We start from the raw sequence: 57147 nt of genomic DNA, 5'->3' as shown, positions 1-57147 counted from the left end.
CGTGGCCTACGTGAGCAAGCCCTGGCGCCGGCTGCATCCAGCCGTCTTCTGGACCCAATGGTCACAGTCGCTGCAGGCTCAGCGCGCCGCCTGGGCCGGGCAACAGGAAACCCGCGATGCGCAGATGGCCCAGGCCCGGCAGATCGCGCCGGTGATCTCGCGCGAAGGGCCCTCCACGGTCGTGCTCGTCATCACCGACAGCATCAACCGCGACAACATGGGGCTGTACGGCTACGGCCGCCCGACCACGCCGCGCCTGCAGGCGCACAAGGCGCAGGAAGGCGACCGCATGGCCGTGCTGCAGAACGCGTGGTCGGTGGACGCGAGCACCCTGCCCGCGCTGCGCAACATGTTCCATTTCGGCCAGCCCTCCAACGGAAATGCAGGGGGCCCGCCCCACCTGCTGGCCCTGGCGCGCGCCGCCGGCTACAAGGTCTGGTGGATCAGCAACCACGACGACCTGGCCATCGAGCAGGAGCATGCGCGCTATGCCGACGTGGTCGACATGGTGAACCGCACGCCGGGCCGCGCCAGCGCCTCGCTCGACGGCGAAATCCTCGATTGCGTACAGGAGGCGTTTGCAGACACCAGCACCGAACGCAAGCTCATCGTGGTCCACCTGATGGGCGCGCATCCGCACTACAGCCTGCGCTTTCCCGAGAACGCCAACCCCTTCGACGACCGCGTGGATGCCGTCGAGAACGGCCTCGTGAAAGACGGCCGCTCGGCCCTGGTGCGGCACTTCCGTCATGAATACGACGCCGCGCTGCTGTACCACGACTTCGTGGTGTCGGAGCTGCTGCAACAGACCCGCAGCACGGGCAGGCCCGACGACTACCGCGCCTGGATGTACCTGTCGGACCATGGCCAGGAAGTAGGCCACGGCAGCGACCGCGCAGGCCACAGCCCCGCGACCGCCTCGGGCTATCGCATCCCGACCGTGGTCTGGCGCAACCGCGAAGCGCTGCCCACCGGCGCCGCCACGCAGCAACCCTTTCGCGCGGACTGGGCCGGCTGGAGCCTGATGGACCTGCTGGGCATCCGCTGGAGCGGGCAGAAGGCCGAGCGCAACGTGCTCAGCGAGGCCTACCAATGGCAGGCGCCGGAGATTCCGGTGGCGGTGGAGTCGTTCTCGCGCTAGGCCGCGATGACGAGCACTAGCGGTCGGCCACCGGCCGCACCGCGTGGGTGGCTTCGGCCGCCTCGTTCAGTCCGATCCAGGCATTGCTGAAGTCCACGGCATAGAAGTGCTGCGCGGCCTCGCTGCCCGAGCCCGACCAGAACTTGACCAGCGGCGTATCGGGAAAGCGTGCGCTGTCGATGGTGGGCACGGATGTTTCGCGGGCGCACCACCGCGGCACGGTGACGGGTTCTTTCTCGGGGCTGAGTTCGAGCGTGAACTGTTCGTCGACCAGGCCGTGGTCGCAACGCCGCAGCGCCGCCAGCTCCACGATGGTCGGCAGCCGCCATTGCGAGATGCCTTCGTGGCCCTTCTCGTTGAGCGCCTGCACGCGCGCCTGCGCGTCCATCAGGCTCAAGGCCTCGGCCTCGCCGACGCAACGACCGCCCTGCCACGTCTGCCCCAGGGCGCAGCGCAGCCAGCGCAATCCCGTGGCGGCATCGAAGACGACGGGCGTCGAGGCCTGGGCCGAGGCTTGTGCTTTCGGTGACGCGGCCTGGTCGCAACCGGCGAGCAGCACGACGGCCGCCAAGGCGGCGGCCAACCACTTGCCATCAAGGGCAAGCATTGATTTCTTCATGGGAACTCCCTGCGGTCAGCAATCGGTATCGGGGTCGAATCCCGAATGCTACCGCCGGAGGCTCGAAGTCCCGGGGCCTGCCTGGGGCCCGCAGGACGTCGATTCAATGCGTTGTCAGTGCGCCGGCACCAGGAAGTCCTGGCTGATCCGCCCGCCCAGTTCGTTCACCCGGTCGAGGAACTGCGTGAGGTAGGCGTGCAGGCCCGTCGCCAGGATTTCGTCGACCCGCGCGTACTGCAGGTCGGCCAGCAGCTTGCCGGCGCGGCGCTGCGTTTCGGCGCTGTGTTCGTTCTGCACCTTCGCGAGGTTGTTGACCACCTCGACCAGGCTGGCGTGCAGCGAGCGCGGCATGTCGGCGCGAAGAATGAGCAGCTCGGCCACGCGCTCGGGCTTGATCACGTCGCGGTAGACCTTGCGGTACACCTCGAAGGCCGAAACGCTGCGCAGAATCGCGCTCCAGTGATAGAAGTCGTACTCCTGATCTTCCTCGGTGGCGGCACCGAAGAACTCGCTGTTGAGCGCGTGGAACTTCACGTCGACCAGGCGCGCCGTGTTGTCGGCACGCTCCAAAAAGGTGCCCAGGCGCGAGAAGTAGAACGCCTCATCCTGGAGCATGGTGCCCAGCGTGACGCCGCGCGACAGGTGCGAGCGGAACTTGACCCACTCGAAGAACTGGCCCGGGTCGCGCTCGAAGTCGCCCGCGCGCAGCATGCGGTTCACTTCGAGCCAGGTGGTGTTCTGCGTTTCCCAGGCCTCGGTGGTGAGCGCGCCGCGCACGGCGCGGGCGTTCTCGCGCGCGGCCTTCAGGCAGGAGACGATCGACGACGGATTGCTCTCGTCCTTGACCATGAACTCCATGACCTCATTCGGTGCGATCTGGTCGTACTTCTTGCTGTACCAGGGCAGGAGCTCGCTGATCGAGAGCACGCCCTGCCAGCCGTACTTGGCGACTTCGGCCGACTGCGGCAGCAGCGAGGTCTGGTAGTTGACGTCGAGCATGCGTGCCGTGTTCTCGGCACGCTCGGTGTAGCGGGACATCCAGTAGAGGTGGTCTGCGGTGCGGGACAGCATCGTGTGTGCTCCTACTGCGATTGGCTTTGCGAGGGCGCGGCCGCCTTCGGCTTGGCCGTGCGGTCCGCTTCGAGAATCCAGGTGTCCTTGGTGCCGCCGCCCTGCGACGAGTTGACCACCAGCGACCCTTCCTTCAGTGCCACGCGCGTGAGGCCGCCGGGCACCATCTGCACTTCCTTGCCCGAGAGCACGAAGGGACGCAGGTCGATGTGGCGCGGCGCGATGCCGGCGTCGACGAAGGTCGGCGAGGTCGACAGGCTCAGCGTGGGCTGGGCGATGTAGCCGTCGGGCTTGGCGATGACGGCTTTCTTGAAGTCCTCGATCTCGGCCTGCGTGGCGGCCGGGCCGATGAGCATGCCGTAGCCGCCGGCGCCGTGCACCTCCTTGACGACCAGGTCCTTCATGTTGTCGAGCGTGTACTGCAGCTCGTCCTTGTTGCGGCACATGTAGGTGGGCACGTTCTTCAGGATCGGCTTCTCGCCGAGGTAGAACTCGACCATCTTCGGCACGTAGGGGTAGATCGACTTGTCGTCGGCCACGCCCGTGCCCACGGCATTGCAGATCACGACGTTGCCCGCGCGGTAGGCGCGCATCAGGCCCGCGCAGCCCAGCGTGGAGGTCGGACGGAACACATCGGGGTCGAGGAAGTCGTCGTCGACGCGGCGGTAGATCACGTCGACCCGCACCGGGCCGCGCGTGGTGCGCATGTAGACGAAGTCGTCCTTCACGAACAGGTCCTGCCCCTCGACGAGTTCCACGCCCATCTGCTGGGCGAGGAAGGCGTGCTCGAAGTAGGCGCTGTTGTACATGCCGGGCGTGAGCACCACCACGGTGGGCTCGGCCGTGGCCGGCGGCGCGCTGGCGCGCAGCGTTTCGAGCAGCAGGTCGGGGTAGTGCGCGACCGGCGCGATGCGGTTCTGGTTGAACAGCTCCGGGAAGAGCCGCATCATCATCTTGCGGTTCTCGAGCATGTAGCTCACGCCGCTGGGCACGCGCAGGTTGTCCTCGAGCACGTAGTACTCGCCGTTGCCCTGCGCGTCGGGGGCGCGCACGATGTCGATGCCCGAGATGTTCGAGTAGACGTTGTGCGGCACGTTCACGCCCATCATCTCGGGGCGGAACTGGGCGTTGTTCAGGATCTGCTCGGCCGGGATGATGCCGGCCTTGATGATCTCCTGGTCGTGGTACACGTCGTACAGGAAGCGGTTGAGCGCAGTGACACGCTGCACCAGCCCCTTTTCCATGCTCTCCCACTCGTGGGAGGGAATGATGCGGGGCAGCAGGTCGAACGGGATCAGGCGCTCGGTGCCCGAGCCGTCCTCGTCCTTGGCGCCGTACACCGCGAAGGTGATGCCGACCCGGCGGAAAATCATTTCCGCCTCTTCGCGTCGCGATCGCATCACCTCACCGGGTTGCTTCGCGAGCCATTGGTCGTAGCGCTTGTAGTGCTGTCGGATTGCAGCGCCCGCGTAGGGGAGCTGCTCATACATCTCGTCAAATTTGTGCATGGAACGACCAATCTCCTTGAGCCATAGCTTAGCAAGTTCGAGGCCAGTAGAAGCCCTAGGTTGGGCGCAAACCGGGGGCCTTTGAAAGGTTTCCAGCGACGCCTCAGGGAAGGCTCAGGGAAGGCGGTGGCGCCAATAGCGCAGATCGTGCGCGCGTTCACACTTCACTTCGGCAGGCCGTGGGCTCGCCCAATGGGCCGCGCCGCAGCGCGGGCTGTCGACCACCTGCACGTCGCGCCGGGTGTAGCGCGCCACCACCTCGGGCGCCGGGTGGCCGAAGCGGCTGCGGTAGCCGACCTGGACCAGTGCGATGCGCGGGCCGACCGCGTCGAGGAAGGCCTCGCTCGACGAGGTCTTGCTGCCGTGATGCGGCACCAGCAGCACGTCGGCCTGCAGTTGTTGCGGCGTACGCGACACCAGCGCAACCTCCTGCAGCCGTTCGATGTCGCCGGCCAGCAGCGCCGTGGCACGGCCGTTGCCGATGCGCAGCACGCAGGACACGGCATTGGGTCGCGTGAAGCTTCGGTAGTCGCTGTCGAAGGGATACAGCACTTCGAAGCCCACGCCGTCCCAGGTCCAGCGCTGGCCGGCCTCACAGCGGCGCGCGGGACGCAGGGCCTGCAGCGGATGACCTGCCTCGATGGAACTGAGTAGCGCGGCCTGCGGCTGCATGGCGAGCACGGCGGCCGCGCCGCCCGTGTGGTCGATGTCGCGGTGGCTCAGCAGCAGCGTGTCAAGCCGTTCGCCCCGGGCGCGCAGCAGGGGCACGAGCACGCGATCGCCGGCGTCGCTGTCGAGCCCGTAGCGCGGGCCGGCGTCGTACAGCAGACTGTGCGTGGCGGTGCGCACGAGCACCGCATTGCCCTGACCGATGTCGGCGGCCAGCAGATCGAACTCGCCCACGGCCGGGCGCGCCGGCTGCCACAGCAGCACCGGCAACAGCAACGGCAGCCCGAGCGCCCGCATCGGCCACGGCAGGCGCATCGCCAGCAACACGCCGCCCACGACACCGCCAGCGGCCAGCCACGGCGGCGGCGCGGCCATCGACAGCGTAGCGAACGGCAAGCTGGCGAAACCCTGCAGCAGCAATGCGAAGAGCTTCACAGCGCCGGCCGCCACGTCCCACAACGGCGGCACCGCCACGCCGAGCATCGCCAGCGGCGTGATCACCAGCGTCACCCACGGGATCGCGAGCGCATTGGCCACGAGCCCGACCACCGACACCTGCTGGAACAGCAGCAAGCTGAGCGGCGTGAGCGCCAGCGTGATCGTCCATTGCTCTCGGAAAAAGCGACCCAGCCGGGTGACGGCCCCTGCCCGCCCCTCGCCCGGCGCCGCGGTGGCGGAGGCGAACAGCACCGCGACCGCCACGAAGCTGAGCCAGAAGCCAGCCTGCAGCAGCGCCCACGGGTCGGCGACCACCACGACCGCCGCCGTCAGCAGCCAGACATGCGGCCACGGCCAGCGCCGGCCGGTCAGGCGCAAGAGCGCCACGGTCGCGAGCATCCAGACCGTGCGCTGCGAGGGCACGCCCCAGCCGCTGAAAAGCGCATACAGCGCGGCCAGCAGCACGCCGCCGGCGAGCGCTGCCTGCGGTGCGGGCACCCGCAGCATCAGCCGGCTGCTGCGCCGCCAGAGCGCGCCCACGACATGCGCCGCGAACCAGGCGAACAGGGTGATGTGCAAGCCCGAGATCGACATCAGGTGGGCCACGCCGGTGGCCCGGAACACGTCCCAGTCGGCGCGGTCGATCGCGCCCTGGTCGCCCGTGACCAGCGCGGCGATCACACCGGCTTCGCGTCGGTCGTCCACGCGTGCGAACACCGCATCGCGCACGGACTCGCGTGCCCGTTCGACGGGGTGTTGCCAGGTGGCGCCCAGCAGGCGCGGCGCGGGGTCGCGCGCGCCGGTGCGCACGTGGCCGTGAGCGTGCACGCCCTGCTCCCACGCCCACAGCTCGCTGTCGAAGCCGTGCGGATTGAGGTTGCCGTGCGGCGCACGCAGGCGCACGGTCAGCTGCCATCGCTGGCCGGCATGCACCTCGCCCACGGTGCGAGCGGCAGACGCACGTCGCTCGGCGGGTTGCTCCCAGACGCCGCTGTGTTCGCCGTACCAGGCGAGCGAGATGCGCGAGGGCACCGTCGGCGGCGCGTCGTCGCGCGCAGCCCCGGTCCATTGCGCCGCCTCCACGTCGAAACGGAAGCGCGTTCCGATGTCGCTGCGCTGGGGCATCTGCGAGACCACGCCCGTCAGTTGCAGGTCACGCCCTTCGAGTCGAGGATCCAGTGCCCCGCGCACATAGGCGGTCGCGCGCCACCCGGCCAGGCCTGCGCCGGCCATCGCACCGCAGGCCAGCGACAACGACATCAGCACGGCCAGCCGACCCCATCGGCGCCGCCACACCAGCCATCCGCCACCGAGCCCCGCCAGCAGCAACGCGGCGTAGACGCCCGCCTCCCACAGCTGCGGCTGACGTAACTGCAAGGCCGCGCCGAGCAGCGTTCCGCCGAGCGCCACGAAGGCGCCCGCCCCACCCGCGACCCCACCGGACGCACGCCGCGACCGGCCTCCAGACACCCCGGAATCCATGATGCAAACCCTCCCCCAACCCACGCTCGATGGCGCGTTAATTGCTTGGCAACTGGGCTAGTATGCGTCTCACCAGAGACATCTTTTCGATGCAACCTCGCTGCACTGCACGCCCTTACGCATGTCCATCCACGCCGCACTCCACCACGTCACCCATTACACGTACGACCGCCTGGTGCAGTTGGGCCCGCAAGTCGTGCGCCTGCGTCCGGCGCCCCATTGCCGCAGCAATGTGATCTCGTATTCGCTGCGGGTCGAACCGGCCGAGCACTTCGTCAACTGGATGCAGGACCCGTTCGCCAACTACCAGGCGCGGCTCGTGTTCCCCGAGAAGACGCGCGAGTTCAAGGTCACGGTCGACCTCGTGGTCGAGATGGCGGTCTACAACCCCTTCGACTTCTTCCTCGAGCCGCAGGCCGAGCACTTCCCGTTCAAGTACACGGCCTCGCAGGCCGAAGAACTGGCGCCCTACCTCGTCACCGAGAAGCCCACGCCGCTGCTTCAGGCCTACCTCGACAAGATCGAGCGCAAGGAACAGCGCACCATCGACTTCCTGGTCGGCATCAACCAGCAGGTGCAAAAGGACGTCAGCTACCTCATCCGCATGGAGCCCGGCGTGCAGACGCCGGAAGAAACGCTCGGCAACGGCAGCGGTTCGTGCCGCGACTCGGGCTGGCTGCTGGTGCAGCTGCTGCGCCATTGCGGCCTGGCGGCGCGCTTCGTGTCGGGCTACCTGATCCAGCTCACGCCCGACGTGAAGGCGCTCGACGGCCCGAGCGGCACCACCGTCGACTTCACCGACCTGCACGCCTGGTGCGAGGTGTTCCTGCCGGGCGCCGGCTGGATCGGCCTGGACGCCACCTCGGGCCTGCTGGCCGGCGAAGGCCACATTCCGCTGGCCTGCACGCCCACGCCGTCGAGCGCCGCGCCCATCGAGGGCGGCGTCGATGAATCCGAGGTCGAGTTCAGCCACGAGATGAAGGTCACGCGCATCTACGAATCGCCGCGCGTCACCAAGCCCTACACCGAAGAGCAATGGGCCGAGGTGCTCTCGCTCGGCGATGCGGTCGACGCGCGTCTCATGGCCGGCGACGTGCGCCTCACCATGGGCGGCGAGCCGACCTACGTGGCCACCGGCGACCGCGACGCGCCCGAATGGAACACCGACGCGCTCGGCCCCACCAAGCGCGGCTACGCCACAGAACTCGTGCACAAGCTGCGCGCCGAGTACGGCCAGGGCGGCTTCCTGCATTTCGGCCAGGGCAAGTGGTACCCCGGCGAGCAACTGCCGCGCTGGGCGCTGTCGATCTTCTGGCGCGCCGACGGCCAGACGCTGTGGCACGACCCCGAGCTGTTCGCCGACGAACGCTTTCCCACGCACTACACGAGCGAAGACGCGCGCCGCTTCACCACCGTGCTGGCGCACAAGCTGGGCCTCACCGAGCGCTACATCCAGCCCGGCTACGAAGACACCTACTACTACCTCTGGCGCGAACGCCGCCTGCCGGTGAACGTCGACCCCTTCGACTCGAAGCTCGACGACGAACTCGAACGCGTGCGCCTGCGCCGCGTCTTCACGCAGAAGCTCGACGCGGTGATCGGCTACATGCTGCCCATCGAGCCCGGCAACGCGAACGCCGACGCCCCCGCGCTCGCCGGCCCCGGCTGGAAGACCGGCCCCTGGTTCCTGCGCGACGACCGCCTCTTCCTGATCCCCGGCGACTCGCCCATGGGCTACCGCCTGCCGCTCGACTCGCAGCCGTGGGCCAGCAAGGGCGACTACCCCTACCTCATCGAGCGCGACCCGACCGCGCCGCGTGGCGCCTTGCCAAGCGCGGCCGACTACCGCGCGCGCTATGCCACCGCAGCCACGGGGGGCGGTGCCGACCTGGGCGACGTGCCCTACACCTTCGGCACGCCGCCCGTGGTGGCCGCGTCGCTGCGCATGCAAAGCCCCGGCGATGCGGCAGCGACGACTGACGCAGCCTCCGCCACATCCAGCACCCGCCAACCCCTGCGCGGCGAATCGGCCCATTGGGTCACGCGCACCGCGCTGTGCGTCGAGGTGCGCGACCCGCGCCGCGCCAACGGCCCGGCGGCCGAGAAGAAAGGCAGTGCCTCGGGCGTGCTGTACGTCTTCATGCCGCCGCTCGCGCGCCTGGAGGACTACCTCGACCTCGTCGCCGCCGTCGAAGCCACCGCGCGCGACCTCGGCGTGCGCATCGTGATGGAAGGCTATCCGCCGCCGCGCGATCCGCGCCTGAAGATGCTGGCCGTCACGCCCGACCCGGGCGTCATCGAAGTCAACATCCATCCGGCCCACAACTGGAAGGAACTCGTCGACCACACCGAGTTCCTCTACAACGCCGCCTTCGAGACGCGCCTGTCGGCCGAGAAGTTCATGACCGACGGCCGCCACACCGGCACTGGCGGCGGCAACCACTTCGTGATGGGCGGCGCCACGCCGGCCGACAGCCCGTTCCTGCGCCGGCCCGAACTGCTGGCCAGCCTGCTGCTGTACTGGCACAACCATCCGTCGCTGAGCTACCTGTTCTCGGGCATGTTCATCGGCCCGACGAGCCAGGCGCCACGCGTGGACGAAGCGCGCAACGACCAGGTCTACGAACTCGAAATTGCGCTGAAGGAAATCGCCAGGAACCGCGAGATCTACGGCCAGAACATGCCGGCATGGCTGGTTGACCGCACGCTGCGCAACATCCTGATCGACGTGTCGGGCAACACGCACCGCAGCGAGTTCTGCATCGACAAGCTCTATTCGCCCGACTCCAGCACCGGCCGCCTGGGCCTGCTGGAGCTGCGCGCCTTCGAGATGCCGCCGCATGCGCGCATGAGCATCGCGCAGCAGCTGCTCATCCGCGCCCTCGTGGCCCGCTTCTGGGACGCGCCCTACCAGGCGCCCGTCACCCGCTGGGGCACCGAGCTGCACGACCGCTTCCTGCTGCCGACCTTCGTGAAGATGGACTTCGACGACGTCATCAGCGAGATGCGCCAGGCCGGCTTCGCCTTCGACGCCGACTGGTTCGCGCCGCACTTCGAATTCCGCTTCCCGCTCGTGGGCCAGATGCAGTCGATGGGCGTGGAACTGTCGCTGCGCAACGCGCTGGAGCCCTGGCACGTGATGGGCGAGGAAGGCTCGGCCGGCGGCACGGTGCGCTATGTCGATTCGTCGCTGGAGCGCATCGAGGTGCGCGTGACCGGCCTGAACGAAAGCCGCCACGTCGTCACCGTCAACGGCAAGGTGCTGCCGCTGCAACCCACCGGCGTGACCGGCGAGTTCGTGGCCGGCGTGCGCTACAAGGCCTGGAACCCGCCCTCCTCGCTGCACCCGAGCATCCCGGCCCACGCGCCGCTGACCTTCGACCTCGTCGACACCTGGATGAAGCGCTCGCTGGGCGGCTGCCAGTACTTCGTCGCCCACCCGGGCGGCCGCAACTACGACACCTTCCCGGTCAACGCCTACGAGGCCGAGAGCCGCCGCCATTCACGCTTCACGCGCACCGGCCACACGCCGGGCCTGATGCGCACGCCGCCGGCCACCATCGAGCTGCCGGGAAGCAGGGAGTTTCCGTTCACGCTGGATCTGCGGCGCTGAGGGCCCTGTCGCACCGCCGGAATGCCCCCGGTGACGGTGGTGTGACAATCCCTCCCCTGTGGAACCCCTGAACGAATCCCTGTTCGACGCCCAGGCCCCGGAGCATCCGGCGGCCCTGGCGTCCTCGCTCGCACCGGCGGCCCTGCCCGGGCATTTCGACGAATTGCGCGGGCAAGCGACGGCTGCGGTGCCTTCGCGGCCGACGTCGGGCGGGGCCTCGGCACCCGCTGCGGCCCCGCTGCTGTATGACGCCGCGGGGGAACGACCAACCCCGTCGCAAACGCAATCCCAGTCCCAATCTCAGTCATCCACCCAATCACAAGGGCAGGAACAAGAACAATCCGCTACCAGCGAGCAGCCCCCACTCACCCCCGCCTGGAACGCCTTCTTCGAGCAGCTCGGCCCGGGCGGCTTCAACGACCTGCCGCGGCGCGCCGTCAGCCTCGAGCGGCAGATCCGCGACAACGGCGTCACCTACAACGTGTACGCCGACGCCAACGGGCCGCAGCGGCCGTGGTCGCTCGACCTGTTCCCGTTGATCGTCTCGCCCGAGAGCTGGGCGCAAATCGAGGCCGGGGCGCAGCAGCGCGTGCGCGTGCTCGACCGTGTCATGGCTGACGCCTACGGTCCGCAGCAGCTGCTGGCCGAGGGCCTGCTGCCGCCGGCGCTGGTGCGTGGCCACCCCGGCTACCTGCGCGCGCTGCACGGCGTGAAGCCGGCGGGCGACACCTGGCTGCACATCGCCGCCTTCGACCTCGCGCGCGGCCCCGACGGCAACTGGTGGGTGGTGTCGCAGCGCACGCAGGCGCCTTCGGGCCTGGGCTACCTGCTGGAGAACCGGCTGGCCATCACGCGGCAGTTCCCGCAGGCCTTCGAGGCCTTGCAGGTGCAGCGGCTGGCCGCCACCTACAGCGCCATGATGGAAGGCCTGCAGCGCATGTGCCCCTCGGGCTCGCCGCCGCACATCGCGCTGCTCACGCCGGGCCCGTACAACGAGACCTACTTCGAGCACGCCTACCTGGCGCGCTATCTGGGCCTGACACTGGTCGAGGGCAGCGACCTCACGGTGCGCGACCAGCGCCTGTACCTCAAGACGCTGCAGGGCCTGCGTCCGGTGCACGGCCTCATCAAGCGGCTCGACGACCAGTTCCTCGACCCGCTGGAGCTGCGCCCCGACTCCACGCTCGGCGTGCCCGGCCTGCTGCAGGCGATCCGCGCAGGCAACCTGCTGGTGGCCAACATGCCGGGCTCGGCGTTTCTCGAATCGCCCGCACTGCTGGGCTTCCTGCCCGGGCTGGCGCTGCGGCTGATCGGCGAGAAGCTCAAGTTGCCGGCGCTGCCGACCTGGTGGTGCGGCGAGCGCGCGGCGCTCGAGGCCGTGCTGCCGCAGCTGGGCGATTGCACGATCAAGCCCACCTACCCCGGTTTCGAGGGCCGCTCCAGCTTCGGCGCCGTGTTCGGCAGCCACCTCAATCGCCGCGAGATCGACGAATGGGCGGGCCGCATCGTGCGCGAAGGCGACGCCCACACCGTGCAGGGCTACCTGCCGCTGTCGCAGATGCCGACCTGGACCAGCGACCTCGGCCCGGGCCACATCGCACCGCGCGCGCTGATGCTGCGCGTGTTCGCGGTGAGCGACGGCCCGCAGTCGTGGCGCGTGCTGCCCGGCGGCCTGGCGCGCCTGGCGGGCCCCGATGCGCAGATCGCCTCCATGCAGCGCGGTGGCAGCAGCGCCGACGTCTGGGTGCAGACGCACGGCGAGGTCGACCGGACCACGCTGCTGCAGCCGCACGCCACGCCCGCCTCGCTTGCGCGGCACCGCGCACCGGTCACCAGCCGCGCGGCCGAGAACATGTTCTGGCTCGGCCGCTACACCGAACGCGCCGAGAACGCGGTGCGCCTAGCGCGGCTCACGCTCAACCTGCTGGGCAGCGAAGACCAGTCGTCGCGCCCGCTGCTCGAATGGCTGCACCGCATGGCGGTGCGCAATGCGCTGGTGCCGGCCGAGGCGCCGAGCGCGCCCCAGTCGCGCCGCGTGTTCGAGCGCGCGCTCATCGCCGAGCTGGGCGATGTCAACCAGGGCGCCAGCGTCGGCCACAGCCTGCGCAGCATCCGGCAGGCCGCGGCGGCCGTGCGCGAACGGCTGTCGCAGGACAACTGGAACCAGATCGTGCGCGCCGAAAGCGACTTCCTGCGGCGCGCCGCCGAGCAGGCCGGCGAAGGCAGTTTTGCCGCCAGCGCCGCGTTGCGCGCGCTCGAATCGGCCAGCACCGCGCTGGCCGCCATGACCGGCGCGCAGACCGACCGCATGACGCGCGACGACGCCTGGCGGCTGCTGTCGATCGGCCGCCACATCGAGCGGCTGGGCTTCCTGTCGAGCGCGCTCGAAGCCGGCTTTGCCAACGGCGCCGTGCACGAGGTGAGCGGCTTCGAGGCCATGGTGGCGCTGTTCGACAGCACCATCACCTTCCACGCGCGCTACCAGCAGCGGCGCGACGTCGCCACGCTGGTCGACCTGCTGGTGCTCGACACCGAAAACCCGCGTTCGCTGGCCTGGGTCACGCAGACGCTGCGCGGACGCATCGCGCGGCTCGCGGGCAGCGCGCCGGGCAAGCTCACTGCGCTCTCGTACGAGCTGCCCGACCCCGCCACCTGGACGCTGGAACACCTGTGCGCGGCCGGCCCCGGCGCCGACTACCCCGCGCTGGTCGAACTGCTCGCCACCTGCGAGACGGCCGCGTACCACGTGTCGGACGCCATCGGCACGCGCTACTTCACGCTTACCTCGGAATCGCTGCGCTCCGTCGGAGCGTGAACCGGTACTCCCCCATGCTTCGCGCACTTCGTGTCGCTTCGCACACCCCCTCGCCGGGGGCAACGCCTGCAGCCCGGCAAAGCCGGTTCTGCGGCGTTCCACGAATAAACACATCAGAGAGGCTCTTTATGCTCATTCATCGTCGTCTCACCCTGACCGCCGCCAGCCTCCTGGTCGGCCTCGCACTCGCCGGCTGCGGCAAGCAGGAAAGCGCCGCGCCTGCGGCCGCATCGGCGCCACCGCCGGCCGCCGCACCGCGCGTGCTGGTCGTCGGCACCGACGCCGCCTACACGCCCTTCGAATCGCAGAACGAAAAGGGCGAGGTCGTCGGCTTCGACATCGACGTGGTGAAGGCCGTCGCGCAGAAGGCCGGCATCGAGGTGAAGTTCGTCAACACACCGTGGGAAGGCATCTTCAACACGCTCGAATTGGGCGACCGCGACCTGCTGGTGTCGGCCATCACGATCACGCCCGAGCGCCGCCAGACGATGGACTTCTCGCAGCCCTACTTCGAGGCCCGGCAGCTCATCGCGGTGAAGAGCGATTCGGCGGTCACGAAGTTCGACGACATCAAGAAGCTCAAGGTCGGCGTGCAGAACGGCACCACCGGCGACGAGGTGGTGGGCAAGCTGCTGGGCAAGTCGAGCACGGACATCAAGCGCTTCGAGTCCACGCCGCTGGCGCTCAAGGAACTCGAAGCCGGCGGTGTGCAGGCCGTGGTGGCCGACAACGGCGTGGTGGCGCACTACCTGGCCAACAACCCGGGCGGCGGCTTCAAGACCGTGAGCGATGCCGGCTTCTCGACCGAGCAGTACGGCATCGCCGTGAAGAAGGGCAACGCCGAGCTGCTGGCAAAGATCGACAAGGGCCTGGCCGACATCAAGGCCGACGGCACCTACGCCAAGATCTACGCCTCGCACTTCGGCGCCGAGTCGAAGTAAGCAACACACCGCGCAAGAGACCGTCCCGATGCTGCTGCACGTCACCCACGAAACACGCTACGCGTACGCGCCGGCGGTCGAGACGGCGCAGCACCTGGCGCACCTGCGTCCGCTGGTCACCGCGTCACAGGAGCTCGTGAGCCACCAGCTCACGATCGACCCCGCGCCCGCGCAGCGCAGCGAGCTGCCCGACCTGTACGGCAACACGCGCGCCTTCTTCGCGCTCGAGGCCACGCACGACCACCTGATCGTCACGGCCGAAAGCGTGGTGAAGACCTCGCAGCCCGTGCTCTCGCCCGACGTGGCGCGCGAGCTGCCGTGGGAGGCCGTGCGCGAGCGCTTCCGCTTTCGCAAGGACGCGCCCTTCGACCCCGCCTCGGAGTTCGTCTTTCCCTCGCCGTATGTGCCGCGCCATGACGACTTCATCGCCTACGCGCGCGCGAGCTTCGTGCCCGAACGTCCCACCTTCGACGTGGCGATGGACCTCACCGAGCGCATGTACCGCGACTTCGCCTACGACGCCGACAGCACCGAGATCAACACCCCCGCCGTCGAGGCGCTGGCCCAGCGCAAGGGCGTGTGCCAGGACTTCGCCCACATCCTCATCGCGTGCTTTCGCGCCATGGGCCTGCCGGCGCGCTACGTGAGCGGCTACCTGCTCACGCAGCCGCCGCCGGGCCAACCGCGCCTGGTGGGCGCCGACGCCTCGCACGCGTGGGTGTCGGTGTACCTGCCCGGCGAGGGCGAAGGCCCCGAGAGCCTCGGTGGATGGGCCGACTTCGACCCCACCAACGGCCGCCAGCCCGGCGAGGACTACGTCACGCTCGCCATCGGCCGCGACTACTCCGACGTTTCGCCGATGCGTGGCGTACTGCATGGCGGCGCGCGCCACACGCTGCAAGTCGGCGTGACCGTGCAGCCCGTGGGGGAAGTGGTCCAGATGCCGCAGTCGCCGGCGCAAACACAGACACAATCACCCCCGTCATCGACATCACCATCCTCAGATCAGGAGTCTCCATGAGCGTTTACGACAAGCTTTCCAGCCTCGGCATCACCCTGCCCCCGGTCGCCGCACCCGCCGCCGCCTACGTGCCCTTCGTGCAGACCGGCAACCTCGTGTTCCTGTCGGGCCACATCGCCAAGAAGGACGGCAAGGTCTGGGCCGGCCAGCTGGGCGCCAACATCAGCACCGACGAAGGCAAGCAGGCCGCGCGCGCCATCGCCATCGACCTGCTCGGCACGCTGCACGCGGCCGTGGGCGACCTGAACAAGGTCAAGCGCATCGTCAAGGTGATGAGCCTCGTGAACTCGGTCGGCACCTTCACCGAACAGCACCTGGTGACTAACGGCGCCAGCGAGTTCTTCGCCGAAGTCTTCGGCCCCGAAAAGGGCGCGCATGCACGCAGCGCCTTCGGCGTGGCGCAGGTCCCGATGGGCGCCTGCGTCGAGATCGAGCTGATCGCAGAGATCGGCTGATCTTTCTCCTGGGCGGCTCCGTTCCTAGTGGATGAGCCGCCCTCCGTTACCGATCATCGATAACGTCACCGGATGCGGGCGCACCCCAGGGTCGTCGCCCCCAGACACCGGAATCCCCTCGATTTCACGCCGCAGCATCAGCTTCATGGCGTCCTGCATCGAGCGGCGTGGTGAAGCGGCCAGCGCCGTGCGCGCCGCCTCCACCGTCACCATCGCCGCCACATACCCTTCCAGCGAGAAGTAGCTGAACTCGTCGCGGCCCATGTGGCTGCGCATGTCCTGCTGGTAGCGCTGCACCAGCGGCGAGGTCGCCAGCCGCGGGTTGGGCATGACCTGCGAGATCACGGTGCCGCGCGCCGCCGGGCCCACGCTCTTCGCCAGCACCTCGCCGTTGACGATCGAGAGCATGTACGGCGTCGGCCGTGTGACACCGCTGTCGGCCGCCAGCCCCGACAGCAGCTTCACGCCACACGGCGTCACGCACAACGCGAAGAGCGCATCGGGCTTTGCAGCGCGCACGCTGGCGGCCAGCGCTGCGCCGTCCATCTCCGCCAGCGCCACGCCCTGCTGCCCCACCAGCTCGATGCCGGCGCCGCGCAGCGCGGTCTCCAGCGCAGCGAAGGCGTCGCGCCCCAGTCCATCGTCCTGCCAGACCGCGAACACGCGCCGCTGCCGCACCGACACCGCCTGCGCGACCAGCTGGCGCACTTCTTCGGCATAGCTCGCGCGCAGGTGGTAGATGAGCGCGCGCTGCGCGCCGTGCAGCGCCGAAGCCCCCGTCATCGCGCCGATCAGCGGCGTGCCCGCCTCGCGCATCATCGGGTAGGCCGCGTCGATGTGCGAAGTCCCGGCCGACAGGCCCAGCGCATCGACCTTGTCCTTCACCACGAGTTGCCGGATGTTCTGCACGTGGCGTTCCACCGAATAGCCATCGTCCAGCGCGCGCCACACCAGCTTGTGGCGCCCGAGCAGGCCGTCGCGCTGCGCACGGGCCAGGTAGGCGTCGATGCCGTCCTTCACGTTGCGCCCGGCCTCGCCGAGCGGCCCGGTCAGAGGGAGCGACTGCCCCACCACGATCTCGTCGGCGCGGCCCGGCGGGCCGGACAGCAAGAGAGCCAGGAGCAGAAGCCAGCGGTGCATCGTCATGGGGTCGTTGCCGGGCGTGCCGGCCGTAAGCGGTGTTGGAGAAGAAAACGGAGCCCGACCTTAGGGCTCGCCACCCCTGCCCGGCCATCGGACATTTCCGACCCGCGCTACGGGGAACCCTGCTGCTCGCAAACCCTCGGGCCCGGCTCGCACGGGCGGCCTCGCGTCCTATCATCCAGCGCGCCCCCCGCCTTGCCCATGACCGCCTCCGCCCGCGAAAGCCTGCAGGACATTCCCTTCGACACCATCGTCGAACAGGCGGTGGCGGGCATCTATGTGATCCAGGACGACCTCTTCGTGTACTGCAACGCGACCTGGGCGGCCATCGTGGGCTACACCGCGGAAGAGATGACCGGCATGTCGCTGGCTGAGATCGTTCCGCCCGACTTCGTCGAGGTGGTGCGTGCGCGCATCCGCATCCGGCTGGCCGGCACGCCGCCGAGCATGCACTTCATCACGCGCGGCCTGCACCGCGACGGCCGCGTGCGCTTCGTCGAAGTCCATGGCTCGCGCATCGACTACCGCGGCCACCCGGCCGTGCTGGGCGTGGGCGTGGACGTGACCGACCGCCTGCGCAACGAGGAAGAACGCCAGCGCTCGCGCGAACAGCTGCAGGCCCTGGCTGCCTACACCGCCAACAAGCTCGAGGCGCAGCGGCTGGCGCTCGCGCGCGATGTGCACGACGTGCTCGGCGGCATGCTGACCTCGATCAAGATGGACGCCACGCGCATCCAGCGCCGCGCCGACAACCCCGAGGTGCTGGCGCTGACGCAGGACCTCATCGCGCTCACGCAGCAGACCATCGACACGGTCAAGCAGATCTCCGAGGCGCTGCGCCCGAGCGCGCTCGACCACCTCGACCTGTCGGTGGCACTGGCGAACGAGCTGCGCGCCTTCAGCCAGCGCGCGGGCGTGCCGCACACACTGGACGCCGATGCGCCCGCGCTGCGGCTCGCGCCCGAGCACGCCACGGCCGTCTATCGCATCTTCCAGGAAGCGTTGACCAACGTCTCGCGCCACGCGGGCGCGCGGCAAGTCGACGTGCGGCTGCGCGTCGAAGGCGAACGGCTGCGGTTGTCGCTGCACGACGACGGCTGCGGCTTCGACCCCGAGGCGCGCGACGGCAGCAGCGCGCTGGGCCTGCTGAGCATGCGCGAGCGCGCCCGCGAGATCGGCGGCGAGCTGCACATCCATTCGGCGCCCGGTGCCGGCACGCGCCTGATGCTCGACGCACCGCTGCACCCGGAGCCCCGCCCCGCATGATCGACATCCTGATGGTCGACGACCACACCATCTTCCGCTCGGGCCTGCAGCGCCTGCTGCTCGACGAGACCGACCTGCGCACCACCGCCGAGGCCGGCAATGGTGCCGAGGCGCTCGAACTCGTGCGCCAGCGCCGCTTCGACGTGGTGCTGCTGGACATCAACATGGAAGGCCGCAACGGCCTGGAGGTGCTGGCCTCGATCCGCGCATTGCAGCCCGCACTGCCGGTGCTGATGCTCTCGATGTACGCCGAGGAACAATACGCGCTGGTCGCCATCCAGGCCGGCGCGCGCGGCTACATCGCCAAGGATGCGGAGCCGGCCGAGCTGGTGCGCGCGATCCGCTGCGTGGCGGCCGGCGGCCAGTACCTCAGCGCGCGCGCCGCCTCGCAGGTCAGCGGCCAGCTCGAGGGCCGCGACGACCGCCCCGCGCACCAGCGGCTCACCGTGCGCGAACACCAGATCATGCTGATGATGCTCAAGGGCCAGTCGCTCACCGCCATCGGCGACGAGATGCTCATCAGCGTGAAGACCGTGAGCACGCACCGCAGCAACATCCTGGAGAAACTGGGCGTGGCCAGCACGGCCGAGCTGGTGCTCTATGCCGTGCGCCACGGGATCATCCAGTAAGCGCAGTGCGCAGCTGGCGCAATCCATTCGCGAGACACCACAGAACCGGCTTTGCCGGGCTGTAGGTGTCGCCCCCGGTAGGGGGAAGGAGAAGCGACACGAAGTGCGCGAAGCCTGGGGGCGAGTTCTACCGTGTTCCGCTGCGCAGCGGATCGACCGACTCGGGCAGCGCATTGAAGTCGACAGCCTGGAACAGGAAGTCGCGTTGCTGCGGCGACAGCAGCGAGTAGCGCGGCCAGAAGAACAGGTAGTCGTCGGCCGACATGCGCGGCTGGTTGTCGAAGACCATGCGCTTGCTGCACAGCAGGCAGACGAAGTTGGTCCAGTTGTTCCAGGTCGTCTGACCGTCGAACATGCGGCTGGGCGCGCCATAGCGGGCGAAGCTCGAGGCGTGGCCGATGAACTTGTCCGACAGCGCCTTGCGGCTGCTCGCATTCGCGCTGCTCCATGCAAAGCGCATGAAGTTGGGCTCTTCGGTCACGAAGTTACCGAACAGCGCCGCCACGTCGATGCCGTGGAAAGCACCGAAGGTGTCCTTCCAGGGCTGGGGCGTGTCGTCCCAGTTGTAGTTGTAGCGGTAGATGTCGCCGTTCTGCAGGCGCAGCACGCGGATCACGTTGTCGATCACGTTGTCCAGCGCGTAGCTGATCACTTCATGGGTCTGCGTGTAGATCGGGCGGAACTCGGGCTTGATGAGCTGATTGAAGGTGACGCTGCCGGCCGGCGCGAAGTTGCTCAGGTTCCACAGCTCCTGCTGCGAAGGCTGGCCCATGCCGAACAGGAAGGCGAAGTAGGAGCCCTCGTCATGCGTGGAGCCGATCATCAGCGGCATCTTGTTGTAGTTGCCCGCCAGCAGCCCGGGCAGCCCGCTCGCGCGGATCACGGTGCCGTCGGTGAAGTGGCCCGGCACCACGGGGCTGGGCGTGTACTTCATGATCTGCGCCGCGCTCGCACCGCGCAGCAATGCAGCGATGTCGGCCTGGCTCATCGTCACGCGCTGCGCCGCGGCCTGCAGCGTGGTGGAGGCGCGGCCGGTGTCGACCAGCAGGTTGTCGATCAGCGACTCGGCCGCCAGCGTGCCCACCACCGGCGGGTAGGCATTGGGCACGCCCGACATGCACATCGCGCGGTGGAACTTGCCCTCGGCCAGCGGCGACTGCAGCAGGCCCCAGGTGTTGATGCAGCCGGCCGACTGGCCCGCCACCGTCACCTGCCCCGGGTTGCCGCCGAAGGCGCGGGCGTTGGCCTTGACCCAGTCGAGCGCGCGCACGAGGTCCAGCGTGGTGAAGTTGCCCGAGTCGTCCAGCGCGTTGCCGGTCTTCATCGCGGGGTGGTTGAGCCAGCCCAGCATGCCCATGCGGTACTGCACCGTGACCACCACCATGTTGGCCTTCTGCGCCAGGTAGGCACCGTCGTAGGCCGGCTCGCGCGCCGAGCCCTTGGTGTTGCTGCCGCCGTGGATCCAGAAGAACACCGGCAGGTTCTCGGCGCTCGAATTCGGGCGCCACACGTTCAGGTACAGGCAGTCTTCGGTGCCCACGGGCTGGCCGAAGGTGGCCGGGTCGGGCTCGCCGAAGGGGTTGCCGACCTGCGCGCACATGCCGGCCAGCGTGGTCGCGGCGCGCGCGCCGCTCCAAGGCTGCGGCGGCTGCGGGGCGCGCCAGCGCAGGTTGCCCACCGGCGGCTGCGCGAAGGGAATGCCCAGGAAGGCGTGCGTGTTGTTGGCGGCGACCTTGCCGTAGATCTGGCCCGCGTCGAGCGTGCGCGTGAGGCTCTGGTTGTAGGCGGCCAGCGCCGGCACTGTGAGCGCGGCGAGCGCCCACAGGACCGTGGTGCGGAGCAGCAGGCGAAACAGCAGGCGGACGAGGCCTGTGAAAGAACGGGAGCGATGCATGGTGGTTGTCTCCTCGAGGTGGATGCGACCGGCTCTGACGGCCAGGGTCATGCATCGATTCTCGTGAGCACCCTTTGCGCGCGCCTCGGTGTCATCGGAGGGGGGCGGCAAGAATCCGCCGATTGACATCCGGGCCGCAAAGGGCCATGCAAAGCTGCCCGATGGCAGCCTGGGGCTACTTGCGCTTCCAGCTCGCCACGGTGATGAACACGCCGGTTTCCTTCGCGTCGCGCAGGCGCACGCTGTAGCGGCCCGCGCCGTCGGTGCCGTTGAAGACGACCTCGCGGCCCTCTTCGTCCAGCGTCGCGCCCTTGGCGAGTTCGCGGTACGTTTCGACCAGCTTGCCGATCGGGGCGTAGCTGCGCAGCGTGACCTCGGCATCGGGCAACCGCGCCTCGGGGCGCTGGGAGCGTTCGTAGGCCGTGCGCATCGGCTGACCGGCCAGGCCCTTGGGCAGCACGATCTTGCCGGCGCTCGCCGAACTGTTCACCTCGCCCGTTTGCACCAGCAGCGGATGCAGCGACGCCGGAAAGCCCGGCGGCAGCTGCTCGACGCGCCAGCCCGGCACGTTCGGCTGGCCGGTGATGTACTCGACGGTCGCGATCTTCTGCGCCGCCGCCACGTCCGCCGGATCGTCGCTCTCGGCCATCGCAGCGAGGAACGAAGGCAGCTGCTTGCTCCACGCGACCAGCGGCGCGGCGTCGGCCTGGCTGGCACCGGCATGCTGGAAAACCGACAGCACGGTCTGCGGCAAGGGGTTGCACACCTTGGCGTCGTCGGACTTCGCGGGCGCGCGGCAATGGCCGTTGACCAACCCCATCGCCTGCACGCGACCGTCGGCGTCGATCAGCATCGCCGCGCGCTCTTCGCCATGGCCACCGCCGCTGACGGACGCGATGACCTGGCGGCCGTCGGGCCACACGGTGCGCGTGACGTCGAACTTCGAGCGCATGCCTTCGAGCAGCTGCTGCGCGATCAAGGTGTCGGGCTCGGTGTAGCTGCCGCGCGCGTAGCCGACCAGGCCGATCACGGCGCTGCGGATGCGCGTTTGCTCGCTGAGCCGCAGCGAGGGCGGGGGCAGCTCCGTCGTGACGGGGCCCGACGTGTCTTGCGCATGCGCTGCGAACGCGCAGGCAACCAGCAGCGATGCCGAGATCAACTTCTTCATTCGGAAACTTCCACTTCGATGTTCGTGATCGCAGGCATGTCGCGCGGGACCGTCGTGTTGACGGAAAAGCTCAGGCCGTTGCGGCTGCCGGCGATGAAGCCGTTGCGGCCATCGAGGTCGGATTCCATGTCCTTCAGCGGCGGCGACAGCTGCTTGTAGAACGCCAGCACCTGCTCGGGGGTGTCGACGGTCTGCAGGCGCAGCACGCGCCTGGCCTTGGCGTCGCTCAGCGCGTCCTGCGCGGTGCCGTAGATCAGTGCCTTGGGGTACAGCGGCACCTGCGCAGGGAAGGCCTTGTTGGGCCGCACGATGGGGCGCGCGGTGGTGCTCGCAGCATCCATCACGACGTACTCGGTCGTGGCGATCTTCTCGCCCACGCCCTCGCCGCCTTGCAGGCTCTCGGGCACCTGGCGGCTCCACGCAACCAGCGGCTGCGCCTTCGCACGGTCGAAGCCGGGGCGCAGGAAAACCGAGAGCACGGCGTGCTGGTCATCGAGGCAGCCGGTGGACGACGAGTTCTTGCCGCAGCTGCGATGCACCAGCGCGGCGGCCAGCACATCGCCGCTGCGGTCGTCGACCAGCACGGCCGCACGCTCGCTGCCGCCGTAGGGCCGGCGATACGACGAAAGCAGTCGTTGGCCCTCGGACAGCGCCTGCTGCTTGCGGTCGGAGCGCGAAGCCAGGCCCGAGATCAGCTGCTCGGCCAGCAGGCCTTCAGGCCAGTAGTAGGAGCCCGAGGCCATGCCGGCGAAGCGGGTCACGGCGAGATCGAGTGCGGGGGCCTGGGATGCTTCCGGCGCACGCTCGTGGCTGGGCACGAGGGTGAGTTGGGGTATCGCGGTTTGTGCGACGGCGCCGAAGGAAGAGAGAAGAAGAAAAGCGAGGAAAGCGGAGCGCGGTCGAAGGTGAGGCATGCAAAAAAGAAAACGAACGATGCGGCTTGCCCGGCATTTGCGAACAAGTGTGTCGTTTGATTCTAGAAGGCACTCGTGACCCGAACGCCTTGCATCCCACATCAACGCGACCCCGTCGCCATGTGCGGTCCGCGCGGCGGGTTGTCTGCGGAAGCTGCGGGGTTGGCGACCAGCGCCAGCAACTCATCGACGTCCCAGTGGTCGTCCGCATGACGGCCGTATTTGGCCGCGACGACGGTGCCGCGCGCGTCGATGAGCAGGTCGGCAGGCAAGCCCGTGATGCCGTTCTCCGCCTTCTTGTAGAAGCGACCGGTCGCAAGAATCCAGCGCAGGCCGCTCCAGAAGACGCGCGGATGCAGGAACGCCAGCCGCGAGCTTTCCACGCCGAAGCGCCGGTAGTGCGTCTTGGCGAGGTCGGCCACGCAGTCGAACGGCAGCTGTGCCTGGTACTTGCGCATCTCCTGCGCGGACGAATGAAAGAGCACGACCTCGCGGATGCCCGCCGCCGCCAGCTCGTCCTGCCTTCGGGCAAAGGTCAGCAGATGGAAGTTGCAGACCGGGCAGCCCGCGAAACGGCGAAACTGCAGATGGACCCAGCGCGAACCGGCGTCCGGCAGCTGGACATGCTTTCCGTGGATCGTTTCCAGGATCGTGGCAGGCACCACATCGCCAGGCGAGAACTTCATCGACGTTCCTTCAGAAGGTTGTGAAGACGCCAGTCCATGCTGTTGGAATGCGTCCGTCATTTTTAAGTACACTGTACGCTTATTAATCTACACCGCCTTCGAGAACGGAGTCAAGCGTGGGACGTCCCGCCAAATTCACCCGTGAACAGCTTCAGGAGGCCGCGCTGGCGCTGATCGATGCGGACGGCCTCTCCGGCCTGACCATGCGAGCGCTCGCGGCGCGGCTGGAGACCGGCGCCATGACGCTCTACAACTACGTCTCGCAGCGCGAGGAGCTGGAGATGCTGGTGGTCGAGGCGGTGCTGGGCAAGGTGCGCTGGGTACCCGACGGCCACCTGCCCTGGTACGAAGAGCTGGAGGGCATCGCGATCACGCTGTGGCGCGTGATCCGCGACCACCCCCACGTGATTCCGCTGATCCTCACGAAGCGCAGCCGTTCGCCCGCCGTGTTCGAAGTGACCGAAGCCTTGCTGCGCACGCTGGCGCAAAGCGGCCGCAGCGGTGCCCGTCTGCTTGTCGGCTTTCGTGCGGTGTCCGCGCTCATCATGGGGGCCGCGCAGGCGGAACTCGCCGGACCGCTCACGCTGCAGGCTGACGAATCGCCCGACGACACCATCGCGCGATTCCAGGCCCTTCCGCCGGACCGGTTCCCGCACCTGATCGAGATCGCCACCGCCGCCACGGCCAGCGATGCGGAGACCGAGTTCCGGGCGAGCCTGTCGCTCCTGATCGATGGCCTGCGCGCGGACGCTGCGCCGCAGGCCTGACGCCGCTCAGGCCAGGGCGAGCGCCTCGACCCGATCCAGCGCGCGCGACGCACCGCCCAGGCGCGTTGCGAGGTGCTGCGCGCGCTTCAGGTACAGGTGCGCGTCGTGCTCCCAGGTGAAGCCCATGCCGCCATGCACCTGGATGGCCGTGCGCGTGGTCTGCTGCGCACCCTCGATGGCCGTGAACTCGGCCGCGGCGCAGGCGAAGCGCCAGTCGGGCAGACCACCGTCGAACGAGGCGGCGGCGTAGCGCACGGCCAGGCGTGCGTTGTCGACGCCCATCCAGGCGTTGGCGAGCTGATGCTTGATGGCCTGGTAGCTGCCGATGACCTTGCCGAACTGCACGCGCTCGCGGGCGTAGGCACAGGCGAGGTCGAGCGCGGCTTGGGCGGTGCCGACGAGTTCTGCCGCGAGTGCGACACGGTGCGCGGCGCGCACGCGGGCACGCGCTTCGGGGGCGATGGGCAGCGTCTCCCATGCGAGTGATGGCGCAGGCGTCGCGGGTGCCTGTCGCAACGTGGGATCGAGTGCGTCGGACGCAACGCCCTCGGGCATCGGAAGCAATGCCACGCGCAAAGGCACCGTGTCGTCATGCCAGCCCTGCACCACCACGAGGTCGGAGGCCTGCCCCGCGTGGTCGATCCAGCCGTCGCCCTCCGCGATGCCATGGAAGGCGCGCTCGCCTGCCATCGCCGCGCGCACGCAGTCACGCAACGCCGCAGGCGGTGTGTCGCCACAGGCCTGCAACCACAGCGGCAGCAGCACCGCGCTGCCTGCCAGCGGCAGGTTCAGCAGCTGCTGGCCTGCGGCCTCGGCCACGATGCAGGCTTCGCTCATTCCGAGCCCCAGACCGTCGTGCGCCTCGGGCACCAGCAGCGCCATCCAGCCCATGCCGGCCATGTCGGACCACAGCGACTGCTGCGTGGCATCGGTCCAGGGCAAGGCGCGGCGTGCGCGCGTGAGCGGGTGGTGGTCGGCGAAGAAGCGGTGGGCCGACGCGTGCAGCATCTGCTGCTCGTCGTTCAATGCGAAATCCATGGCGGGTCGTGTCGTCTGTCGTCGTCAGTTCTTGGGCAGGCCCAGCATCTGCTCGGCCAGGATGTTGCGCTGCACTTCGGAGGTGCCCGCCAGGATGGTTTCGGCGCGCGTCCACAGGTAGTCGCGCACCCAGGCCGCGGCCTGCGGGTCGGCGCCCGTCGGCTCGGGGCCGGCCAGTGCGCGTTCGCCCAGCACTTCGATGGCCGTGGCGAGCAGCTTCTGGTGCGATTCGCTCCAGTGCAGCTTGGTCGACGAACCCTCGGGACCGGGCGGCCCGCCGCGCATCGCGTGCGTGAGCGCGCGGTACGACTTGAGCTTGAGCACATGGCTGTCCACCGCCAGCCGCGCGAGATCGCGGCGCAGGTGCGGGCAGTCGAGCGCGGGGCGCCCTTCCCGCTCCACATTGGCTGCCAGCCGCGTGAGCGCGCCCAGCTCCTGCGTGAAGCGCACCTGGCGCGGGATGAAGTAGGTGCCCCGCTCGAAGCTCGCGGCGGCCATGGCCAGGCGCCAGCCGCCGTTCTCCTCGCCCACGAGCGCGTCGAGCGGCACCTTCACGTCCTCGAAGAAGACCTCGTTGAAGTCCGACTCGCCCGTGATCTGGCGGATGGGTTCCACACGCACGCCGGGGCTCTTCATGTCGACCAGCAGGAAGCTGATGCCCTTGTGCCGCGCGGCCGCGGCGTCGGTGCGCGCGAGCACGAAGCAGTAGTCGGCGATGTGCGCGAACGAGGTCCACACCTTGTGGCCGTTGAGCACGTAGTGGTCGCCGCGCCGCTCGGCGCGCGTCGACAACGCTGCGAGGTCGGAGCCCGCGCCGGGTTCGGAATAGCCCTGGCACCAGATCTCCCGATTGCTCAGGATGCCGGGCAGGTAGCGTGCCTTCTGCGCCTCGCTGGCGAAGTGGATCAGCGTGGGCGCCAGGATGCCGTGGCCGATGATGTTCACGCCCAGCGGCGCACCGATGCGGGCCTGCTCTTCATGAAAGATCGCCTGCCGCGTGAGCGGCCAGGCCTTGCCGCCGTGCGCCTCGGGCCAGCCCAGGCCGGACCAGCCGGCCTGGCACACATGGTCTTCCCAGGCGCGGCGCCATGTCAGCTCGTTGGCGTCGGGCGCGCCCCCCGGCCATGCGGCGACGAAGCGCGGATAGTGCGTCTCGAACCAGTCGCGCAACGTGAGGCGGAAGGCTTCGTCTTCCGCCGAGTAACCCACTTGCATGCTTGTCTGCTTTCTCTCTGTCGTCGTGTGAATTCGTGCAGCCCCGCAACCTAGGCATCGCCGCGTTGCCTACGCCGTCCACGTGGCGTGAAACCGGCGCAATCCAGTCGCGGGACACCGCGGAACCGGCTTTGCCGGGCCGCTGGTGTCGCCCCCTGCAAGGGGGTTGGCGAAGCGACACGAAGTGCGCGAAGACTGGGGGTTAGTCAGCCTTTGCACCGGAGTCTTTGATGACCTTGGCCCACTTCACGATGTCCTTGCGCAGGAAGGCGGCGAACTCGTCGGGCTTGTTGCCGATGATGTCCAGGCCCAGGCTGCGGAACTTGTCCTTCACCTCGGGTTCCTTGAGCACTTCCTGCAGTTCGTCGTGCAGCCTGTTCACGACCGGTGCGGGCGTCTTCGCGGGCGCGACCACGCCGAGCCACGGCATGGCTTCGTAGCCGGGCAGGCCCGACTCGGCGACGGTGGGCGTGTCGGGCAGCGACTGCGAACGCTGCGCCGTGGTCACGGCCAGCAGGCGCACCTTGCCGTCCTTGATGAACGGGCCCGAGGACGCATACGCGTCGAACATCACCTGCAGCTGGCCGCCGATCATGTCGGTGAGCGCGGGCGCGCTGCCCTTGTACGGGATGTGCTGCATCTTCACGCCGGCCACGCTGTTGAACAGCTCGGCTTCCAGGTGCGTGGAAGTGCCCGCGCCCACCGAGCCGTAGTTGGCCTTGTTGGGATTGGCCTTGAGCCAGCTCACCAGTTCGCCTACGTTCTTGGCCGGAATGCTCGGATGCACCACGAGCACGTGCACCACCGAGGCCACCTGCGAGACGGGCGCGAAGTCTTTCACGGGGTCGTAGTTGACCTTGCTGTAGAGGCTGGGCGCGATGCCCAGCGACGACGCGGCGAGCAGCAGCGTGTGGCCGTCGGGCGCGGCCTTGGCGACGTACTCCGACGCGATCATGGTGCCGGCGCCGGGCTTGTTCTCGACCAGCACGGGCTGGCCCAATCGCTTGTGCAGCCGCTCGGCAAGCAGGCGCGACATGATGTCGGCCGCGCCGCCGGGCGAGAACGGTACGACGAGCGTGACCGGCTTGGTCGGATAGGTCTGCGCCACGGCGGTGCCGCCCGCGAGTGCGGCGGCGGCCAGGGCCACGCAGGCCAGTGCTTTCTTGAACATGAGGTGTCTCCTGTCTCTGATGATGGTTGTGGTTCTGGTTGTGGTTCCGTCTACGAAGCCAGGACCAGCGCGTCGAGCGCGCGCACGCCCTGGCCCTGTTCCTTCACGAGCAGCGGGTTGACTTCGACCTCGTCTGCCTGTTCCTGCAGCGCCAGCACGGCGCGTGAAAATCCGGCGATGGCGCGGCACGCGGCCTCGACGTCGCCCAGCGGCCGGCCACGGTAGCCCGTGAGCAACGGAAAGGCCTTCAGCTCGCCCAGCATGTCGCGCGCCATGGCTTCGTCGACCGGCAGCACGCGGTGGCTCACGTCCTTGTACAGCTCGGTCAGCACGCCGCCCAGGCCCACGGTGAGCGTCATGCCGAACACCGGGTCGCGCGTGGCGCCCAGGATGAGTTCGGCCTGCCCTGCTTCCATCTTCTGCAGCAGCGCGCCATCGATCTGCGCCGTGGGCGCATAGGCGCGCGCCGAGGCCATCACTTCGTCGAAGGCCTTCCGCACGTCTTGCGCATTACCCAGCCGCAAACGCACGCCGCCGGCCTCGGTCTTGTGCGCGATGTCGGCGCTGAGCACCTTCAGCACGACCGGAAAACCCAGCCGCTCGGCCACGGCCGCGGCTTCGTCGGCCGTGCGCGCCACGGCCTCGGCGACCGGCTGTACGCCGAACTCGGCGAGATAGCGCTTGGTGGTGTGCTCGTCGGCACGCCCCGCCAGTGCGGCGCGCGCGGGTGCCGGCTGGCTGCGCACCTGCAGCCATGGGTTGTGCTTGCGACGCTGCTGCCACAGCAGGAAGGGCGACAGCGCCGAGACCGCCACGCCGATGTCCTCGAACACCGGCACGCCGCCCGCGCGCAGTTGCTCGCGCGTCTTCGCGGCGCCGGTGTCGATGGCGACGATGAGGCGCCCGTGCGCCTCGGCCACGGCGCACAGGTCGTCGGCCATGCGGTCGAGCATGTAGCCCGGCGCGTAGACCACGATGGCGTCGATCGCGTCCGACGTGGCCAGCGCGTCCATCGCGGTGCGCACGAACCCGGGGTCGTTCACCACGTTGCCCGTCACGTCGACCGGGTTGGAGACCATGCCGTAGTCGGGAATGCCCGCGCGCAACTGGTCTTGCAACGGCTGCGGCAGCGTCGGCACATCGAGCCCTTGCCCGATGAACTTGTCCGCCAGGATCGCGCCCAGCGCGCCCGAGATCGTGATGATCGCCACGCGCTTGCCCGCGCTGCGGTGCCGGTAGCCCGCCAGGTGCGCAAGCTGCGCCATCTGCGCAAAGTCGTGGCTCTGGATGATGTTGAGCTGGCGGAACGCCGCCTGGTAGATCTGCTGGTCGCCCGCCAGCGCCGAGGTGTGCGAGCGCACGGCCTCGGAGCCCTTCTCGGTCTCGCCGGCCTTGTAGAGGATGAGCAGCTTGTCGCGGCGCACGAACTCGGCCGCCGCCTCCATGAAGCGCGGGCCGTCGCGCAGCTCCTCGATGTAGCCGATGCCGACTTCGGTCGCATCGTCCTGTGCCAGGTACTCGAGGTACTGCGCGAAGTCGACGCAGGCTTCATTGCCGGTGTTGATGAAGTGGCTGAAGTCCACGCCCAGCCGCCGCGCGATGGCGTACACCGCCGCGCACACGTTGCCGCTTTGCGTGAGCAGGCTCACGCGGCCCGGCCCCTGCTGCATCGGCGCGGTGTTGAACACCGAGGCGAAGTTGGTGTGGGCCTGCGTGTTGAGGTTGGCGAAGCCCATGGCGTTGGGGCCGGCGACCACCATGTCGGTGGTGGCGACGAAAGCTTCCAGCTCGGCCTGCAGCGCGGCGCCCGCCTCACCGGCCTCGGCAAAGCCGGCGGCATAGACGATGACGGCGCGCACACCGCGCGCCTGGCAGCGCTTGAGCATCGGCGTGACCTCGGCCGCGGCCAGTGCGAGCACCACCAGGTCGGGCGCGGCGGGCAGCGATTCGAGATCGGGCCAGCAGCGCAGGCCGAAGACTTCCTCGTACTTGGGATTGATCGGATAGATCGCCCCACGAAAGCCGAATTTCGTGAGGTGTGCAAGCGGCATGCCGCCGATGCGCGCGGCATTGCCGCTGGCGCCGACCACGGCGATGGAGGCCGGGTTCAGCAGGGGTTCGAGACGGTGCAAGGTCATCTTCAGTTCAGGCGGAGGCTGGGTTCTTCTGGATGGCCGAGGCCAGGCCGCGGTCGCGGGCGGTGAGAAAGCCCTCGCTCAGGTGCGAGAGCTGGTGCGTGTCGAAGTGCGCGGCCAGCGCGGTTCGCAGGCCCTGCGCGTCGAGCGTGCGGTTGATCGAGCGCTTGATCAGGCGCAGCCCGAACGGCGGCGCCTTGGCGATCTGCTGCGCGAGTGCCAGTGCGGCGTCGCCCAGTTCGGCATCGGGCACGACGCGGTTGACCATGCCGATCGCATGCGCGTCCTGTGCCGACAGCTTGCCGCCGGTGTAGAGCATTTCCTTGGCCTTGCGCGCGCCCATCACCCACGGATGGATCAGCACCTCGGTGGCCGCCGCGCCCAGCGTGTGGCCCACGGGGTCGCTGAAGTAGGCCGACTCGCCCGCGACCACGAGGTCGCACATGTTGGCGATCATGAAGCCGCCCGCCACGCAGGCGCCCTGCACCTGCGCGATGGTGGGCTTGGGAAAGTCCCAGATGCGCATCGAGTAGTCGAAGTAACGCAGCTCTTCGTAGGCCCAGCGCTCTTCCACGGTGAAGTCGGCGCGCTCGGCCTGCGCCTGCTTGAGGTCGTGGCCGGCCGAGAAGTGCGCGCCCTTGCCGCCGAGCACCACGGCGTTCACCGTGTCGTCACGCGCGGCGTCGTCGAAGGCGGCCATGAGTTCGTCCAGCATCTGCTGGCTCTGGGCGTTGCGCTGGGCATCGCGTGCCAGCAGGATGCGGCGCACGGCGCCGTGGTGTTCGATTTCGAGGGTGTCGTAGGCCATCGCGTGTCTCCGGGTCTGTATCTGGGTCTTGGGCGGGCGCAGTTTAGACTTCGAAATTCCTGCATCCCAAACACTAATTCCAATTTTTCCCACTATATGGACGAACCCAGAGAGACCGCCGGCGCCCAGAGCCTGCGGCGCGCGCTGCAGCTGTTGCGCCTGCTGGCCGAGCACCATGAGGAAGGCATCAAGCTCACCGAAGTGATCGCCGCCTCGGGGCTGGAGCGCTCCACCGTGCACCGCCTGCTGTCGTGCCTGACCGAAGAACAGTTCGCCGAGCGCGACCCCGACGGCAAGGCCTACCGCCTGGGCATCGACGCCATGCAGCTGGGCTTTGCCTCGATGCGGCGCGTGCCGCTGGTGGACTCCTGCCGCGCCCTCATGCAAAAGCTCGCGCGCATGTCCGGCGACACCGTGTTCCTCGTGATCCGCCAGGGCGACTACTGCGTGTGCCTGCACCGCGAAGAGGGGCACTTTCCGGTGAAGGTGTTCACCACCGACGTCGGCGGGCGCCGCCTGCTGGGCCTGGGCGCGGGCGGGCTCGCGCTGATGGCCGCGCTGTCCGACGCCGAGATCGACCGCATCCTCGAGCGCCACACGGCCGAGTACGCACAGGCCGGTTTCACGCGCGAGCGCATGAAGCAGGCCGTCAAGCGCACGCGCAGCGCCGGCCATGCCGACATCGTGGACACGCTCACCGAAGGCGTCTCGGGCGTGGGCCGCACCTTCGCGGCGTCGGCCACGACGCTCGCGGCGATCAGCTTCGGGGCGATCACGCCGCGGTTGCCGCCGGCGCGCAAGAAGGAGATGGCGCAGTTGTTGAAGGCGCAGTTGCCGCGCAGCGAATCGGCTGCGTAGTCGGCACTGAGCGCGCGCGAGCGGAGCGAGATCGCTTCACGATCTCGCCCCATCGCCTTGGACTAAAGTCCCATGACGGCCTGCGCGCCACGCATTACCTTGCGATGGCCCTCCCCTCCCTCACACACCGATGAGCGCCACTCCTCCCACGACGCCCGCCGATCCCGTCTTTGCCGCACGCATGGCCGCCTTGCGGCGCAACTTCCCGTTCTCGCTGCTCGGCGTGATGCTCACCGCGGGGCTGGTGGTGGTGGCGCTGTGGGGCACGGTGGCGCACGAGGAACTGCTCGCGTGGGTCGGCGCCAACGCGGCACTCACCGCAGCACGCGCCTGGCATGTCGCGCGCTACCGGCAGGCCGAGCACGACCCCGGCGCGCTGCGGCGTTGGCAGCGCGGCGCCGTGGTGGGCGCGGTGCTCGGCGGGTTGCTGTGGGGGCTGCCGCTCGCGGGGTGGATGCTGCAGGTGCCGCTGCCGCAGCAGATGTTCATCGTGGTGGCGATGCTCACCATGGGCACGGGTGCGATCTACGCCTACTGCATCGACCTGGGCCTGCTCTACGGTTTCCAGGTGACCTACTTCGCGCCCGCGATCCTCGCGATGGGCACGCTCGACGACGTGCTGTTGCGCGTGATGTCGGCGGCCGGCGTGCTCTACCTGTTCGTCACGCTGGCCTTTGCGCAGCGCATGTACCGCACGCAGGTCGATTCGCTCGAGCTGCGCTTCGAGAACCTCTACCTGCTGCGGCAGCTGCGCCTGGAGAAAGACGCCGCCGAGCGCAGCGACCTCGCCAAGTCGCGCTTTCTTGCCGCCGCCAGCCACGACCTGCGCCAGCCGGTGCATGCGCTGAGCCTGTTCGTCGGCGTGCTGCGCGAGCAGGCGCTGCCGGCGGCGAGCCGGCATCTGGTCGACAACATCGGCCGCGCTGCCGCCGCGATGGGGCTGCTGTTCGAGGGCCTGCTCAATGTCTCGCGGCTCGACGCCGGCGTGGTGCGCGTGAAGGCGCGGCCGTTTGCGTTGGCCGGTCTGCTCGACCAGATCGTGCTGGAGTTCGCGCCGCAGGCCGCCGGCAAGTCGCTCTCGCTGCGGCTGCGCGCGAGCGATGCCGTGGTGCACTCCGACCCCGCGCTGCTCGACCGCGTGCTGCGCAACCTGGTGGAGAACGCGATCCGCTACACGGCGCGCGGCGGCGTGCTGATCGGCTGCCGCCGCGCGGGCGCCGACGCACTGCGCATCGAGGTGTGGGACACCGGCACCGGCATTCCGCCCACCGAACAGGAGCAGGTGTTCTGGGAGTTCCACCAGCTCGGCAACCCCGAGCGCGACCGCACCAAGGGACTGGGGCTGGGCCTGGCCATCGTGCGCCGCACGGCCGCGCTGCTCGGCCATCCGCTGGCGCTGCGCTCGCGCGTCGGCCGGGGCACGGTGTTCTCGGTGACGGTGCCGCTGGCACGGCAGGCACTGCCCGCGCCCGAGGCGCCACCCCCGCCGCTGCCGGCCGACACCGGCCGCCTCGTGCTCGTGGCCGAGGACGACGCCCAAAGCCGCCAAGGCCTGCAGCTGCTGCTCGAAAGCTGGGGCCTGCGGGTGATCGCGGCCGAAAGCGGCGACGAGCTGCTGTCGCTCGCCGCGCGCCAGCCCGGCAAGCCGGCGCTCATCGTCAGCGACTACCGCCTGCGCGCGGGCGAGACCGGCATCGACGTGGTCGACCGCCTGCACGAGGAATACAACGACGACGGCATTCCCGCGCTGATCGTGAGCGGCGACACCGACCCGAAGCGCCTGAGCGACGTGGCGGCGCGCGGCTGGCAGATGCTGCACAAGCCGGTCGATCCGGCGCAGCTGCAGGCCTCGGTGTCGCTGTTGATTGCCACAACCAGCTGACGTCAGAAGCCGCGCACGGCCAGGCGGTTGCCGAGCATCGGCTGTTGCTGCGTGGAGCAATGCGTGGCACCGCCGCCCAGCGAGATCGCGTCGATGGGCAACAGCTCGACGCGGCGGTCGGGAAATGCGCGGGCGAACACCTCGCGCGCCTGCGCGTCACGCGGCACACCGAAGGCGGTCGAGATCACCGCACCGTTGACGAGGATGTAGTTCGAGTAGATGTCGCAGAAGCGCGCGCTGCCGTAGTTGCGCACGTCGCGCGGCACCGGAAGATCGAGGATCTCGAAGCGTCGGCCGCACGCGTCGGTCGCCAGTTCGAGCGCGCGGCGGTTCTCCTGCATCGCGCGAAAGTAATCGCCCTGGTCGGGGTCGGCCGCATTGAAAAGAATGCGGGCCGGCGCGATGAACGACGCGATGCCGTCCACGTGCCCGTCGGTCTCGACCTCGGCCGCATGGCCCGGCAGCCAGACGATCTTCTGCACGCCCAGCATGCGCCGCAGCTCGACCTCGATCTCCGGCTTGCGCAGGCCCGGGTTGCGGTTGGGATGCAGCAGGCAGCTCTCGGTGGTCAGCAACGTGCCCTGCCCGTCCACGTAGAAGGCGCCGCCTTCGAGCACCATGTCCGAGCCGACCAGCGGCACGCCGGCCAGTGCGGCGATGTCCGCGGCGGCACGCTGGCAGCCGTCATGCGGGTGGTACTTCTCGCCCCACGCGTTGAAGCGAAAACCCACCGCGGTCTGGCTGACCTGCTGCTCGTCGACCAGGAAGATCGGACCGCAGTCGCGCAGCCAGTTGTCTTCGGCGGCGATGGGCACGACGTGCACCTGCGGGCCGCAGATCTCGCGCGCCGCCTCCGCCAACGGCGCGTGCGCGGCCACGATGCAGCGCTGGTAGCGCGTGATGGTGCGCGCCAGCAGGCCGAACGCCTGGCAGACCGCGTCGTAGTGCGCGCCCCACAAGGTTTCGCGGTGGTCGTTCACCGGCCAGCCCAGCCAGGTCGCGGCCATCGGCTCCCATTCGGCGGGCATGCGCAGCCCGGCTCGGCGGGCGTCGAAATCGTTGGAAATCACAGGATCCTTCAGAGGAAATTTCAGGGATTCCGACTCTGACTTGAATTCCATCGATGAAAAAGCGACATTTCTTCGCTGAATTCATTGATGCAACTCATATGTCCAACACCCGATTGCCCTCCTTCAAGTTCCTGATTGGCTTCGAGGCGGCGGCGCGCCTGGGCAACTACTCGCGCGCGGCGGAAGAGCTGTTCGTCTCGCAGTCCGCCGTCAGCCACCAGATCTCGCAGCTGGAGCAGCAGGTCGGCCAGCCGCTGTTCCGGCGCAAGGGGCGCGGCGTGGAGCTGACGGTGGCGGGCAGCCTGCTGCTGGACAGCGTGGGCAAGTCGCTCGAGCACATCCGCAACGGGCTCGCCCGCATCGAAACCTACATGGACGATCGCCTCGTCACGCTGGTGTGCCCCGCGCCCGTCGCCAACGGCTGGCTGCAGCCGCGTGTCGATCGGCTGCTGCAGGCGCACCCCGACCTGTGCCCGATCATTTCCGTGGACGAAAGCGCGCGCTTCATCGACGAGCTGGACGTGGACATTGCCATCACCCGCGTGCCGCTGCGGCAGGAAGGCGTGTTCGAGGTGCCGCTGCTGACCGACGAGCTCGTGGCCGTCGGCCCGGCCACATCAACAGACGACGCCGCCCTCGGCTTGCTGTGCCTGGAAGACGACCTCACGAGCGACCGCATCGGCCCTTTCATCCGCGCGCACTTCGGTGGCCGGCGCAAGGCCGCGATCTACGACGACCCGCGCCTGGTGCTCGACGCGGCATTGCGCGGCCGGGGTATCGCGCTGGTGTCGCGCCTGCTGGCCGACGACGCCCTGCGCACGGGGCAACTGCGGCTCCTGGCGGACAGCCCCCGCCTGCCGCTGGGCAGCCTCTGGATCTCGCGCGCCGAGGGCCCTTCGCGTCTGCCGCTGGTGCGGGGGGTGTTCGACAGCCTGCTTCAATTCGCGCAGGAAGACGCGCAAAACATGAGGCAAATCGATCAATCAGTTGAAAACACATCAATTGTGTAAATAGATAGCCGTCGAGAGAATCCGGGACTCATTGGTAGTAACCCTGATTCAAATGACAACTCGACGCACTCTCCTGACCCTGGGCGGCCTTGGCCTTGTGGGCGGTCTCGTGACCGCCTGCGGCGGCGGCGGTGGTGGCGGCGGCAACCTGCCGCCCTTCCCCATGCCCCTGCCCAACCCTTCGCCTGCTCCCGCACCCAACCCGGCGCCCTCGCCCGACGCCGGCTGGCGCATGCCCGACGAAGGCGACGCGCACCGCGCGGTGTGGATGGCCTTCGCGGCGCGTGAGTCCATCTGGACGCCGGAAATGCGCCAGCCGGTGCACCAGGCGCTGGCGCGCATCGCCAATGCGATCAGCGTCTACGAGCCGGTCCGGATGCTGGTGAACTCCGCGGATGTGTCCACGGCCCGCCAGCTGTGCGGCTCCAACGTGCACCTGATCGAGCACGCCATCGACGACCTCTGGATGCGCGACACCGGCTGCGTCTTCGTGCGCAACCCCCGGGGCGAGCGCGCCGCCGTGAACTTCAACTTCAACGGCTGGGGCAACAAGCAGCCCCATGCACGCGATGCCACCGTGGCGGCGCGCATGGCCGAACTCGCCGGCGTGCCCCTGCTGCGCAGCAGCCTGGTGCTGGAAGGCGGCGGCATCGAGGTCGACGGACAGGGCACCGCCCTCATCACCGAGAGCTGCGTGCTCAACCCGAACCGCAACCCGGGCGTGAGCAAGGCGGCGGCGGAGGTCGAACTCAAGCGCATGCTGGGCCTGGACAAGATCATCTGGCTGCCCGGCATCGCCGACCGCGACATCACCGACGGCCACACCGACTTCTATGCCCGCTTCCTCAAGCCCGGCGTGGTCGTGGCCGCATTGGAGACCGACCCCAACTCGTTCGACCATGCCGTGACGCGCCGCCACCTGGAGCTGCTGACCGGCGCCACCGACGCACGCGGACGCGCCCTGCAGATCGTCACGCTGGCCACGCCGAGCCAGGTGCGCCCGACCTATGCGCGCAAGGAGTTCGCCGCCGGCTACGTGAACTTCCTGCTCACCGACAAGGCGGTGTTCCTGCCCGAGTTCGGCGACGCCGCGGCGGACAATGCGGCTCGCGCCGCGCTGGCGGCCCACCTGCCGAGCCACCAGATGGTGCAGCTGAACATCGACGCCATCGCCGCGGGCGGCGGTGGCATCCACTGCACGACCCAACAGGAACCGGCGTGATCCCGCGCCCTTGCCCCAGATTGCGGAGACCGACATGCATTTCCCGATGACCCGCCGCCGCCTGCTGCACGGCATGGGCCTTGCGCCCCTGGGCCTGGCCGCCGCGTCGTCTTCGATCGCCGCGGCGCCGGACACCTGGCACATGCCCGACGAAGGCGACCCGCACCGCGCCACCTGGATGTCCTTCGGCGTGAGCGAACGAGTCTGGGGCCGGCGCCTGGTGAAGCCGGCGCGCGAGCACCTGGCCAGCATCGCGCGCACCATCGCCAACTTCGAGCCCGTGCACATGCTCGTGCGCGAGCAGGAGTACGACCTGGCCGCCCGGCTGTGCGGCAACCGCGTGACCTTCGAGGTTCAGCCGGTGGACGACCTCTGGATGCGCGACACCGGCCCGGTGTTCGTGCGCAGCAGCGCGGGCGAGTGGGCCGGTGTCGACTTCAACTTCAACGGCTGGGGCAACAAGCAGTCGCATTCGCGTGACGCCGAGGTGGCCGCGTACGTGACCGACAGCGCCGAGGTGCAGCGCCTGACCACGCGGCTCGTGCTCGAAGGCGGCGGCATCGAGGTCGATGGCGCGGGCACGGCGATCATCACCGAGAGCTGCGTGCTCAACGCCAACCGCAACCCCGGCCTGCGCAAGGAGGCCTGCGAAGCCGAACTCAAGCGCCTGCTGGGCCTGCGCAAGATCATCTGGCTGCCCGGCATCGCGGGCCGCGACATCACCGACGGCCACACCGACTTCTACGCGCGCTTTGCCGCGCCGGGCGTGGTGGTCGCAGGCCTGGACGACGACCCCGACTCCTACGACCATGCCGTGACCCGGCGCCACCTGGAGATCCTGAAGCAAGCCACCGACGCGCGCGGACAGCGCCTGCGCGTGGAAGTGCTGCGCGGCCCGGAGACGGTGCGCAGCACCTTCGAGACCGACGAGTTCGCGGCGGGCTACATCAACTTCTACGTCTGCAACGGCGCCGTCCTGGCGCCGCAGTTCGGCGATGCGCGCGCCGACGGCAACGCCCGCGCGCTGCTGCGTGAGCTGTTCCCCAGGCGCGAGGTGGTGCAGCTGGACATCGACGGCATTGCCGCCGGCGGTGGCGGCATCCACTGCACGACGCAGCAGCAGCCGCGCTGATGCAGCTCAGGCGCTAGCGCGGGCGTCCGAGCATGCCCGCGCGCCGCGCCGCGATCACGGCCTGCGTGCGGCTGGTCACGCCGAGCGCGCCGAAGATCGCGGAGATGTGCGCCTTGATCGTCTTCTCGCTGGTGGCCAGGCGCAGCGCGATCTCGGCATTGCGCAGCCCTTCGCACAGCAGTTGCAGCACCTCGGCCTGCCGCGCCGTGAGCGTGCTCAGCACATCGGTGGGCGGCGACAGCACGGGCAGCGCCGCAGCGCCCGCCGGCAGGGCCTGCACCACGTTCTGCTCACCCGCCATGACGCGGCGCAGCGCATCCATGAGCTGCTGGCTGTCGGCCGACTTGTGCACGAAGCCCTGCGCGCCCGCGTCGAGCGCGGTGTCGATGTCCTGTGGGTCTTCGGAGGCCGACAGCACCAGGATGCGCAGGCCGCTGCGCCGCCGGTGCAGCTCGCCCAGCAAGGCCGCGCCGCCCAGGTCGGGCAGGTAGTAGTCGGTCATCACCGCATCGAGCCGGGGCAAGGTGGCGAGCGCGTCGAGCGCCTCGGCGCCGTTGCGGGCCGTGGCGACAGTCATCGAGGGCTCGGCCTCGCGCAGGGCGAGGAACAGGCCCTCGCGGAACATCGCATGGTCGTCGATCAGCAGGATGGTGGCGGACATGCGCCGATTCTGGCGGCAAGCCGCGCCCTTCCCACGGTTTCCTGTGGCCGGCAGGGGAAACCCGCTGGGTCCGACCCCAGAGACGCTGGCCACAATGCCGGGGCACGCATCGGCGCGTCGGCGCTCCCAACATCCAACGACAACAAGGACCCAAGCCATGGCGGAATTCGACTACGTGATCGTGGGCGGCGGCTCGGGCGGCGCCACGCTGGCCTCGCGCCTGAGCGAAGACCCGTCGGTGACGGTCTGCCTCATCGAGGCCGGCGGCGACGGCCGCGGCATCCTCGTGCGGGCGCCGGCCGCCGTGGTCGCGATGCTGCCGGGCCGCCCGCGCCTCAACAACTACGCCTACCAGACCGTGCCGCAGTCCGGCCTGAACGGGCGGCGCGGCTACCAGCCGCGCGGGCGCTGCCTGGGCGGCTCCAGCGCCATCAACGCCATGCTCTACATCCGCGGCCATCGCGAGGACTACGACGACTGGGCGCGCGCGGGCTGCGCCGGCTGGAGCTTCGACGAGGTGCTGCCGCACTTCCTGCGCGCCGAAGGCAACCAGCGCGGCGCGAGCGCACTGCACGGCGCCGACGGTCCGCTGCAGGTGTCGGAGCAACAAAGCCCGCGCGCGATCAGCGAAGCCTTCGTGCGCGCTGCCGCCGAGTGCGGCATTGCGCGCAACGACGACTTCAACGGCCCCGAGCAGGAAGGCGCCGGGCTGTACCAGGTCACGCAATTCCATGGCGGCGCGAAGAACGGCGAGCGCTGCTCGGCCGCCGCAGCCTACCTGCACCCGGTGATGGACCAGCGCCCCAACCTCTCGGTGCTGACCGGCACGCAAGCCCTGCGCGTGGTGCTCGAAGACCGCCGCGCGGTGGGCGTCGAGGTGCGGCGCGGCGGCAATGTCGAAACCATCCGCGCACGCCGCGAGGTGGCGCTGTGCGGCGGCGCCTTCAACTCGCCGCAGCTGCTGATGCTCTCGGGCATCGGCGACCCCGACGAACTCGCGCGCCACGGCATCGCAGTGCGGCATGCGCTGCCCGGCGTGGGGCAGAACCTGCAGGACCACACCGACTTCATCGTCGCCTACAAGTCGAAGCAGACCGACATGTTCGGCATCGGCCCGGTCGGCGGACTGCACCTGCTGAAGGCCATCGGCCGGTGGCGCCGCGACGGCACGGGCATGGTCGCCACGCCTTTCGCGGAAGGCGGCGCCTTCATCAAGTCCTCGCCCGAGCTGCGCCGGCCCGACCTGCAACTGCACTTCGTGATCGCGATCACCGACGACCACGCGCGCAAGCTGCATGCAGGCTTCGGCTTCTCGTGCCATGTGTGCGTGCTGCGTCCCAAGGGCCGGGGCGATGTGCGCCTGAACGACGCCAGCCCCGACTCGGCGCCGCGCATCGACCCGCGCTTCCTGGCCGACCCCGAGGACATGGCGCTGCTGTTGCAGGGCGTGAAGAAGACGCGCGAGATCATGCGCTCGCCCGCGCTCGAGAAGTATCGCCATCGCGAGGTCTACACCGCCGACGCGCACACCGATGCGCAGCTCGAACAGCACATCCGCGCACGCGCCGACACCATCTACCACCCGGTGGGCACCTGCAAGATGGGCGTGGATGCGATGGCGGTGGTCGACCCGCAGCTGCGCGTGCACGGCATCGCGGGCCTGCGCGTGGTCGATGCTTCGGTGATGCCGACGCTGATCGGCGGCAACACCAACGCGCCGACGATCATGATCGCGGAGCGTGCGGCCGGTTGGATGCGAGCGCCGGCCGCCTCCGCGCAGGCGACTACGGCTGTGCCTGAGATGACCCCCGCACCATGAGCTCGCCGGGCAACAACAGCTGACGCGGCGCCGCGTCGAGCCCACGCAGGCGTTCGATGAGGCAGGTGGCCGCGGCGCGGCCGATTTCGTCGGTGGGCTGAGCCACGGTGCTCAAGCCGGGGCCGATCAGCGAGGCCCATTCGGGATCGTCGAAGCCCACGAAGCCCAGGTCGGCGCCGAACTGCCAGTCGAGTCGCGCCATGGCCTGCGCCACGCGCAGCGTGACCACCGCATTGCCCGCGACCACGGCCGCACGGCGGCCTCGCTTGGCACGTTGGCGCAGCGCGCGCAGGGCCTCGTCGAGTGCGTCGCTCTCGCCTTCGACCGATTCGAAGACCTCCCCCGCCACGCGCGGCTCGTGCGCAGCCACGCAGGCACCGAACGCGGCCGTGCGTTCGCGCCGCGAGCTGACGCCCTTCTGCGGCTCGGTGACGTACAGCAGTTCGCGGTAACCGCCCTCGACCAGATGGCCGCAGGTGTCGCGCATGGCGGCGTGGTTGTCGAGCGAGACGAAGTCGGTGTGCATGCCGGTGTGACGGCGGTCGACCAGCACCGCCGGCTTGCCGTGCAGCGTGACCGCGTCGACCACGTTGCTGCCGCGCCCCAGCGTGTTGAGGATGAAGCCGTCGACCTGGTAGCCCGCGAGCGCATTGATGGCCTCGCGCTCGCGTTCGCTCTCGTTGCCGAGGTTGAACAGCATCACGAGGTAGCCGGCGTCCTGGCAGGCCTTCTCGGCGCCGCGCAGCACGGCGACCGAGTACGGGTTGGTGATGTCGGCCACGATCAGGCCGATGAGCCGCGAGCGGCCATGGCTCAGCGCCTGCGCCATCGGGCTCGGCGAGTAGGCCAGCTTGGCGATGGCCGCCTCGACGCGCGTGGCGATGTCGGGGCTCAGCAAGCGCTCGCGGTGGTTGAGGAAGCGCGAGACGGTGGCCTTGGAGACGCCGGCGGCTTCGGCGACGTCGGCGATGGTGGCGCGGCCGGTGGGTTTCATCTCAGGCGGAGGCGGTGTCGTAGCGCGCGGTGGGCGTCTCGCCCGCCAGCACCTGCAACAGATTCGTCGTCGCCAGCTCCGCCATCGCATGCCGCGTCTCGTGCGTGGCCGAGCCGATGTGCGGCAGCGGCGTGACGCGCGGGTGCGTGCGCAGCGGTGACTCGGACGGCAGCGGCTCCTTCGCGAACACGTCGAGCCCGGCGGCGCGCAGCGTGCCGTGGTCCAGCGCATCGAGCAGCGCGGCTTCGTTCACCGTCGCACCACGGCCACCGTTGATGAACGACGCACCCGGCTTCATGCGCGCGAAGAAAGCGGCGTCGATCATGCCGCGCGTGGCATCGGTCAGCGGCAGCATCGCGAGCACGATGTCGGCGCGCGCAAGCAGGTCGTCCAGCGGCGTGTGCGTGGCGCGGCCCTGCAGTTCGGGCGCCTGCGCGGCCAGGTCGACCGGGCGGCGCGCGTGGTACAGCACCGGCATGCCGAAGCCCAGCGCGGCGCGGCGCGCCACGGCCTGGCCGATGCGGCCGAAGCCGAGGATGCCCAGCGTCTTGCCGTGCACGTCGGTGCCGAAGAATTCCTCGCCGATGTTCTTCGTCCAGCGGCCCTCGCGCACGAGGTTCGACAGCTCGACCACACGGCGCTGCGTGGCCATGAGGATCGCGAACACGGTGTCGGCCACCGTCTCGGTGAGCACGTCGGGCGTGTGGCACAGCACGATGCCGCGCTGTTGCAGCTCGGCCAGCGGGTAGTTGTCGACACCGACCGACACGCTCGAGATCACCTCGAGCTGCGGCGCCGCATCCAGCAGCGCAGCGTCGACGTTGTAGCTCGAACCGATCAGCCCGTTCGCGGTACCGAGCGCGGCGGCAAAGGCTTCGGGCGCCTTGCGCGGATCGGCCACGGTGACGTGGTGCACTGCCTGCAGGCGCGCGAGCTGGTCTTCGGGCAGCGCCCGGAACACGAGCACATTCTTTTTCGTCATGGCGTCAAAGCCCCGCTTCTTCGAGTTGCGCCCGCGTCGGCAGGCCTTCGGTATCGCCCAGCACCTGCACGGCGCGTGCGCCGATCCAGGCACCACGGCGCACGGCGTCAGGCACGCTCTTGCCTTCGAGCAGCGCGCTCACCACGCCGGCCGCGAAGCCGTCGCCCGCGCCCACGGTGTCGATCACTTCCTTCACAGGGAAACCGTCGACATGGCCGGTGCCGGCCACGTCACTGTCGTAGTAGGCGCCGGCCGCGCCGAGCTTGACGACGACCAGCTTCGCGCCGCGTTCGCGATAGAACCTGGCGACGTCTTCCGGCTTGTCGTGACCAGTGAGCAGCAGACCCTCTTCGATGCCGGGCAGCACCCAGTCGGCGCGCGACGCGAGTTCGTTGACCCAGTGGCGCATCGTCTCGGTGGACGACCACAGCGTGGGCCGCAGGTTGGTGTCGAACGAGATGGTGCGGCCGGCCGCGCGCATCACGTCCATGGTCTTGAGCGCGGCCTGCAGGCTGGTCTCGGAGATCGCGGCGAACACGCCGGTGGCGTGCAGGTGGCGCGCCGAGCGCAGCCAGGCTTCGTCGACATCGGCCGGGCCCATGTGGCTCGCGGCCGAGCCCTTGCGGTGGTATTCGATCGGCGGGTCGCTGCCGTCGGTGACGCGGCCCTTGAACTGGAAGCCGGTGCGCTGCGTCGCGTCGGTGATCACGTGCGAGCAGTCGATGCCTTCGGCGCGCATCGCGGCCAGCAGCGCACGGCCCATCGAGTCGATGCCCAGGCGGCTGGCCCAGCCGACCTTCAGGCCCAGGCGCGACAGGCCGATGGCCACGTTGGTCTCGGCACCGGCGGTGCGCTTGTGGAACGACTGGGCATCTTCCAGCGGGCCGGGCCGGTCGGCCACGAGCAGCAGCATGGCCTCGCCGAACAGCGCGACGTCGAAGGCGGTGGGTTGCGTCATGTGTGTAATTTTCTACGCCCGTGCGGCGCGGATGAAGTCGATCTGCGCGCGGGTGACGGCCAGCAGGTCGTCGCCCACGAGCGGGTATTCGATGGCATGCGGCACGTCGGCCGGCAGCGCACGCAGCACCGCGCGCCACGGCGCGACCGAGTCGCCCAGCGGCACCGCCACCCACTTGTGCGGCAGGCGCTGCGCGCCCTTGCAATGCACGTAGCGCACACGATGGCCGAGCACCTGCGCGGCCTGCAGCGGGCATTCGCCCAGCCAGTGCCAGTTGCCCATGTCGAAGGTCATGCCCAGCGAGAGGTCGACGCGGTCGGCCGCGTCGAAGAAGACCTGCAGTGCGGCCAATGTGCCGGCGCGCACGGTCTGGTCGTTCTCGATCAGCAGCTCGACGCGGGTTTCGGCCAGTGCGGTCTTCAGACCCGCGAGCGAAGCGTGCGACGAAGCCTGGAAGTCGCCGATGGCCATCTTCAGCCGCCCCGCGCCCACGCGCTCGGCGGCGGCAATGCCGCGCTGCAGCGCGGCGCCGTCGAGCATGCCGCCTTCGGCCCACAGCCCCTCGGGGCTGGAGTAGACCGACGCGAGGCCGTGCAACGCAGGCAGTTCCGCATCTGCATCGCGCAGCATCTCGCCGCGCACTTCGACCGAATCGGCACCGGCTGCACGCGAGAGTTGCGAACACCAGAGCTGGCCGTGCCGCCCCACCTCGGCCGCACCGAAGGACGACAGAGAAATCAGGACTTCGAAGGCCATCAGTGGGCTTGGTGCGAGCTGAGGATCTGGCCCAGGAACTGGCGCGTGCGCTCGTCCTTGGGGTTGCTGAAGAACTCGCCCGGCGGCGCCTGCTCGACGATCTTGCCGTCGGCCATGAAGATCACGCGGTCGGCCACGCTGCGGGCGAAGCCCATCTCGTGCGTGACGCACAGCATGGTCATGCCGTCTTCGGCCAGGCCGATCATGGTGTCAAGCACTTCCTTGACCATCTCGGGGTCGAGCGCCGAGGTGGGCTCGTCGAACAGCATGATCTTGGGCGCCATGCACAGCGCGCGCGCAATCGCCACGCGCTGCTGCTGTCCGCCCGAGAGCTGGCTGGGGTACTTGCCGGCCTGCTCGGGAATGCGCACCCGCGTGAGGTACTTCATGGCCACCTCTTCCGCCTGCGCCTTGGTCATGCCGCGCGAGCGCATCGGCGCCAGCGTGCAGTTCTCGAGGATGGTGAGGTGCGGGAACAGGTTGAACTGCTGGAACACCATGCCGACCTCGGCACGCACCGCGTCGACGTTCTTGCCGCCCGCGGTGAGGTCGATGCCGTCGACCACGATGCGGCCCTTCTGCACCGTCTCGAGCCGGTTGATGCAGCGGATCAGCGTGGACTTGCCCGAGCCCGAAGGCCCGCAGATCACGATGCGCTCGCCCTGGCGCACCGACAGGTCGATGCCGGTCAACACCTGGAATTCACCGTACCACTTGTTGACCGCTTCCATGCGGATGATCGATTCCGTCGTCATGCCAGGATTCCTTCTTCAGCCTCGGGAGCTCACTGCATCTTGGGCAGGTCAGCCTGCAGCCACTTCTGGTAGAGCTTGTTCAGCTCGCCGTTGGCGGTGTTCTTCTGCACGAAGGCGTTCACGGCCTTGGTCAGCTCTTCCTGGCCCGGACGCATCGCGATGCCCATTGACTGCTGCACCAGCGTGAACTTGTTTTCGAAGGTGTTGGCCGGCACACGCTTGGCGATCTGCGCGGCCACGGTCACGGAGCAGCCGATGGCGTCGACCTGGCCCGAGATCAGCGCCTGCATGGCCGAGGCGTCGTCGTCGAAGCGGCGGATCTCGGTGCCTTCCGGTGCGGCCTTGGTCACGGCCACGTCCTGCGTCGAAGCGCGGGCCACGCCCACGCGCAGGCCCTTCAGGTCGCCAGCGGCCTTGATCGAGGTCTTGGTGGCGCCGTACAGCACGATGGTCGCGGCCGCGTAGGGCTGCGAGAACTGCACCTGCTTGGCGCGCTCGGGCGTGACGGCCAGCGAGGCCACCAGCAGGTCGACCTTGTTGGTCAGCAGGAAGGGAATGCGGTTCGGGCCGGTGACCGGCACGATGTTGGCCTTCACGCCCCAGTCCTTGGCCAGCAGCTTGGCCACGTCGGCGTCGTAGCCGTCGGGCTGGTTCTTCGCGTCGGTCGTGCCGTAGGGCGGGAAGTCGACCAGCATGCCGATGGTGATCTCGCCCTTCTTCTTGATGTCGGCCATGCTCTGTGCCGATGCGAAGGGAGCGAACACGGTCAGGGCGGCGCCGAGGCCCAGGGCGGCGAGCGCGACGCGGCGGGTGGTGGAACGGGTCATGGGATGTGTCTCCTGAAAAAGAAAGGAAGCGACGAGAAAAGCGAAAGCGAAAGGAACGGGATCAGCGGGCGAGCGCCAGGGCGCGCTTGCGCTCCATGCGTGCCGCGAGCAGCGACAGCGGCCAGCAGATCACGAAGTAGATGGCAGCCACGACCGAGAACACGATCAGCGGCTGGAAGGTGGCGTTGTTGACGATCTGCCCGGCGCGCGTGACCTCGACGAAGCCGATGATGGCCGCCAGCGACGTGCCCTTGATGATCTGCACCAGATAGCCCACCGTGGGCGCCAGCGCGATCTTGAAGGCCTGCGGCAGCACCACGTCGCGCATGCGCGCCGCGTAGTTGAGGTTGAGCGCCTGCGCCGCCTCCCACTGGCCGCGCGGAATGGCCTGGATGCAGCCGCGCCAGATCTCGCCCAGGAAAGCCGCGCTGTTCAGAATGAGCGCCACGCCCGCGGCCACCCACGGGTTGATGTCCAGCCCCAGCACCGGCGCGCCGAAGAACACCAGGAACAGCTGCAGCAGCAGCGGCGTGCCCTGGAAGATCTGGATGAAGGTCGTCGAGATGCCGCGCGCCCAGCCGGACTCCGACGTGCGCATCAGCGCAATGATGAGCCCCAGGATGGCGCCGCCCACGAAGGCGATGGCCGACAGCGCCAGCGTCCACTTGGCCGCTTCGAGGATGAAAAGGAATTCGGGAAAACCGAAAGTGCGCATGGTGTGTGCTCCGTCCGTCGTCGTCAGTTACCGGCGGTCCGGGTAGTTGAGCGTGCGCTTGTAGATCAGCTTGAACATGGCCGAGAAGGCAAGCGCCAGCGCCAGGTAGATGGCCGCGACCACGATGTAGATCTCGAAGCTGCGGAAGGTCTGCGACTGCAGGTTGGCGGCCACCGAGGTCAGGTCGTCGGCCGAGATGACCGAGACCACGGCCGAGCTCAGCATCAGCAAGATGAACTGGCTCGTGAGCGCGGGGTAGATCGCCTTGAGCGCGGGCTTGATGATGACGAAGCGGAAGATCTCCCACGACTTCAGGTTGAGCGCGCGGCCCGCCTCGATCTGCCCCTTCGGAATCGACTCGATGCCCGCGCGGATGATCTCGGTGGCGTAGGCGCCGAGGTTCACCACCATCGCCACCAGCGCGGCCGTCTGCGGCGACCAGCGCAGGCCGATGGCCGGCAGCGCGAAGAAGAAGAAAAACAGCTGCACGAGGAACGGCGTGTTGCGAATCACCTCGATGTAGGCATTGACGATGAAGCGCAGCCAGCCCGGCCCCGAGGTCTTGCCCCAGGCGCAGAAGATGGCCACCACCAGCCCCAGCAGGGTGGCGGTGAGCGAGAGCTGCACCGTGATCCACGTGCCCTTGAGCAGCAGCGGCCAGGCGGCAAAGACGGCGTCGAATTGGAACTGGTAGTTCATGGCGGAGCGTGCGTGGCAGGGCCCTGCACGGACCTTGAAAGGAATGCTTGCAGCTTATATGAAACCGGTTTCAGACCAAGCTAGGGATTCCCCTAGGTGGGCGTTTTGCCCCACCCGCCTGCCTACACTGGCGCGATGCCGAACCCCCATGCGGACCCCGCGGACCTCACTTCTTCCCCGGCAGGCACCCCGGCCACCGGCCCCGTCGTGCAGCATTTCCGGCAGGCGCTGCTCTGGCCTTTACGCCTCGTGCCGGCGCCCGGCGCGGCGCCCTCGCACCACGGTCCGTGGCACGTGCTGCGCGACATGGGCGAGGCCTCGCCCTGGCGCGAGGAGGTCGACGAATACACCGGCGACAGCGGCCGCTTCCACGAGCGGCACTACAACGAGTTCGTGAGCTTCCTGCCGTACGTGCAGCGCTTCCTGTACGGCGAAGGCCGCTCGAGGGAACAGGCACACGGCACGGCCGCGGGCAACGACGGCGATTCGCCGATGCGCGTGTTCCGCCGCCGCGACATCGCCTCCGTGCGGCTGGTGGCGCGACCCGGCGAGGCGCCCATCACGCTCGACGTGATTCACTGCGACCTGTACTTCTTCTTCGACATCGACGTGGTGCTGCTCAACCTCGAGGTCGGCACCGACCACCTGAGCCTCGCGCAGGCGCAGGACCTCCTCTACCGCTTCGGCCGCGCCTATCCCTCGGGCTGGGAGCCCGACGGTGCCGCGCTGCATTGCATGACCAGCGTCGAGTGGCTCGACGTCGAAGGCCGCGTGCTCGCCGCCTCCGACGCACAGCAGCGCGACGCCTTCCTCTCGCACGTGGCGCAGCACCGCGCGCCGCGCATCGCCGCGCACTGGGCCTACCTGATGCAGCCGCTGGTGAGCGACCATTCGGACGACCCCGGCGTGCTGCGCTACCGCCAGATCGAGTACTACCGTATGCCGGTGATGGCCTACCTGTCACTGGACGATCCGCGCCGCCTGACGCGAGACGACTTCGTGCGGCTGGCGCTCGTCACGGGCGCGGGCGGCGCCGATGCCCACCTGCCCTACGCCGAACATCACCTGGCCGACTTCGAGCACAAGTACTGCTACGACCGCTTCTGGGTGAACGCGGGCGCGGCGCCCAACACGCGCTACCTGTGCAACGGCCATGCGCTCATCGTGGTCGGCGACGCGCGCTCCGAGTTCTTCTGCTGCCGCGACCGGGGCGTGCTCGCGCAGTTCAGACACCAGCACTTCCTGCTGTTCCTCATCGCGCACTTCCAGAAGGCCTCGCTGCTGATGTTCTCGGACCAACTGGTGGAGGCGCTCAAGAAGCTCGACATCCGCAGCACGCCGAGCGTGAAGCAGTTCAAGCGCGCCATCCGCGCGAGCTTCGAGCGCTTCTTGCGCTTCACGCACCGCTACTGGTTCCACGAGATTTCCGAGCAGGCGCAGGTGCGCGCGCTCTCGCACATGTGCGCCACGCACCTGCGGCTCGATCCGCTGTACGACGAGGTCAAGGCGCGCATCGCCGACATGAACACCTACCTCGACGCCGACAGCCTGCGCCGCCAGGCCAGCACTGTCGTGCGGCTCACGGTGGTCACGCTCTTCGGCCTCATCGGCACCGTGACCACCGGCTTCCTCGGCATGAACCTGCTGGCCGAGGCCGAGGCGCCGCTGTGGCGCAAGGCGATCTGGTTCGGCGTGGTGTTCGTGCTGACCACCTGGCTCACGATCTACACGATGGTGAAGTCGCAGCGGCTGTCGGACTTCATCGATGCACTGTCGAATGACCGGCTGAGCTTCCGGGGGAAGATGGCGGCGCTGGTGCGGGTTTGGCGGGCGGGATCGGACTGAAGGCCTTGTTCAGGGCGGCTCAGGCCACCGGGCGCCGCCCTAGCGATCGAAAACGATGTCCGCGCTGTCGATCGCGCGAATCGGCACGCCAAAGCTCGTGATGTCCGCCAGCGTCGCGTTGTGGTGCGCGCGGATGAAGGCGCCCTTGGCATGCGGCTTGTCGTGCGAGGTGTGGGCGTCGGCCGCCAGCACCACCTCGTAGCCCAGCGCGGCGGCGCGGCGCACCGTCGTGTCCACGCAGAACTCCGACGAATAGCCGCAGACCACCACGCGCCGCACGCCCTGCCCCGACAGCCAGGCTTCCAGCGGCGTGCGCAGGAACGAGTCGGGCGTGGTCTTGCGCAGGCGGGCGTCGGCCGGCGTCACCTGCAAGGCATCGGCCAATTGCCATCTTTCGGAATCGAATTCCAGATCGACGGCGTTCTCGTGCTGGACAAACGCCACCGGCACTCCGGCCGCACGGGCGCGCGCCGTGAGCGCGTTGATGCGCCCCACGACCGCTTCGGCCTCGTACGGGCGGGGCGGATCGTCGCAAAGGCCGCGCTGCATGTCGATGACGAGGATGGCAGTTTTCATGGCGATGAAAGGCTGGAAGCGTCGATCGCCGGAGTATGCCGCTGGCCAACCGATTGCCCCCGCCCGCCGAATGTTTCTGTCGCTGAAACCATTGGAAGGCCAACTCCCGCTAGTCTCGCGCCTCAAGACCAACACACATCAAGAGGGTTTCTTCATGGCTGACGACACGGATTCGCAAGGCGCCTATCTCCCTCGACTGCTGCGCCGCAGCGCCGTGCTCGCCACGGCCGGCTGCGCGTTCATCGCCGGCTGCAGCAGCGCCGGCGGCGGGGAAACGCGCTACGACAACTCACCCCAATTCAAGGGCGGCGTGTTCCAGAACATGGCCAACCCCGAGCTGCAACCCTCGGCCAGCGCCTGGCGCATCTGGTCGCGCTTCATCGTCGGCAGCAAGGTCGACACGGTGCCGGTCGACCCCATTCCGGTGCGCGCCCTGACGCCCCAGGCGCTCGACGCGCTCGCGGCCGACGCCAACCATGTGGTGCGCCTGGGCCATTCGTCGCACCTGCTGAAGCTCAGGGGCAAGTACTGGCTCATCGATCCCGTGTTCAGCGAACGCGTCTCGCCCTTCACCTGGGTGGGTCCGAAGCGCTTTCACAAGCCGCCGATCCAGCTGGAGCAACTGCCGCCGATCGAGGCCGTGATCCTCTCGCACGACCACTACGACCACCTGGACGTCTCCACCATCGAATACCTCGCCCAGCGCGTGCAGCGCTACTTCGTGCCGCTGGGCGTGGGCGCCCGTCTCGTCGAGATGGGCGTGCCCGCCGAGCGAGTGACCGAGCTCGACTGGTGGCAGGGCGGCGAGCACGCGGGGGTGAAGCTCACCGCCACACCGGCGCAGCATTTCTCGGGCCGCGCGATCACGATGAACGACCGCGACCGCACACTGTGGGCCTCGTGGGTGGTGCAAAGCGGCGATCAGCGCATCTTCTACAGCGGCGACTCGGGCTACTTCCCGGGCTTCAAGCAGATCGGCGAACGCTTCGGCGGCTTCGACCTCGCGCTGATGGAGAACGGCGCCTACGACGCCTACTGGCCCGCCGTGCACATGACGCCCGAGCAGAGCGTGAAGGCCTTCGAGGACCTGCGCGGCAAGGTGCTCTATTCGGTGCACAACAGCACCTTCGACCTCGCCTTCCACACCTGGCACGACCCGCTGGACCGCATCGCGAACCTCGCCGAAGCCAAGAAGATCGAGCTGGCCACACCGGTGATCGGCGAGGTGCTGACGGTGGGGCAGGCGCGCACCAACGTGCGGTGGTGGAGCGGGCTGAAGTAAGGTGACCTCTGTGCCGCGGTGAGGCGGCGATCACACAGATCGCCGCTCAGCGGACAGCCAGGCAGTTGGGTCGCCGGCCTTACTTGCCCTGTTCGCGCCGTTCGCGCGCGCGCCGCACCTGGCGCGTCTCCCCGGCCCGCGCCGCAGCCTGGTTCTTCTCATGCCGCTTCTGCGCGCGCTTGGCGCGCATGCGGCGCCCCAGGATGTAGCTGCCGAAGCCCGTGACGACGGCCAGCAGGATGCCCAGGGCGCTGATGTCGATGCCGCCCAGCATCAGAGCACCCGCACGATGCTCGCGGGCTTGAAGCCCAGGTCGGCCGCCTTGCCCTTGCGCGCGCGGGTGCCGCGTGCGTTGTTGAGGGTGCGGATTTCCAGCGTCTCGTCGCGCTCCTTGCCGCCGCGGCCGATGCCGTCGATGCGCACGCTGCGCGTATAGGCAGCGGCGCCGGCCAGGGTGTCCTTGGGCTCCAGGTCGATCAGCGTCAGGCCGCGACCGCCCTTGGGCAGGCTCTTGAGTTCGGTGATGTCGAAGGTCAGGATGCGGCCGCCGGTCGACGCGCAGGCCACGTGCGTGGCGGCCGGCATCGGCTCGGCGCCGCTCGCGCCGCCGACCAGCGACGGACGGCACAGCTGCTCGCCCTCGCCCACGTCGATGAAGGCCTTGCCGCCGCGCTGGCGCGACATCATGTTCTCGATGGTGCAGATGAAGCCGTAGCCGCCCGTGTTGGCCAGCAGCAGGCTGGCACCCACCGGGCCCGCGAAGAAGTGCGTGACGTGCGTGCCGGCATCCAGCTCGATGAGCGTGGTGACCGGTTGGCCGTCGCCGCGCGCGCCGGGCAGCGACGCCACGGGCACGGTGTAGACGCGCACGCTCTTGTCCTTGGACGAGCCGAAGACCAGCAGCGTGTCGACGCTGCGGCATTCGAAGGCGCCATAGAGCGTGTCGCCCGACTTGAAGCTGTACTCGGGCGCAGCACCACCATTGCCTGCGGTCTTCTCGCTGGTCCAGCCCTTCTGTGCACGCACCCAGCCCTTCTGCGACACGATCACGGTGACGGGCTCGTCGACCACCTTCACCTCGGCCACGGCACGCTTCTCGGCCTGGATGAGCGTGCGGCGTGCGTCTTCGAAGGTCTTGGCGTCGGCTTCGATTTCCTTCACCAGCAGGCGGCGCAGCGTGGCCGGGCTGGAGAGGATGTCTTCGAGCTTCTTCTGCTCGTCGCGCAGCGAGGCCAGCTCCTGCTCGATCTTGATGGCTTCCAGGCGCGCCAGCTGGCGCAGCCGGATTTCAAGGATGTCCTCGGCCTGCCGTTCGCTGAGGTTGAAGCGCGCAATGAGCGCGGCCTTCGGGTCTTCCGCCGCGCGGATGATGGCGATCACCTCGTCGATGTTCAGCAGCACCAGCTGCCGGCCTTCGAGGATGTGGATGCGGTCCTGCACCTTGCCCAGGCGATGGCGCGAGCGCTTCTCGACGGTGATCTCGCGGAAGGCGATCCACTCGTTGAGCATCTGGCGCAGCGACTTCTGCGTGGGCTTGCCGTCGATGCCGACCATCGTGAGGTTGATCGACGACGAGGTTTCGAGCGAGGTCTGCGCCAGCAGCGTGGTGATGAACTCGTCCTGGCTGATGCGCGAGGTCTTGGGTTCGAACACGAGGCGCACGGCGGCGTCCTTGCTCGACTCGTCGCGCACCACGTCGAGCACCGACAGCATCGCGGCCTTGAGCTGCGTCTGCTCGGCGCTCAATGCCTTCTTGCCGGCCTTGACCTTCGGGTTGGTGATTTCCTCGATCTCTTCGAGCACCTTCTGCGTGCTCACGCCCGGCGGCAGTTCGTTGACCACGAGCTGCCACTGGCCGCGCGCGAGGTCTTCGATCTTCCAGCGCGCGCGCACCTTGAGCGAGCCGCGGCCGGTGCGGTAGGCGTCGGCGATGTCGCTGGCGCTGCTGATGATCTGCGCGCCGCCCGGGTAGTCGGGACCGGGCACGATGGCGAAGAGTTCTTCTTCGCTGAGCTTGCCGTTCGACTTGATCAGCGCCACGCAGGCGTCGGCAATTTCGCGCAGGTTGTGGCTCGGGATCTCGGTCGCAAGACCGACCGCGATGCCGCTGGCGCCGTTGAGCAGCGTGAACGGCAGCCGCGCGGGCAGGAGGCGCGGCTCTTCGGTGCTGCCGTCGTAGTTGGGAATGAAGTCGACCGTGCCTTCGTCGATTTCGTCGAGCAGCAGGCTGGTGATGCGCGCCAGGCGCGCTTCGGTGTAGCGCATGGCCGCGGCGCCGTCGCCATCGCGACTGCCGAAGTTGCCCTGACCATCGACCAGCGGATAGCGCTGCGAGAAGTCTTGCGCCATGCGCACCAGCGCGTCGTACGCGGCCTGGTCGCTGTGCGGGTGGAAGCGGCCGAGCACGTCACCGACCACGCGCGCGCTCTTCACGGGCTTGGCACCGACGGTGCCGTTGGTGCCGCCGAAGCCCAGGCCCATGCGCGACATCGAGTACAGGATGCGCCGCTGCACCGGCTTCTGGCCGTCGGACACATCGGGCAGCGCGCGGCCCTTGACCACGCTCAGGGCGTATTCAAGGTAGGCGGTCTGCGCGTAGTCGGCCAGCGTGAGGGTCGTGTCGCCGTCGGTGGGGCCTGCAAGGTCGAGCGGAGGTTGGGAGTCGTCCATGGAGAAGAGAGAAAGAAAACAGTTGCGTGGGGCTGCGTGCGTCTTGCGCTCAGCCCGAAATGAAAGCGGGGGGCGTGGCGGTCTCCGGCGTCAGGACAACGGGGACGGCGGTGAAACGTCGCCCGGCTCGGCCGCGCTGGTCGGCACGTCGGACGACTCGGGAACCTCGGGCATCATCGGCGCGCTGCGCGGCAATTCGGACGGCATGTTGCCGCGGCCGATCGCACCGCCCTTGGGCACCGACATCTCCATGCGCACGCGCCCTGGCGTCTTGCCGCCGCTGCTGCCACTGCCGCTGCGAAGATTGCCGCCCACCGTCACGGCGGAAGGCTTCAGGTAGGCATAGAGCTGCAGCACGGTCTGCACGTAGTTCTGCGTTTCCTTGTAGTTCGGGATCTTGTTGCCGGCGCGTTGCACCGCGCCCTCGCCCGCGTTGTAGGCGGCCAGCGCGAGTTCGATCTGGCCCGGGAACATCGCGATCAGGTCGCGCAGGTAGCGCGAGCCGGCGGCGATGTTGACGTGCGGGTCGAACAGCTTCTTCTCGATCGTGCCGCGCTTGTCCGCCGCCACGCCGTAGCGCTGCGCGGTGGCGGGCATGAGCTGCATGAGCCCCATCGCGCCCTTGGGCGAGACGGCCTTGGCATCGAAGCCCGATTCGGTGGCGACCAGCGCCTGCAGCAGTTCGTAGTCGATGGCGTGCTTGCTCGACGCATCGCGCAACGCCGCCTTCGCAGTCTTGTAGCCGGGCGAGGCCTCGAACATGGCCAGCAGGTTCTGCGAGGCCGGCGACACCTTGCCGTCTAGCCTGCGGTTGATGCCGCCGCGCAGTGGCGACAGGCCCTTGGCAGTGTCGAAGCTCTGGCCGCCCTGGAAGAAGAGCTTGTAGCGCTCGTCGACCTTCTCGGCCGCGAAGTGCGCCACGCCGTTGCTGTCGATGTAGCCGTAGATGTCGGCGGCGTGCGCGAGCCCCTGCTGCATGCACAACAGAAGGGCCAACCACAGCGAACGCTTGAAAACCGACATGCGTGTGAGAAGAAGAAAAAGGAAAGAAAGGGGAACGGTCAGACGTCGATGTCGACGTCGTCGGCGCGCAGTTCCATGAGCTCGCGCCGCGCTGCCGCTTCGCCCTTGCCCATCAGCTTGGTGATCTCGCCCTGGGTGGACGTGAAATCGAACCGGCCCAATTGGACCTGCATCAGCCGGCGGGTGTCCGGATTGAGCGTCGTTTCCCACAATTGTTCCGCGCTCATTTCGCCCAGGCCCTTGAAGCGGCTGATACTCCAGGCGCCTTCGCGCACGCCGTCCTTGCGCAACTTGTCGAGCGTGGCGGTGAGTTCGCCCTCGTCCAGCGCATAGACCTTGGAGGCCGGCTTCTTGCCGCGCGCAGGCGCATCGACCCGGAACAATGGCGGCTTTGCGACATACACGTGGCCGGCTTCGATGAGCTTCGGAAAGTGCCGGAAGAACAGCGTGAGCAGCAGCACCTGGATGTGCGAACCGTCCACGTCGGCATCGGACAGGATGCAGATCTTGCCGTAGCGCAGGCCGCTCAGGTCGGGCGAGTCGTTGGGACCGTGCGGATCGACGCCCACGGCCACCGAGATGTCGTGGATTTCGGTGTTGGCGAACAGGCGGTCGCGCTCCACTTCCCAGGTGTTGAGCACCTTGCCGCGCAACGGCAGGATGGCCTGGCTTTCCTTGTCGCGGCCCATCTTGGCGCTGCCGCCGGCGGAGTCGCCCTCGACCAGGAAGACTTCGTTGTGGCTGATGTCCTTGCTCTCGCAGTCGGTCAGCTTGCCGGGCAGCACGGCCACGCCAGAACCCTTGCGCTTCTCGACCTTCTGGCCCGCGCGCTGGCGCGTCTGCGCGGCCTTGATGGCCAGTTCGGCCAGCTTCTTGCCATAGTCGACGTGCTGGTTGAGCCACAGCTCCAGCGCGGGGCGCACGAAGCTCGACACCAGGCGCACGGCATCACGCGAGTTCAGGCGCTCCTTGATCTGGCCCTGGAACTGGGGGTCGAGCACCTTGGCGCTGAGCACGTACGAAGCACGCGCGAACACGTCTTCGGGCAAGAGTTTCACGCCCTTGGGCAGCAGCGAGTGCAACTCGATGAAGCTCTTGACGGCGTTGAACAGACCGTCGCGCAGGCCGCTTTCATGCGTGCCGCCGGCGCTGGTGGGAATCAGGTTGACGTAGCTCTCGCGCACCGGCTGGCCGTCTTCGGTGAAGGCCACGCACCAGTCGGCGCCCTCGCCCTCGGCGAAGTTGTCGGCGTTCTTGTCGGCATGGCCGCTGCCCTCGAACAGCGGAATGACCGGGTCGCCGTTGAGCGTCTGCATCAGGTAGTCGTTCAGGCCGCCCTTGTAGAGCCACTGCTGCGTCTCCCCGGTCTTCTCGACCATCAGCGTGACGCTCACGCCGGGCATCAGAACGGCCTTGCTGCGCAGCAGGTGGGTGAGTTCGCCCATCGGCAGCGCGGCGGTCTCGAAGTACTTGGCGTCGGGCCAGGCACGCACGGTGGTGCCCTGGCGGCGTTCGCGGGCTTCGAGCGGACGGATGTCCAGCGGCTCGATCACGTCGCCGGCACTGAAGGCCAGCTTGGCGGCCGAGCCTTCGCGGTGCGAGGTCACTTCGAGGCGCTTGGACAGCGCATTGGTCACCGACACGCCCACGCCGTGCAGGCCGCCCGAGAAGCTGTAGGCGCCGCCCGAGCCCTTGTCGAACTTGCCGCCGGCATGCAGCCGGGTGAACACCAGCTCGACGACGGGCGCCTTCTCTTCGGGGTGCATGCCGAACGGAATGCCCCGGCCGTCGTCCTCGACGCTGACCGAGCCGTCGGTGTGCAGCGTGACCTTGATCTTCTTGCCGTAGCCCGCCAGCGCCTCGTCGGCCGCGTTGTCGAGCACTTCCTGAATGATGTGCAGGGGGTTGTCTGTCCGGGTGTACATGCCCGGGCGCTGCTTCACGGGCTCGAGGCCCTTGAGCACGCGGATGGAGCCTTCCGAATAGCCGGAAGCGGAGTCTGAAGATGTCTTGGGGGAAGTCGCCATGGGCGCGAATTGTAGTCAATTGAGTTGAAATGACTGGATACCCATACAGGCACCGGCCGCGGCCTTTTCGCACATCAGGCACTGATTTCTGCGGGTGGACCGAACATCCGCGCGCCCAGGAAGTCGATGAACGCCCGCAGCTTGGGCGACGGATGACGCCCCGAAGGCCACAGCACGCGGAACGCGATGGTACGGGGCCGCAGCAGGTGGTCGGCCAGCACGGGCACCAGCGCGCCCTCGGCCAGCGCGGCGCGCACGCTGAAGTCGGGCAGGCAGGCGATGCCCCGGCCGCGCAGGGCGAAGCACAGGCGGGTCTCGATGTTGTTGCAGATCATCGAGACCGGCGGGTGCGCCTCGCTGCCGTCGGGGCCGGGTGCCAGCGGCCAGACCTCCACCTTGCCCGTCGCCGGGTAACGGTAGTGCAGGCAGGCGTGCCGGGCCAGGTCGGTCGGCGAGGCAGGCGTGCCGTGGCGCGCCAGGTAGGCGGGCGAAGCCACGAGCAGCTGCGAGAACTCGCCGAGCTGACGCGACGACAGCCGTGAATCTGCCGGCTCGCCGGTGCGCACCACGGCATCGAAGCCTTCCTCGATGACGTCCACGAGCCGGTCGCTGAAGTCGAGATCGAGCTCGATCGCCGGGTACGCGGCCATGAAGTCGGCCAGCACCGGCAACACCAGCGAGCTGACCAGCGGCAGGCTCACGCGCAGCCGCCCGCGCGGCGTGCCGGTGGCCTGCGACAGCTCCTGCTCGGCCGCCTCGATCTCGGCCAGCACGCGG

Annotated in this window: 47 protein-coding genes (2 of these 47 only partly in view); 17 read left to right on the top strand and 30 right to left on the bottom strand. The window is 68.8% G+C overall.

The window, feature by feature from the left end; all coding sequences use genetic code 11:
* Window positions 1-1141: the 3' portion of a phosphoethanolamine transferase gene (locus tag D3H34_RS10450; RefSeq protein WP_167481172.1), read on the top strand. Its footprint begins 518 nt before the window's first position; 1141 of the gene's 1659 nt are visible here — the last part of the coding sequence; the start codon falls outside the window, past its left edge; its stop codon occupies window positions 1139-1141.
* A 16-nt stretch (window positions 1142-1157) separates the two neighbouring features.
* Here D3H34_RS10450 and D3H34_RS10445 read toward each other — a convergent pair whose 3' ends face one another.
* The 4 genes from D3H34_RS10445 to D3H34_RS10430 form a co-directional block, all read right to left on the bottom strand.
* Complete coding sequence (locus D3H34_RS10445) at window positions 1158-1760, bottom strand: Lcl C-terminal domain-containing protein (RefSeq protein WP_119553382.1); 603 nt, start codon at window positions 1758-1760, stop codon at window positions 1158-1160.
* A 114-nt stretch (window positions 1761-1874) separates the two neighbouring features.
* Entirely contained in the window at window positions 1875-2831 is a 957-nt protein-coding gene (locus D3H34_RS10440; protein WP_119553381.1) for an alpha-E domain-containing protein, read from the bottom strand.
* Window positions 2832-2842: 11 nt separating this feature from the next.
* The gene (locus D3H34_RS10435) at window positions 2843-4339 is read right to left on the bottom strand and encodes a circularly permuted type 2 ATP-grasp protein (RefSeq protein WP_119553380.1); all 1497 of its coding nucleotides are present in this window, start codon (window positions 4337-4339) and stop codon (window positions 2843-2845) included.
* Between the two features lie 114 nt (window positions 4340-4453).
* Window positions 4454-6928, bottom strand: coding sequence for a DNA internalization-related competence protein ComEC/Rec2 (locus tag D3H34_RS10430; RefSeq protein ID WP_119553379.1), 2475 nt, complete (start codon window positions 6926-6928; stop codon window positions 4454-4456).
* A gap of 121 nt (window positions 6929-7049) precedes the next feature.
* On the opposite strand from D3H34_RS10430, the gene D3H34_RS10425 reads away from it, so the two are divergent.
* From D3H34_RS10425 to D3H34_RS10405, 5 genes are all read left to right on the top strand, one after another.
* Complete coding sequence (locus D3H34_RS10425) at window positions 7050-10541, top strand: transglutaminase family protein (protein ID WP_119553378.1); 3492 nt, start codon at window positions 7050-7052, stop codon at window positions 10539-10541.
* A gap of 58 nt (window positions 10542-10599) precedes the next feature.
* Complete coding sequence (locus tag D3H34_RS10420; protein ID WP_119553377.1) at window positions 10600-13356, top strand: circularly permuted type 2 ATP-grasp protein; 2757 nt, start codon at window positions 10600-10602, stop codon at window positions 13354-13356.
* Window positions 13357-13484: 128 nt separating this feature from the next.
* On the top strand, window positions 13485-14297 hold the full coding sequence (locus D3H34_RS10415) for a basic amino acid ABC transporter substrate-binding protein (RefSeq protein ID WP_119553376.1): 813 nt from the start codon (window positions 13485-13487) through the stop codon (window positions 14295-14297).
* A gap of 28 nt (window positions 14298-14325) precedes the next feature.
* A complete protein-coding gene (locus D3H34_RS10410; RefSeq protein ID WP_119553375.1) occupies window positions 14326-15318 on the top strand; it encodes a transglutaminase family protein in 993 nt (330 codons plus the stop codon).
* Window positions 15315-15773 carry a RidA family protein gene (locus tag D3H34_RS10405; protein ID WP_119553374.1) on the top strand — a complete coding sequence of 153 codons (459 nt, stop codon included), beginning with the start codon at window positions 15315-15317 and terminating at the stop codon, window positions 15771-15773. The genes D3H34_RS10410 and D3H34_RS10405 overlap by 4 nt, the downstream gene beginning before the upstream one ends.
* 24 nt (window positions 15774-15797) lie before the next feature.
* On the opposite strand, the gene D3H34_RS10400 is transcribed toward D3H34_RS10405, so the two are convergent.
* Window positions 15798-16913: an ABC transporter substrate-binding protein gene (locus tag D3H34_RS10400; RefSeq protein WP_167481171.1), complete on the bottom strand. Its 1116-nt coding sequence runs from the start codon at window positions 16911-16913 to the stop codon at window positions 15798-15800.
* A 204-nt stretch (window positions 16914-17117) separates the two neighbouring features.
* On the opposite strand from D3H34_RS10400, the gene D3H34_RS10395 reads away from it, so the two are divergent.
* Window positions 17118-18182 carry a sensor histidine kinase gene (locus D3H34_RS10395; RefSeq protein ID WP_119553372.1) on the top strand — a complete coding sequence of 355 codons (1065 nt, stop codon included), beginning with the start codon at window positions 17118-17120 and terminating at the stop codon, window positions 18180-18182.
* Entirely contained in the window at window positions 18179-18811 is a 633-nt protein-coding gene (locus D3H34_RS10390) for a response regulator (RefSeq protein WP_119553371.1), read from the top strand. Before D3H34_RS10395 ends, D3H34_RS10390 begins: the two co-directional genes overlap by 4 nt.
* A gap of 127 nt (window positions 18812-18938) precedes the next feature.
* Here the strand turns inward: D3H34_RS10390 and D3H34_RS10385 are convergent, their stop codons facing one another.
* The 4 genes from D3H34_RS10385 to D3H34_RS10375 all read right to left on the bottom strand — a co-directional run bounded on the left by D3H34_RS10385 (window position 18939) and on the right by D3H34_RS10375 (window position 23473).
* Window positions 18939-20705: a carboxylesterase/lipase family protein gene (locus D3H34_RS10385; protein ID WP_167481170.1), complete on the bottom strand. Its 1767-nt coding sequence runs from the start codon at window positions 20703-20705 to the stop codon at window positions 18939-18941.
* A 175-nt stretch (window positions 20706-20880) separates the two neighbouring features.
* Window positions 20881-21873: a hypothetical protein gene (locus D3H34_RS34225; protein WP_167481169.1), complete on the bottom strand. Its 993-nt coding sequence runs from the start codon at window positions 21871-21873 to the stop codon at window positions 20881-20883.
* Entirely contained in the window at window positions 21870-22634 is a 765-nt protein-coding gene (locus D3H34_RS10380; protein ID WP_286185606.1) for a hypothetical protein, read from the bottom strand. The genes D3H34_RS34225 and D3H34_RS10380 overlap by 4 nt, the downstream gene beginning before the upstream one ends.
* A gap of 254 nt (window positions 22635-22888) precedes the next feature.
* The gene (locus D3H34_RS10375) at window positions 22889-23473 is read right to left on the bottom strand and encodes a peroxiredoxin-like family protein (protein ID WP_119553369.1); all 585 of its coding nucleotides are present in this window, start codon (window positions 23471-23473) and stop codon (window positions 22889-22891) included.
* A 116-nt stretch (window positions 23474-23589) separates the two neighbouring features.
* Here D3H34_RS10375 and D3H34_RS10370 point away from each other — a divergent pair, with 116 nt between their 5' ends.
* On the top strand, window positions 23590-24240 hold the full coding sequence (locus D3H34_RS10370) for a TetR/AcrR family transcriptional regulator (protein ID WP_119553368.1): 651 nt from the start codon (window positions 23590-23592) through the stop codon (window positions 24238-24240).
* Between the two features lie 6 nt (window positions 24241-24246).
* On the opposite strand, the gene D3H34_RS10365 is transcribed toward D3H34_RS10370, so the two are convergent.
* The 5 genes from D3H34_RS10365 to D3H34_RS10340 all read right to left on the bottom strand — a co-directional run bounded on the left by D3H34_RS10365 (window position 24247) and on the right by D3H34_RS10340 (window position 30607).
* Window positions 24247-25278, bottom strand: a complete 1032-nt coding sequence (locus D3H34_RS10365) for an acyl-CoA dehydrogenase family protein (protein ID WP_119553367.1) — start codon at window positions 25276-25278, stop codon at window positions 24247-24249.
* A gap of 24 nt (window positions 25279-25302) precedes the next feature.
* On the bottom strand, window positions 25303-26493 hold the full coding sequence (locus tag D3H34_RS10360) for an acyl-CoA dehydrogenase family protein (protein WP_119553366.1): 1191 nt from the start codon (window positions 26491-26493) through the stop codon (window positions 25303-25305).
* A gap of 202 nt (window positions 26494-26695) precedes the next feature.
* Complete coding sequence (locus D3H34_RS10350; protein WP_119553365.1) at window positions 26696-27664, bottom strand: tripartite tricarboxylate transporter substrate binding protein; 969 nt, start codon at window positions 27662-27664, stop codon at window positions 26696-26698.
* A 50-nt stretch (window positions 27665-27714) separates the two neighbouring features.
* Window positions 27715-29802: an acetate--CoA ligase family protein gene (locus tag D3H34_RS10345; RefSeq protein ID WP_119553364.1), complete on the bottom strand. Its 2088-nt coding sequence runs from the start codon at window positions 29800-29802 to the stop codon at window positions 27715-27717.
* 7 nt (window positions 29803-29809) lie between these two features.
* Window positions 29810-30607, bottom strand: coding sequence for an enoyl-CoA hydratase (locus D3H34_RS10340; RefSeq protein WP_119553363.1), 798 nt, complete (start codon window positions 30605-30607; stop codon window positions 29810-29812).
* 96 nt (window positions 30608-30703) lie between these two features.
* Between D3H34_RS10340 and D3H34_RS10335 the strand changes: the two genes are divergently transcribed.
* Together D3H34_RS10335 and D3H34_RS10330 are read left to right on the top strand one after the other, a co-directional pair.
* On the top strand, window positions 30704-31465 hold the full coding sequence (locus D3H34_RS10335; protein WP_119553362.1) for an IclR family transcriptional regulator: 762 nt from the start codon (window positions 30704-30706) through the stop codon (window positions 31463-31465).
* 130 nt (window positions 31466-31595) lie between these two features.
* Window positions 31596-33347, top strand: a complete 1752-nt coding sequence (locus D3H34_RS10330; protein WP_119553361.1) for an ATP-binding response regulator — start codon at window positions 31596-31598, stop codon at window positions 33345-33347.
* Window positions 33348-33349: 2 nt separating this feature from the next.
* On the opposite strand, the gene D3H34_RS10325 is transcribed toward D3H34_RS10330, so the two are convergent.
* Window positions 33350-34417 (bottom strand): agmatine deiminase family protein, encoded by a 1068-nt coding sequence (locus D3H34_RS10325; protein WP_286185605.1) that lies wholly within the window; start codon window positions 34415-34417, stop codon window positions 33350-33352.
* Between the two features lie 98 nt (window positions 34418-34515).
* Here D3H34_RS10325 and D3H34_RS10320 point away from each other — a divergent pair, with 98 nt between their 5' ends.
* The 3 genes from D3H34_RS10320 to D3H34_RS10310 are packed head-to-tail and all read left to right on the top strand — an operon-like array spanning window position 34516 to window position 37781.
* Window positions 34516-35427: a LysR family transcriptional regulator gene (locus D3H34_RS10320; protein ID WP_119553359.1), complete on the top strand. Its 912-nt coding sequence runs from the start codon at window positions 34516-34518 to the stop codon at window positions 35425-35427.
* 52 nt (window positions 35428-35479) lie between these two features.
* Window positions 35480-36649: an agmatine deiminase family protein gene (locus D3H34_RS10315; protein ID WP_286185604.1), complete on the top strand. Its 1170-nt coding sequence runs from the start codon at window positions 35480-35482 to the stop codon at window positions 36647-36649.
* 46 nt (window positions 36650-36695) lie between these two features.
* Complete coding sequence (locus D3H34_RS10310) at window positions 36696-37781, top strand: agmatine deiminase family protein (RefSeq protein ID WP_167481168.1); 1086 nt, start codon at window positions 36696-36698, stop codon at window positions 37779-37781.
* Between the two features lie 13 nt (window positions 37782-37794).
* Here D3H34_RS10310 and D3H34_RS10305 read toward each other — a convergent pair whose 3' ends face one another.
* Entirely contained in the window at window positions 37795-38442 is a 648-nt protein-coding gene (locus D3H34_RS10305; protein WP_119553358.1) for a response regulator transcription factor, read from the bottom strand.
* A 157-nt stretch (window positions 38443-38599) separates the two neighbouring features.
* Here D3H34_RS10305 and D3H34_RS10300 point away from each other — a divergent pair, with 157 nt between their 5' ends.
* Entirely contained in the window at window positions 38600-40261 is a 1662-nt protein-coding gene (locus D3H34_RS10300) for a GMC family oxidoreductase (RefSeq protein WP_119553357.1), read from the top strand.
* Here the strand turns inward: D3H34_RS10300 and D3H34_RS10295 are convergent.
* The 8 genes from D3H34_RS10295 to D3H34_RS10260 form a co-directional block, all read right to left on the bottom strand.
* Entirely contained in the window at window positions 40227-41255 is a 1029-nt protein-coding gene (locus D3H34_RS10295) for a LacI family DNA-binding transcriptional regulator (protein WP_119553356.1), read from the bottom strand. The two genes, D3H34_RS10300 and D3H34_RS10295, sit on opposite strands and share 35 nt — an antisense overlap.
* 1 nt (window position 41256) lies before the next feature.
* On the bottom strand, window positions 41257-42237 hold the full coding sequence (locus D3H34_RS10290) for a 2-hydroxyacid dehydrogenase (RefSeq protein WP_119553355.1): 981 nt from the start codon (window positions 42235-42237) through the stop codon (window positions 41257-41259).
* Window positions 42238-42241: 4 nt separating this feature from the next.
* Window positions 42242-43195 carry a sugar kinase gene (locus D3H34_RS10285; protein ID WP_119553354.1) on the bottom strand — a complete coding sequence of 318 codons (954 nt, stop codon included), beginning with the start codon at window positions 43193-43195 and terminating at the stop codon, window positions 42242-42244.
* A 12-nt stretch (window positions 43196-43207) separates the two neighbouring features.
* Window positions 43208-43951 carry a sugar phosphate isomerase/epimerase family protein gene (locus tag D3H34_RS10280; RefSeq protein ID WP_119553353.1) on the bottom strand — a complete coding sequence of 248 codons (744 nt, stop codon included), beginning with the start codon at window positions 43949-43951 and terminating at the stop codon, window positions 43208-43210.
* Window positions 43951-44706, bottom strand: coding sequence for an amino acid ABC transporter ATP-binding protein (locus tag D3H34_RS10275; protein WP_119553352.1), 756 nt, complete (start codon window positions 44704-44706; stop codon window positions 43951-43953). The genes D3H34_RS10280 and D3H34_RS10275 overlap by 1 nt, the downstream gene beginning before the upstream one ends.
* A gap of 29 nt (window positions 44707-44735) precedes the next feature.
* Window positions 44736-45533 (bottom strand): transporter substrate-binding domain-containing protein, encoded by a 798-nt coding sequence (locus tag D3H34_RS10270; protein WP_119553351.1) that lies wholly within the window; start codon window positions 45531-45533, stop codon window positions 44736-44738.
* 61 nt (window positions 45534-45594) lie between these two features.
* Window positions 45595-46248: an amino acid ABC transporter permease gene (locus D3H34_RS10265; protein WP_119553350.1), complete on the bottom strand. Its 654-nt coding sequence runs from the start codon at window positions 46246-46248 to the stop codon at window positions 45595-45597.
* 27 nt (window positions 46249-46275) lie between these two features.
* Window positions 46276-46947: an amino acid ABC transporter permease gene (locus tag D3H34_RS10260; protein WP_119553349.1), complete on the bottom strand. Its 672-nt coding sequence runs from the start codon at window positions 46945-46947 to the stop codon at window positions 46276-46278.
* A gap of 135 nt (window positions 46948-47082) precedes the next feature.
* Between D3H34_RS10260 and D3H34_RS10255 the strand changes: the two genes are divergently transcribed.
* Window positions 47083-48792, top strand: coding sequence for a magnesium transporter CorA family protein (locus D3H34_RS10255; protein ID WP_205736707.1), 1710 nt, complete (start codon window positions 47083-47085; stop codon window positions 48790-48792).
* A 39-nt stretch (window positions 48793-48831) separates the two neighbouring features.
* On the opposite strand, the gene D3H34_RS10250 is transcribed toward D3H34_RS10255, so the two are convergent.
* Window positions 48832-49368 (bottom strand): cysteine hydrolase family protein, encoded by a 537-nt coding sequence (locus D3H34_RS10250; RefSeq protein WP_119553347.1) that lies wholly within the window; start codon window positions 49366-49368, stop codon window positions 48832-48834.
* 154 nt (window positions 49369-49522) lie between these two features.
* On the opposite strand from D3H34_RS10250, the gene D3H34_RS10245 reads away from it, so the two are divergent.
* Window positions 49523-50650 carry an MBL fold metallo-hydrolase gene (locus tag D3H34_RS10245; RefSeq protein ID WP_119553346.1) on the top strand — a complete coding sequence of 376 codons (1128 nt, stop codon included), beginning with the start codon at window positions 49523-49525 and terminating at the stop codon, window positions 50648-50650.
* Between the two features lie 79 nt (window positions 50651-50729).
* On the opposite strand, the gene D3H34_RS10240 is transcribed toward D3H34_RS10245, so the two are convergent.
* The 5 genes from D3H34_RS10240 to D3H34_RS10220 form a co-directional block, all read right to left on the bottom strand.
* Complete coding sequence (locus tag D3H34_RS10240; RefSeq protein WP_286185601.1) at window positions 50730-50924, bottom strand: hypothetical protein; 195 nt, start codon at window positions 50922-50924, stop codon at window positions 50730-50732.
* Window positions 50924-53320 (bottom strand): DNA topoisomerase IV subunit A, encoded by a 2397-nt coding sequence (parC, locus tag D3H34_RS10235; RefSeq protein WP_119553345.1) that lies wholly within the window; start codon window positions 53318-53320, stop codon window positions 50924-50926. Before parC ends, D3H34_RS10240 begins: the two co-directional genes overlap by 1 nt.
* A gap of 90 nt (window positions 53321-53410) precedes the next feature.
* Window positions 53411-54343 carry a lytic transglycosylase domain-containing protein gene (locus tag D3H34_RS10230; protein WP_119553344.1) on the bottom strand — a complete coding sequence of 311 codons (933 nt, stop codon included), beginning with the start codon at window positions 54341-54343 and terminating at the stop codon, window positions 53411-53413.
* A gap of 38 nt (window positions 54344-54381) precedes the next feature.
* Window positions 54382-56370 (bottom strand): DNA topoisomerase IV subunit B, encoded by a 1989-nt coding sequence (locus D3H34_RS10225; RefSeq protein WP_119553343.1) that lies wholly within the window; start codon window positions 56368-56370, stop codon window positions 54382-54384.
* Window positions 56371-56444: 74 nt separating this feature from the next.
* A protein-coding gene (locus D3H34_RS10220; protein ID WP_119553342.1) for a LysR family transcriptional regulator crosses the window boundary here: on the bottom strand, window positions 56445-57147 show its 3' portion. The gene runs 209 nt beyond the window's last position; the window shows 703 of its 912 coding nt (coding positions 210-912); the start codon falls outside the window, past its right edge; its stop codon occupies window positions 56445-56447.

The sequence above is a fragment of the Acidovorax cavernicola genome (assembly GCF_003581445.1).
The sequence above is the reverse complement of the archived record's forward strand: the minus strand, read 5'-3'. Positions and strand labels throughout refer to the sequence as shown.

What these genes read in the sequence shown, in the direction of transcription:
- D3H34_RS10445 (WP_119553382.1), bottom strand. Translation starts at nt 1,760, where the DNA reads ATGAAGAAATCAATGCTTGCCCTTGATGGCAAGTGGTTGGCCGCCGCC.
- D3H34_RS10440 (WP_119553381.1), bottom strand. Translation starts at nt 2,831, where the DNA reads ATGCTGTCCCGCACCGCAGACCACCTCTACTGGATGTCCCGCTACACC.
- D3H34_RS10435 (WP_119553380.1), bottom strand. Translation starts at nt 4,339, where the DNA reads ATGCACAAATTTGACGAGATGTATGAGCAGCTCCCCTACGCGGGCGCT.
- D3H34_RS10430 (WP_119553379.1), bottom strand. Translation starts at nt 6,928, where the DNA reads ATGGATTCCGGGGTGTCTGGAGGCCGGTCGCGGCGTGCGTCCGGTGGG.
- D3H34_RS10425 (WP_119553378.1), top strand. Translation starts at nt 7,050, where the DNA reads ATGTCCATCCACGCCGCACTCCACCACGTCACCCATTACACGTACGAC.
- D3H34_RS10415 (WP_119553376.1), top strand. Translation starts at nt 13,485, where the DNA reads ATGCTCATTCATCGTCGTCTCACCCTGACCGCCGCCAGCCTCCTGGTC.
- D3H34_RS10410 (WP_119553375.1), top strand. Translation starts at nt 14,326, where the DNA reads ATGCTGCTGCACGTCACCCACGAAACACGCTACGCGTACGCGCCGGCG.
- D3H34_RS10405 (WP_119553374.1), top strand. Translation starts at nt 15,315, where the DNA reads ATGAGCGTTTACGACAAGCTTTCCAGCCTCGGCATCACCCTGCCCCCG.
- D3H34_RS10400 (WP_167481171.1), bottom strand. Translation starts at nt 16,913, where the DNA reads ATGCACCGCTGGCTTCTGCTCCTGGCTCTCTTGCTGTCCGGCCCGCCG.
- D3H34_RS10395 (WP_119553372.1), top strand. Translation starts at nt 17,118, where the DNA reads ATGACCGCCTCCGCCCGCGAAAGCCTGCAGGACATTCCCTTCGACACC.
- D3H34_RS10390 (WP_119553371.1), top strand. Translation starts at nt 18,179, where the DNA reads ATGATCGACATCCTGATGGTCGACGACCACACCATCTTCCGCTCGGGC.
- D3H34_RS10385 (WP_167481170.1), bottom strand. Translation starts at nt 20,705, where the DNA reads ATGCATCGCTCCCGTTCTTTCACAGGCCTCGTCCGCCTGCTGTTTCGC.
- D3H34_RS34225 (WP_167481169.1), bottom strand. Translation starts at nt 21,873, where the DNA reads ATGAAGAAGTTGATCTCGGCATCGCTGCTGGTTGCCTGCGCGTTCGCA.
- D3H34_RS10375 (WP_119553369.1), bottom strand. Translation starts at nt 23,473, where the DNA reads ATGAAGTTCTCGCCTGGCGATGTGGTGCCTGCCACGATCCTGGAAACG.
- D3H34_RS10365 (WP_119553367.1), bottom strand. Translation starts at nt 25,278, where the DNA reads ATGGATTTCGCATTGAACGACGAGCAGCAGATGCTGCACGCGTCGGCC.
- D3H34_RS10360 (WP_119553366.1), bottom strand. Translation starts at nt 26,493, where the DNA reads ATGCAAGTGGGTTACTCGGCGGAAGACGAAGCCTTCCGCCTCACGTTG.
- D3H34_RS10350 (WP_119553365.1), bottom strand. Translation starts at nt 27,664, where the DNA reads ATGTTCAAGAAAGCACTGGCCTGCGTGGCCCTGGCCGCCGCCGCACTC.
- D3H34_RS10345 (WP_119553364.1), bottom strand. Translation starts at nt 29,802, where the DNA reads ATGACCTTGCACCGTCTCGAACCCCTGCTGAACCCGGCCTCCATCGCC.
- D3H34_RS10340 (WP_119553363.1), bottom strand. Translation starts at nt 30,607, where the DNA reads ATGGCCTACGACACCCTCGAAATCGAACACCACGGCGCCGTGCGCCGC.
- D3H34_RS10335 (WP_119553362.1), top strand. Translation starts at nt 30,704, where the DNA reads ATGGACGAACCCAGAGAGACCGCCGGCGCCCAGAGCCTGCGGCGCGCG.
- D3H34_RS10330 (WP_119553361.1), top strand. Translation starts at nt 31,596, where the DNA reads ATGAGCGCCACTCCTCCCACGACGCCCGCCGATCCCGTCTTTGCCGCA.
- D3H34_RS10320 (WP_119553359.1), top strand. Translation starts at nt 34,516, where the DNA reads ATGTCCAACACCCGATTGCCCTCCTTCAAGTTCCTGATTGGCTTCGAG.
- D3H34_RS10315 (WP_286185604.1), top strand. Translation starts at nt 35,480, where the DNA reads ATGACAACTCGACGCACTCTCCTGACCCTGGGCGGCCTTGGCCTTGTG.
- D3H34_RS10310 (WP_167481168.1), top strand. Translation starts at nt 36,696, where the DNA reads ATGACCCGCCGCCGCCTGCTGCACGGCATGGGCCTTGCGCCCCTGGGC.
- D3H34_RS10305 (WP_119553358.1), bottom strand. Translation starts at nt 38,442, where the DNA reads ATGTCCGCCACCATCCTGCTGATCGACGACCATGCGATGTTCCGCGAG.
- D3H34_RS10300 (WP_119553357.1), top strand. Translation starts at nt 38,600, where the DNA reads ATGGCGGAATTCGACTACGTGATCGTGGGCGGCGGCTCGGGCGGCGCC.
- D3H34_RS10295 (WP_119553356.1), bottom strand. Translation starts at nt 41,255, where the DNA reads ATGAAACCCACCGGCCGCGCCACCATCGCCGACGTCGCCGAAGCCGCC.
- D3H34_RS10290 (WP_119553355.1), bottom strand. Translation starts at nt 42,237, where the DNA reads ATGACGAAAAAGAATGTGCTCGTGTTCCGGGCGCTGCCCGAAGACCAG.
- D3H34_RS10285 (WP_119553354.1), bottom strand. Translation starts at nt 43,195, where the DNA reads ATGACGCAACCCACCGCCTTCGACGTCGCGCTGTTCGGCGAGGCCATG.
- D3H34_RS10280 (WP_119553353.1), bottom strand. Translation starts at nt 43,951, where the DNA reads ATGGCCTTCGAAGTCCTGATTTCTCTGTCGTCCTTCGGTGCGGCCGAG.
- D3H34_RS10275 (WP_119553352.1), bottom strand. Translation starts at nt 44,706, where the DNA reads ATGACGACGGAATCGATCATCCGCATGGAAGCGGTCAACAAGTGGTAC.
- D3H34_RS10270 (WP_119553351.1), bottom strand. Translation starts at nt 45,533, where the DNA reads ATGACCCGTTCCACCACCCGCCGCGTCGCGCTCGCCGCCCTGGGCCTC.
- D3H34_RS10265 (WP_119553350.1), bottom strand. Translation starts at nt 46,248, where the DNA reads ATGCGCACTTTCGGTTTTCCCGAATTCCTTTTCATCCTCGAAGCGGCC.
- D3H34_RS10260 (WP_119553349.1), bottom strand. Translation starts at nt 46,947, where the DNA reads ATGAACTACCAGTTCCAATTCGACGCCGTCTTTGCCGCCTGGCCGCTG.
- D3H34_RS10255 (WP_205736707.1), top strand. Translation starts at nt 47,083, where the DNA reads ATGCCGAACCCCCATGCGGACCCCGCGGACCTCACTTCTTCCCCGGCA.
- D3H34_RS10250 (WP_119553347.1), bottom strand. Translation starts at nt 49,368, where the DNA reads ATGAAAACTGCCATCCTCGTCATCGACATGCAGCGCGGCCTTTGCGAC.
- D3H34_RS10245 (WP_119553346.1), top strand. Translation starts at nt 49,523, where the DNA reads ATGGCTGACGACACGGATTCGCAAGGCGCCTATCTCCCTCGACTGCTG.
- D3H34_RS10240 (WP_286185601.1), bottom strand. Translation starts at nt 50,924, where the DNA reads ATGCTGGGCGGCATCGACATCAGCGCCCTGGGCATCCTGCTGGCCGTC.
- parC (WP_119553345.1), bottom strand. Translation starts at nt 53,320, where the DNA reads ATGGACGACTCCCAACCTCCGCTCGACCTTGCAGGCCCCACCGACGGC.
- D3H34_RS10230 (WP_119553344.1), bottom strand. Translation starts at nt 54,343, where the DNA reads ATGTCGGTTTTCAAGCGTTCGCTGTGGTTGGCCCTTCTGTTGTGCATG.
- D3H34_RS10225 (WP_119553343.1), bottom strand. Translation starts at nt 56,370, where the DNA reads ATGGCGACTTCCCCCAAGACATCTTCAGACTCCGCTTCCGGCTATTCG.